The 57671-nt window shown below is 47.6% G+C and carries 56 protein-coding genes (2 of these 56 cut by a window edge); 40 read left to right on the top strand and 16 right to left on the bottom strand.

What is annotated here, in order from left to right:
* Both spoIVB and spo0A read left to right on the top strand, forming a co-directional pair.
* Window positions 1-447, top strand: the 3' portion of a protein-coding gene (gene spoIVB, locus HAP68_RS11680) for a SpoIVB peptidase (protein ID WP_007408360.1). It extends 834 nt beyond the left edge of the window; 447 of the gene's 1281 nt are visible here — the last part of the coding sequence; the start codon falls outside the window, past its left edge; it ends in the stop codon at window positions 445-447.
* 280 nt (window positions 448-727) lie between these two features.
* On the top strand, window positions 728-1528 hold the full coding sequence (gene spo0A / locus HAP68_RS11675; protein ID WP_003153177.1) for a sporulation transcription factor Spo0A: 801 nt from the start codon (window positions 728-730) through the stop codon (window positions 1526-1528).
* 147 nt (window positions 1529-1675) lie between these two features.
* Here the strand turns inward: spo0A and alr are convergent, their stop codons facing one another.
* The 6 genes from alr to HAP68_RS11645 form a co-directional block, all read right to left on the bottom strand.
* The gene (alr, locus tag HAP68_RS11670) at window positions 1676-2857 is read right to left on the bottom strand and encodes an alanine racemase (protein WP_014305393.1); all 1182 of its coding nucleotides are present in this window, start codon (window positions 2855-2857) and stop codon (window positions 1676-1678) included.
* Between the two features lie 175 nt (window positions 2858-3032).
* A complete protein-coding gene (locus HAP68_RS11665; RefSeq protein ID WP_014305392.1) occupies window positions 3033-3245 on the bottom strand; it encodes a spore germination protein in 213 nt (70 codons plus the stop codon).
* 125 nt (window positions 3246-3370) lie between these two features.
* On the bottom strand, window positions 3371-3583 hold the full coding sequence (locus HAP68_RS11660) for a spore germination protein (RefSeq protein WP_024085590.1): 213 nt from the start codon (window positions 3581-3583) through the stop codon (window positions 3371-3373).
* 125 nt (window positions 3584-3708) lie between these two features.
* Window positions 3709-4827 carry an NADH-dependent flavin oxidoreductase gene (locus HAP68_RS11655; RefSeq protein ID WP_024085589.1) on the bottom strand — a complete coding sequence of 373 codons (1119 nt, stop codon included), beginning with the start codon at window positions 4825-4827 and terminating at the stop codon, window positions 3709-3711.
* 93 nt (window positions 4828-4920) lie between these two features.
* Window positions 4921-5058: a hypothetical protein gene (locus HAP68_RS11650; protein WP_014470646.1), complete on the bottom strand. Its 138-nt coding sequence runs from the start codon at window positions 5056-5058 to the stop codon at window positions 4921-4923.
* 290 nt (window positions 5059-5348) lie between these two features.
* A complete protein-coding gene (locus HAP68_RS11645; RefSeq protein ID WP_014305389.1) occupies window positions 5349-5981 on the bottom strand; it encodes a helix-turn-helix domain-containing protein in 633 nt (210 codons plus the stop codon).
* Window positions 5982-6127: 146 nt separating this feature from the next.
* Between HAP68_RS11645 and ytaF the strand changes: the two genes are divergently transcribed.
* The 10 genes from ytaF to prpB all read left to right on the top strand — a co-directional run bounded on the left by ytaF (window position 6128) and on the right by prpB (window position 15702).
* Window positions 6128-6751, top strand: a complete 624-nt coding sequence (gene ytaF / locus HAP68_RS11640; protein ID WP_014305388.1) for a sporulation membrane protein YtaF — start codon at window positions 6128-6130, stop codon at window positions 6749-6751.
* Between the two features lie 307 nt (window positions 6752-7058).
* Window positions 7059-7376, top strand: coding sequence for a hypothetical protein (locus tag HAP68_RS11635; RefSeq protein WP_041481880.1), 318 nt, complete (start codon window positions 7059-7061; stop codon window positions 7374-7376).
* A gap of 20 nt (window positions 7377-7396) precedes the next feature.
* A complete protein-coding gene (locus tag HAP68_RS11630; protein WP_007612483.1) occupies window positions 7397-8023 on the top strand; it encodes an N-acetylmuramoyl-L-alanine amidase family protein in 627 nt (208 codons plus the stop codon).
* Between the two features lie 87 nt (window positions 8024-8110).
* Window positions 8111-8848: a glycerophosphodiester phosphodiesterase gene (locus HAP68_RS11625; RefSeq protein ID WP_003153194.1), complete on the top strand. Its 738-nt coding sequence runs from the start codon at window positions 8111-8113 to the stop codon at window positions 8846-8848.
* Window positions 8849-8988: 140 nt separating this feature from the next.
* Window positions 8989-10170, top strand: coding sequence for an acetyl-CoA C-acetyltransferase (locus HAP68_RS11620; protein ID WP_024085588.1), 1182 nt, complete (start codon window positions 8989-8991; stop codon window positions 10168-10170).
* A 19-nt stretch (window positions 10171-10189) separates the two neighbouring features.
* Window positions 10190-11041 (top strand): 3-hydroxybutyryl-CoA dehydrogenase, encoded by an 852-nt coding sequence (locus HAP68_RS11615; protein ID WP_024085587.1) that lies wholly within the window; start codon window positions 10190-10192, stop codon window positions 11039-11041.
* 29 nt (window positions 11042-11070) lie between these two features.
* Window positions 11071-12204, top strand: a complete 1134-nt coding sequence (locus HAP68_RS11610) for an acyl-CoA dehydrogenase (RefSeq protein WP_015388026.1) — start codon at window positions 11071-11073, stop codon at window positions 12202-12204.
* A 23-nt stretch (window positions 12205-12227) separates the two neighbouring features.
* Window positions 12228-13325 (top strand): citrate synthase, encoded by a 1098-nt coding sequence (gene mmgD, locus HAP68_RS11605; RefSeq protein WP_003153198.1) that lies wholly within the window; start codon window positions 12228-12230, stop codon window positions 13323-13325.
* A gap of 25 nt (window positions 13326-13350) precedes the next feature.
* Entirely contained in the window at window positions 13351-14778 is a 1428-nt protein-coding gene (locus HAP68_RS11600) for a bifunctional 2-methylcitrate dehydratase/aconitate hydratase (protein WP_024085586.1), read from the top strand.
* 18 nt (window positions 14779-14796) lie between these two features.
* Window positions 14797-15702, top strand: coding sequence for a methylisocitrate lyase (gene prpB, locus HAP68_RS11595; RefSeq protein ID WP_024085585.1), 906 nt, complete (start codon window positions 14797-14799; stop codon window positions 15700-15702).
* Window positions 15703-15729: 27 nt separating this feature from the next.
* Here prpB and HAP68_RS11590 read toward each other — a convergent pair whose 3' ends face one another.
* Window positions 15730-15972, bottom strand: coding sequence for a DUF2627 domain-containing protein (locus HAP68_RS11590; protein WP_007408378.1), 243 nt, complete (start codon window positions 15970-15972; stop codon window positions 15730-15732).
* A 153-nt stretch (window positions 15973-16125) separates the two neighbouring features.
* Here HAP68_RS11590 and HAP68_RS11585 point away from each other — a divergent pair, with 153 nt between their 5' ends.
* The 8 genes from HAP68_RS11585 to HAP68_RS11550 all read left to right on the top strand — a co-directional run bounded on the left by HAP68_RS11585 (window position 16126) and on the right by HAP68_RS11550 (window position 26158).
* Complete coding sequence (locus HAP68_RS11585) at window positions 16126-18195, top strand: sigma-54 interaction domain-containing protein (protein ID WP_003153205.1); 2070 nt, start codon at window positions 16126-16128, stop codon at window positions 18193-18195.
* A 122-nt stretch (window positions 18196-18317) separates the two neighbouring features.
* A complete protein-coding gene (gene yqiS / locus HAP68_RS11580) occupies window positions 18318-19211 on the top strand; it encodes a phosphate butyryltransferase (RefSeq protein ID WP_003153207.1) in 894 nt (297 codons plus the stop codon).
* Window positions 19212-19224: 13 nt separating this feature from the next.
* Window positions 19225-20319, top strand: a complete 1095-nt coding sequence (bcd, locus tag HAP68_RS11575; protein WP_003153209.1) for a branched-chain amino acid dehydrogenase — start codon at window positions 19225-19227, stop codon at window positions 20317-20319.
* Window positions 20320-20336: 17 nt separating this feature from the next.
* On the top strand, window positions 20337-21452 hold the full coding sequence (gene buk, locus HAP68_RS11570) for a butyrate kinase (protein WP_131242023.1): 1116 nt from the start codon (window positions 20337-20339) through the stop codon (window positions 21450-21452).
* The gene (gene lpdA, locus HAP68_RS11565) at window positions 21442-22863 is read left to right on the top strand and encodes a dihydrolipoyl dehydrogenase (protein WP_003153212.1); all 1422 of its coding nucleotides are present in this window, start codon (window positions 21442-21444) and stop codon (window positions 22861-22863) included. Before buk ends, lpdA begins: the two co-directional genes overlap by 11 nt.
* A 22-nt stretch (window positions 22864-22885) precedes the next feature.
* On the top strand, window positions 22886-23878 hold the full coding sequence (locus tag HAP68_RS11560) for a thiamine pyrophosphate-dependent dehydrogenase E1 component subunit alpha (RefSeq protein WP_024085583.1): 993 nt from the start codon (window positions 22886-22888) through the stop codon (window positions 23876-23878).
* Window positions 23879-23890: 12 nt separating this feature from the next.
* Window positions 23891-24874, top strand: a complete 984-nt coding sequence (bfmBAB, locus tag HAP68_RS11555; protein ID WP_003153216.1) for a 3-methyl-2-oxobutanoate dehydrogenase subunit beta — start codon at window positions 23891-23893, stop codon at window positions 24872-24874.
* 21 nt (window positions 24875-24895) lie between these two features.
* The gene (locus HAP68_RS11550; RefSeq protein WP_017418110.1) at window positions 24896-26158 is read left to right on the top strand and encodes a dihydrolipoamide acetyltransferase family protein; all 1263 of its coding nucleotides are present in this window, start codon (window positions 24896-24898) and stop codon (window positions 26156-26158) included.
* Between the two features lie 44 nt (window positions 26159-26202).
* Here HAP68_RS11550 and HAP68_RS11545 read toward each other — a convergent pair whose 3' ends face one another.
* On the bottom strand, window positions 26203-27099 hold the full coding sequence (locus tag HAP68_RS11545) for a YegS/Rv2252/BmrU family lipid kinase (RefSeq protein WP_024085582.1): 897 nt from the start codon (window positions 27097-27099) through the stop codon (window positions 26203-26205).
* A gap of 179 nt (window positions 27100-27278) precedes the next feature.
* Here HAP68_RS11545 and brxB point away from each other — a divergent pair, with 179 nt between their 5' ends.
* The 6 genes from brxB to HAP68_RS11515 all read left to right on the top strand — a co-directional run bounded on the left by brxB (window position 27279) and on the right by HAP68_RS11515 (window position 31794).
* Window positions 27279-27716 (top strand): bacilliredoxin BrxB, encoded by a 438-nt coding sequence (gene brxB, locus HAP68_RS11540; protein WP_003153223.1) that lies wholly within the window; start codon window positions 27279-27281, stop codon window positions 27714-27716.
* Window positions 27717-27960: 244 nt separating this feature from the next.
* A complete protein-coding gene (artP, locus tag HAP68_RS11535) occupies window positions 27961-28728 on the top strand; it encodes an arginine ABC transporter substrate-binding protein ArtP (protein ID WP_003153224.1) in 768 nt (255 codons plus the stop codon).
* Window positions 28729-28789: 61 nt separating this feature from the next.
* On the top strand, window positions 28790-29449 hold the full coding sequence (gene artQ, locus HAP68_RS11530; protein ID WP_003153227.1) for an arginine ABC transporter permease ArtQ: 660 nt from the start codon (window positions 28790-28792) through the stop codon (window positions 29447-29449).
* Window positions 29442-30164, top strand: a complete 723-nt coding sequence (gene artM, locus HAP68_RS11525; RefSeq protein WP_003153229.1) for an arginine ABC transporter ATP-binding protein ArtM — start codon at window positions 29442-29444, stop codon at window positions 30162-30164. Before artQ ends, artM begins: the two co-directional genes overlap by 8 nt.
* Window positions 30165-30240: 76 nt before the next feature.
* The gene (locus HAP68_RS11520) at window positions 30241-31194 is read left to right on the top strand and encodes an aromatic acid exporter family protein (protein WP_003153231.1); all 954 of its coding nucleotides are present in this window, start codon (window positions 30241-30243) and stop codon (window positions 31192-31194) included.
* A gap of 69 nt (window positions 31195-31263) precedes the next feature.
* Entirely contained in the window at window positions 31264-31794 is a 531-nt protein-coding gene (locus HAP68_RS11515) for a L,D-transpeptidase (protein WP_024085581.1), read from the top strand.
* A 13-nt stretch (window positions 31795-31807) separates the two neighbouring features.
* Here the strand turns inward: HAP68_RS11515 and prli42 are convergent, their stop codons facing one another.
* Complete coding sequence (gene prli42, locus HAP68_RS11510) at window positions 31808-31903, bottom strand: stressosome-associated protein Prli42 (protein ID WP_007408390.1); 96 nt, start codon at window positions 31901-31903, stop codon at window positions 31808-31810.
* A 93-nt stretch (window positions 31904-31996) separates the two neighbouring features.
* Here prli42 and mce point away from each other — a divergent pair, with 93 nt between their 5' ends.
* Genes mce through HAP68_RS11495 form a run of 3 tightly spaced genes read left to right on the top strand, consistent with a single transcriptional unit; the run spans window position 31997 to window position 35067 of the window.
* Window positions 31997-32425 (top strand): methylmalonyl-CoA epimerase, encoded by a 429-nt coding sequence (mce, locus tag HAP68_RS11505; protein WP_003153235.1) that lies wholly within the window; start codon window positions 31997-31999, stop codon window positions 32423-32425.
* Complete coding sequence (locus HAP68_RS11500; RefSeq protein WP_024085580.1) at window positions 32412-33935, top strand: acyl-CoA carboxylase subunit beta; 1524 nt, start codon at window positions 32412-32414, stop codon at window positions 33933-33935. Before mce ends, HAP68_RS11500 begins: the two co-directional genes overlap by 14 nt.
* Window positions 33936-33951: 16 nt before the next feature.
* The gene (locus HAP68_RS11495; RefSeq protein WP_003153237.1) at window positions 33952-35067 is read left to right on the top strand and encodes a tripeptidase T; all 1116 of its coding nucleotides are present in this window, start codon (window positions 33952-33954) and stop codon (window positions 35065-35067) included.
* Window positions 35068-35180: 113 nt separating this feature from the next.
* On the opposite strand, the gene HAP68_RS11490 is transcribed toward HAP68_RS11495, so the two are convergent.
* Window positions 35181-36017, bottom strand: a complete 837-nt coding sequence (locus HAP68_RS11490; protein WP_024085579.1) for a membrane protein insertase YidC — start codon at window positions 36015-36017, stop codon at window positions 35181-35183.
* A 32-nt stretch (window positions 36018-36049) separates the two neighbouring features.
* A complete protein-coding gene (locus tag HAP68_RS11485; RefSeq protein ID WP_003153239.1) occupies window positions 36050-36331 on the bottom strand; it encodes a hypothetical protein in 282 nt (93 codons plus the stop codon).
* A gap of 75 nt (window positions 36332-36406) precedes the next feature.
* Here HAP68_RS11485 and HAP68_RS11480 point away from each other — a divergent pair, with 75 nt between their 5' ends.
* Window positions 36407-37651, top strand: a complete 1245-nt coding sequence (locus HAP68_RS11480; protein WP_024085578.1) for a DNA polymerase IV — start codon at window positions 36407-36409, stop codon at window positions 37649-37651.
* A gap of 108 nt (window positions 37652-37759) precedes the next feature.
* Window positions 37760-39169 carry an NADP-dependent phosphogluconate dehydrogenase gene (gndA, locus tag HAP68_RS11475; RefSeq protein WP_003153241.1) on the top strand — a complete coding sequence of 470 codons (1410 nt, stop codon included), beginning with the start codon at window positions 37760-37762 and terminating at the stop codon, window positions 39167-39169.
* A 91-nt stretch (window positions 39170-39260) separates the two neighbouring features.
* On the opposite strand, the gene zwf is transcribed toward gndA, so the two are convergent.
* Window positions 39261-40730, bottom strand: coding sequence for a glucose-6-phosphate dehydrogenase (gene zwf / locus HAP68_RS11470; RefSeq protein WP_003153243.1), 1470 nt, complete (start codon window positions 40728-40730; stop codon window positions 39261-39263).
* 208 nt (window positions 40731-40938) lie between these two features.
* Here zwf and rnz point away from each other — a divergent pair, with 208 nt between their 5' ends.
* Entirely contained in the window at window positions 40939-41865 is a 927-nt protein-coding gene (gene rnz, locus HAP68_RS11465; protein WP_024085577.1) for a ribonuclease Z, read from the top strand.
* A gap of 77 nt (window positions 41866-41942) precedes the next feature.
* On the top strand, window positions 41943-42092 hold the full coding sequence (gene rpmG / locus HAP68_RS11460; RefSeq protein WP_003153246.1) for a 50S ribosomal protein L33: 150 nt from the start codon (window positions 41943-41945) through the stop codon (window positions 42090-42092).
* 49 nt (window positions 42093-42141) lie between these two features.
* Here the strand turns inward: rpmG and HAP68_RS11455 are convergent, their stop codons facing one another.
* From HAP68_RS11455 to HAP68_RS11445, 3 genes are all read right to left on the bottom strand, one after another.
* Complete coding sequence (locus tag HAP68_RS11455; RefSeq protein ID WP_007408397.1) at window positions 42142-42915, bottom strand: alpha/beta fold hydrolase; 774 nt, start codon at window positions 42913-42915, stop codon at window positions 42142-42144.
* 113 nt (window positions 42916-43028) lie between these two features.
* Window positions 43029-44045 (bottom strand): NADPH dehydrogenase NamA, encoded by a 1017-nt coding sequence (gene namA, locus HAP68_RS11450; RefSeq protein WP_003153250.1) that lies wholly within the window; start codon window positions 44043-44045, stop codon window positions 43029-43031.
* A gap of 139 nt (window positions 44046-44184) precedes the next feature.
* Window positions 44185-44508 carry a GlpM family protein gene (locus tag HAP68_RS11445; protein WP_024085576.1) on the bottom strand — a complete coding sequence of 108 codons (324 nt, stop codon included), beginning with the start codon at window positions 44506-44508 and terminating at the stop codon, window positions 44185-44187.
* A gap of 138 nt (window positions 44509-44646) precedes the next feature.
* Here HAP68_RS11445 and HAP68_RS11440 point away from each other — a divergent pair, with 138 nt between their 5' ends.
* The gene (locus HAP68_RS11440) at window positions 44647-45525 is read left to right on the top strand and encodes a LysR family transcriptional regulator (protein WP_024085575.1); all 879 of its coding nucleotides are present in this window, start codon (window positions 44647-44649) and stop codon (window positions 45523-45525) included.
* A 336-nt stretch (window positions 45526-45861) separates the two neighbouring features.
* Here HAP68_RS11440 and loaP read toward each other — a convergent pair whose 3' ends face one another.
* Window positions 45862-46392 (bottom strand): antiterminator LoaP, encoded by a 531-nt coding sequence (gene loaP / locus HAP68_RS11435; RefSeq protein WP_003153257.1) that lies wholly within the window; start codon window positions 46390-46392, stop codon window positions 45862-45864.
* 733 nt (window positions 46393-47125) lie between these two features.
* Between loaP and fabD the strand changes: the two genes are divergently transcribed.
* The 6 genes in view from fabD to HAP68_RS11405 are tightly spaced (at most 39 nt apart) and all read left to right on the top strand, a layout consistent with a single transcriptional unit that may run on beyond the window.
* A complete protein-coding gene (fabD, locus tag HAP68_RS11430) occupies window positions 47126-49384 on the top strand; it encodes an ACP S-malonyltransferase (protein ID WP_024085574.1) in 2259 nt (752 codons plus the stop codon).
* Between the two features lie 39 nt (window positions 49385-49423).
* On the top strand, window positions 49424-50404 hold the full coding sequence (locus tag HAP68_RS11425) for an LnmK family bifunctional acyltransferase/decarboxylase (protein ID WP_014418317.1): 981 nt from the start codon (window positions 49424-49426) through the stop codon (window positions 50402-50404).
* Between the two features lie 24 nt (window positions 50405-50428).
* Window positions 50429-50701 carry an acyl carrier protein gene (locus HAP68_RS11420; RefSeq protein ID WP_003153264.1) on the top strand — a complete coding sequence of 91 codons (273 nt, stop codon included), beginning with the start codon at window positions 50429-50431 and terminating at the stop codon, window positions 50699-50701.
* Window positions 50698-52062 (top strand): long-chain fatty acid--CoA ligase, encoded by a 1365-nt coding sequence (locus HAP68_RS11415; protein WP_003153266.1) that lies wholly within the window; start codon window positions 50698-50700, stop codon window positions 52060-52062. Before HAP68_RS11420 ends, HAP68_RS11415 begins: the two co-directional genes overlap by 4 nt.
* A 14-nt stretch (window positions 52063-52076) precedes the next feature.
* On the top strand, window positions 52077-52814 hold the full coding sequence (locus HAP68_RS11410) for an SDR family oxidoreductase (protein WP_003153268.1): 738 nt from the start codon (window positions 52077-52079) through the stop codon (window positions 52812-52814).
* 39 nt (window positions 52815-52853) lie between these two features.
* A protein-coding gene (locus tag HAP68_RS11405) for a type I polyketide synthase (RefSeq protein WP_024085571.1) crosses the window boundary here: on the top strand, window positions 52854-57671 show its beginning. It continues 7764 nt past the right edge of the window; only the first 4818 of its 12582 coding nucleotides appear in the window; it begins with the start codon at window positions 52854-52856; the stop codon falls past the right edge of the window.

Below are 57671 nucleotides of genomic sequence, written 5' to 3'. Positions count from 1 at the left end.
TCAGAACGGAAAACGATCGGCGATATTAACCGCAACAGCCCGTTCGGCATTTTTGGGACACTGCATCAGCCGATTAAAAACAACATTTCCGACAAAGCGCTTCCGATTGCTTTGTCAAATGAAGTAAAAAAAGGACCTGCGCAAATGCTGACGGTTATCGAAAACGATAAAGTAGAGAAATTTGATATTGAAATCGTCAGCACCACGCCGCAAAAATTCCCGGCGACAAAGGGAATGGTATTGAAAGTGACAGATCCGAAACTGCTGAAAAGAACCGGCGGAATCGTTCAGGGGATGAGCGGAAGCCCGATCATCCAGAACGGAAAGGTCGTCGGAGCCGTAACCCACGTATTTGTCAATGATCCGACAAGCGGCTATGGCGTTCATATCGAATGGATGCTGTCTGAAGCGGGTGTTGATGTTTACGGGAAAGACAAAGCAAGCTGACTGCCGGATGATCCGGCAGTTTTTTTATGTGATGCGTTCTTCACTTCTTTCCGGGATTCATGTAAAATAAGACATGAAGATTTTTCGACAAATTCACGTTTCCTGATTTGTCAAACTTAATTTTTAGTCGAAAAACCTAGAAAATGCTAGAAAAACAAAGATATACCACTATTATTGGTAAATATGGATTTTTTAAAAGGGGAAGTAGTGGTTTTGTCGAATGTAACATATAGCAGTCAAATGGGTTGCGTCCTGTTAATACATTGGGGGAGGAAGAAACGTGGAGAAAATTAAAGTTTGTGTTGCTGATGATAATCGAGAGCTTGTAAGCCTGTTGAGTGAATATATAGAGGGACAGGATGATATGGAAGTGATCGGCGTTGCTTATAACGGACAGGAATGTCTTTCTTTGTTTAAAGATAAGAATCCCGATGTGCTCGTGTTAGACATTATCATGCCGCATCTGGACGGACTTGCGGTTTTGGAGCGTCTGCGTGAATCAGAGCTTGAGAAGCAGCCGAACGTCATCATGCTGACGGCATTCGGTCAGGAAGACGTTACGAAAAAAGCCGTCGATTTAGGCGCATCCTATTTCATCCTGAAGCCGTTTGATATGGAAAACCTTGTCGGCCATATCCGCCAGGTAAGCGGAAATGTCAGCAGTGTCACACACCGTGCGCCGTCTGCGCAAAGCAGCATTATCCGCAGCCAGCCGGAGCCGAAGCGGAAAAATCTCGATGCCAGCATTACAAGCATTATCCATGAGATCGGTGTGCCTGCCCATATCAAAGGCTATCTTTATTTGCGTGAAGCCATTTCCATGGTGTATAACGATATTGAACTCCTCGGCAGCATCACAAAAGTCCTTTATCCCGACATCGCCAAAAAATTCAACACGACCGCAAGCCGTGTAGAACGGGCCATCCGCCACGCCATTGAAGTCGCATGGAGCAGGGGAAATATTGATTCCATTTCTTCACTGTTCGGATATACGGTAAGCATGACAAAAGCAAAACCAACCAACTCGGAATTCATCGCGATGGTTGCTGACAAGCTGAGATTGGAGCATAAAGCTTCGTAACGCAAGCCTTTGGCTAAATGTCTTTTTGCGCCTTCTATTCCGTGCATGAACGCGGAAGAGAAGGCGTTTTGAGATTTTGCTGACGAAAACAATGGAAACCACTCACGCCGGTACTTGTTCTATACATAAATACGGGAACTATGCCGTCTATACGTATAATACCGGAGCTGATATTTTAATGATTTTGCCGTCTCTGAAATAAAAGCGGGGGATGCGGCGGCTTAACACAGACAGGACTTCGTAGCTGATCGTACCGAGCATTTCGGCAATTTCATCAACGGAAATCTCGGCTTCTTTTTGTTTGCCGTAGATGACGACTTCTTCTCCTTGTTTGCCCTCATTCTCACCTAAACTGACCATTATCATATCCATTGTCACTCTCCCCGCCACCGGCACCCGTCTGCCGCGGTGCAGAATAAACCCGCGGTTGGACAGGGCGCGGGAGTAACCGTCAGCATAGCCGATCGGAATCGTCGCGATGATTTCACCCGGTTCGGCGATATATGTGGCGCCATAACTGACGGTCCGGGGATCTGTCACCATAGCTTTCACATAAGCGATACGCGCCTTTAAACTTAGTGCGGGTGTGAGATCCACGAGGTTCAGTTCCTTTATCGAGGCGGACGGATATAAACCATATAACCCAATACCTAAACGGATCATGTCGGCGCTGAATTCCGGGAATGCGATAGCGGCGGCTGTATTGCACATATGCACGGTAGGCAGCGTAATGTCTTGATTTTTTAAAAAGCGGAGAAAGCTGATAAACTTTTCGTGCTGCAGCATCGTCAGCTCAGTGTCCGGTTCATCCGCTGTTGAAAAATGTGTAAAGATGCCATCCCATGACAGGTATGTACTCGACTTGAGCGCTTTCACCACTGCTAAAAGATCTTCTTCTGTGCGCACACCCAGCCGGCCCATTCCGGTATCCACATTGATATGAATGGACAGCCGTTTCGACTCTGCTTCTTTTTCCAATATCCGATTCGCTTTTTTGATCCAGCTGTCCTGAAACGCTGATAATGTGATGTTCCAAACGGCAGATTTTTTCACACAGCTGAGAGCTGTGAAGCCGAGCACAAGAATAGGCGCCTTAATTCCCGCTCTCCGTAACACAATTCCCTCTTCGACGCTGGCGACAGCAAGCTCGCTCGCCCCGCTTTCCAGTGCCTGCCGCGCTACTTCCACAGAGCCGTGGCCATAAGCGTTCGCTTTTACGACGGCCATAATTTTAGACGTATTCGGAATATGGCGGCGGATCGCCCGTACGTTCTTTTTTATCGCATCAAGGTCAACTTCAATCCAAACTTCCCGGCAAAGTTTTTTCATCACGATTCCTTCTTTCCTTAATGAGATTCAGTACTCATGCTTTCAATCTGCATTCTATTCATCTTTAACTGAAATCATTCAAAACATGGAAAGGTGATCGTTGATGTTTAATATCAAGTTTTCGGGGAATCAGTGTGCCTGCTTTATTTATGCAGTAAGGGCAGCATGGCGGCCCTTACAATGACTTTACAATATTCTGATCTGAAAATTGATGTTCAAACATTTTGGACTGGCTTACAGCATTGTTTTGAATGACAATGCCGATATTTCCCCCTCCGGCACCGAAAACGGTTTTTGATGCAGTCAGCGGACTGATGGATATGGCGCCGCCAACATTGACAACTCCGTTTCCTGATACGTTGTTTATCGTAATCGGGCAACCGCTCATTCTATTTTTTCTCCTTTCTCTCACAGTCTACTAACTATATGTACGCTGTGATATGGAATAAGATTAAACAAAACGGCAAAAAGAATCCGGCTGCTGCCAGCCGGAAAGGGAGGGAAATACGGATATCATAATGTTTTCGTTACATTTTGATCAGAGTATTGAGAGTTTGAAGATTGAGATGTGCTGGATTGATTCATTTGCAGGACCATACCTGTATTTCCCCCTCCTGAGCCGTAGACGGTTTTTGATACGGTTAAAGGACTTATCGAAAACGCACCGCCGATATTGACAACCCCGTTTCCGGAAAGACTGTTAATCGTAATAGGGAAACCAGCCATCATATACGGTCTCCTTTCTATTAATCTATTTACTATATGTACGCTGTGTGTTAGAAATAGGAGTAAACAAAGCGGTAAAAACTTGTGAATCAAAAAAACTGCCGGACATCCGGCAGTTTTTTAGTCTACTTTTCAAACGGCACCCAGCCGCCTGTATTCTGAATCATTTCCCATAACGGTTCAGGAAGTCGGTATTTCTCGATTTCAGATGCCTGAATGGCTTTTTCGATTTCCTGTTCGCGGCCTTCTTTGACCAGCACCGCCCATTCGGGGTTAATCAAAATGACACGTCCCAGAGCCACCAGCGGAATTCCGCTTTCTAATACGGCAAGCGCTTCGTCCGCGGTATAGATGGAACCGACGGCCATCAGCGGCACTTTATGGCCGATGCGTTCGTTTAATAAATCCATCCGGGTCCGTGAAGTATCCGCGCCGCGGCGGGCTTTGGAATTGACATCCATCAGTGAAATATGCAGATAATCCAAGTTCTCTTCTGCAAGCGCGTCGGCGAGCATGAATGTTTCTTTCATTGTAAGCCCCGGTGTTTCCGGCTCTTCCGGTGACAGGCGGTAGCCGAGAACGAATGGATTTTCAGCGTGTGTATCAATCGCCTGTTTGACAGCGTCAACGACTGCAAGCGGGAACGCAAGGCGCTTTTCATCGCTTCCGCCCCAGCGGTCTGTGCGCCGGTTTGTTTTCGGTGAATAAAATTGGTGAATCAGGTACCCGTTTGCCCCGTGAATTTCAACACCGTCAAAGCCGGCTTCAATCGCTCTGCGTGTCGCTTCGCCGAATGCTTTCACGATGTGCTCAATTTCTTGTTCTGTGAGAGCACGGGACGTTTGTCTGCCGTCTTCTTCTGAGCCGCTCGGACTGACGACGTCGTTGTTTGGCACGAGTTCAGGAGGGCATTCCAAGCCTCCGTGGTGAATCTGCACAACGGCTTTAGCTCCTTGAGACTGGATCGCCTGAGCGAGTTTTTTCAAGCCGGGAATGTGAGAATCATCATAGATGCCGGGCTGGCCTGGAAACGCTTTGCCGTCCGGCGTTACGTTTGCACATGCTGTAATGACCATGCCCATTTCTTTTGAACGGGGAGTAATGTAGCTTAATTCACGGTCGGAAATCGTTCCGTCATCATTTGATGAATAGTGTGTCATCGGTGCGACTGAAATACGGTTTGGTATAGTGACACCGCTTTCGAACGTAAAAGGTTCAAACAGCGGTTTAAAAGTTTGCTTCATCATTTCGCCTTCTTCCTTAGGAGTTTAACTCGTCCGTATTCTAGCTTATGTTTTCATTGTGTGCAATTATTTTGCTTGTTCTTCTTCCTGAGGTTATGACCGGCTGAACCATTTAAACGAATGAAACGGTTTTCTCCGTTCCTTTTCAGGATCTTTATATCCTCCTGAAATTTGATGGCCGATCGAGCTGAATATGACAGCGGCGGCGAAGAGGAGAATGATTTTTTTCATATGCATATCTTCTTTCTTATCTTTTACATGGTTATTTATAAGCATACGCTTGTGCGAAAAAACCGTCAATTTGTTTATTCTTTTTTCCACTTTCCTGCGGCGAATATCGTTCCGATCTGAATCACAACACTTAACAGAGCGCACACTGCCACAACTGTGTTGCTGTCCATAGAAGACACCCTCCTTTTTGTTAGGTTGATGTATCATATGACGGCTGTCTCTGTTTTGACAAAACCGTAATGCGGTGTTTCATATTTTTCAACACAAAAAGGGCGCTTTTTTAAGCGCCTTTACTTTTTTTTCAGCCGGTTCAAAGCGATTTGAACGGCGATGGCGTCATCCAGGTAGCCGATCGGAAACATGTAATCCGGGATAACGTCGGTCGCTAAAATATAATACAGCAGCGCGCTCCCGAGAATCGCGCGGTCTTCAGCCGGTGTTGATTCATCCATATACTGATGATGCATGTTTTTCAAATGGTCAATAAAAGGGCCGACGCTTTCTTCATTGTCCATTTTCTTTTGAAACTCATCGCAAATCAGGCGATGGCCCTGCTGGGTTTTGGTGTATTGTTCATATCTGGTCAGTTCACGCTCAATTTGCTCCCGGGAAAAAGGCTGATCAAACATCTCGGCCATATTCAGCATATCCTGAATCGCGTGCATCGGGTCTTGCGGCGCAGCTTCTTTTTCATGGCCGATGTCTATGCCTGACGCCTCAAGCAATTCCTCCAGCGGGGTGCGGAGGTGTTTTGAAAATTCCTGAAGATGCTTTAAATTGGCCTTCTGTTTGCCGTTGATAATCCGGGAGATAGTGGCCGTATCAATGTTTGTTAAGGCGCCGAGTTTTCTCATGGAGAGCGAGTGCTTATCAAGCAGTGATTTTAAAAGGGGTCCCAGTGTCTTATTTTTATTTTCTGTCAAGGGTGTCACCTCGTTTCCGCCGGAATGATGATCGTCAATCAATAATTTTTGCAGAAAAGGTACCTTTTCTGTGCTGCTGAATAGGATAGTGTAGATTCAACGGCACAACATGTTGAAAAGACATCAAAGAATGGAGAGAAACGAACATGGCTTGGTTATTGATTTTAGGTTTGGCAGTGTCCTCAAGCATTGATAATTTAGGAGTGGGGATGTCATACGGCATCAGAAAAATCAAAATATCGCATGCGTCAAATATGATGATCGCTTTTATCTGTTTTGTATTCAGTTATATCGGAATTTATTTCGGCAAATGGATTTCAGCCGTTTTACCGGGCTTTCTTCCTGTATTGCTGGCGGCGTTTATTTTATCTGTCATCGGTATCCGCATCATTCTGCTGGCTGTGCCGAGAAAAACAGCGCGTGTTGGCGCGTCAGGAAAAAAAGGCCGTTTTGCCGGTCTGCTGCAAAATCCGGAGGCAGCGGATGCCGACGGTTCGGGAGAAATCGGTATATTGGAATCCTTGGTTCTCGGGGTGGCCGTATCCGCAAATGCGCTGACCAACGGATTAAGCGCGGGGTTGATCGGGCTTTCTCCCGCTGCCATTTCCATTACTGCGGCGGTCGGAAGCTTTCTGACCATATGGATCGGCTGCTCGCTTGGAAAAAAAGCCGCTTCATTGCGCATCGGTTCTTTTCACGTCGGACAGTTCAGCACGGTGCTGAGCGGAGTGATTATTCTCATCATTGCCGCCAATACGCTGCTCTTTTAAGTTGTCCCGTTCATTTTATGAAAAGCTCAAAATAAATATGAATGTTTCTATTCGGGAGAGTGCATGACGCGGCTCTCTTTTTTGCCGATCTGATATTTTTTCAAAATGAACAGAAAGTCGTCCGTTTCCGTTAAATTCTGCATATTCGGCCTTCAGACAGAACCTTTTTCATAGACTGATCAGCTTGTTTTCTTTCTAAGTTCAGGTAAACAGCAGGTCAGATAGCCTTCATTCCAAAGATGGAAAAACGCTGGAGGAATGGAGGCTCCCTTTACAAATCGGCCATTCTGTTCAAAGATAAAGCCGAATGAGAAAACGTGAGGTGATCTGTGTGAAGTCTGCCATACTTCTGATCTTCACCGCATGGCTGTTATCAGGCTGCGAGTATACCGCGGAGGCTGATGCGGCGCCGTCATTTACACAGGAAGGAACATTTATAAAAGCGGCCGGAAACGATACGATCGCGGTCGAAATTGACGGAGAAAGGCAAGAGGTGAAGGTGCCTTTCGCTAAGCGGTTTGAATGTCAGTCTCTGCCTGAACATACGGCGGTGCAAATCACCTATAAAAAAGAGAGCAACGGACAATTACGGCTTGAGAAACTGAAAAAAGAAACAGATATGTGAAAACGGGGAGGAAAAAAAACGTGGGTTTACTGACAAAAAGCGCTGCTGCCTTCGGTGCCGCTCTGCTTCTGCTTGCGCCGTCCGCTTATGCAGCCGAACCTTTGCAAGGGAAAACCATCTATATCGATGCCGGACATGGCGGAGAAGACAGCGGAGCCGGCGGAAATGGACTGCTTGAGAAAAACATCAATTTAGCGGTGTCAAACAAGGTGATCGCCAAATTGGAGACAGAAGGCGCAAAACCTGTAGCTTCAAGGACTGACGATACTTTTTTACGTTTGGACGAGCGGGTGGCGAAAGCGAGCGCCAGCCAATCCGATTTATTCGTCAGCCTCCATACGAATTCAGCCGTATCAACGGCATCGGGCACGGAAACGTATTTTAATTCGACATATGAAGGAGCGGACAGCGAAAGGCTTGCTTCCGACATTCAGCAGCAGCTTGTCACGTCTTTAGGGATGAGGGACAGAGGCGTAAAAGAAGCTCCTTTTTATGTTATTACATATTCAAAGATGCCGAGTGTGCTGGCTGAATTAGGTTTTATCACAAATCCTCAAGATGCGGACAAGCTGAAAAGCGATAACGGACAAGAGCACGCCGCGGACGCCGTTGTAAACGGAATCGAAACCTATTACAGCGGACGGTAATGATAAAATATGTGTAAATAGCGCCCTCCTGATGTGCATAACGATTATAATAGAGAAAACCGATGACAAACATCTGAGGTGACACATATGACGAATATTTTTGCCCACCGGGGGGCGTCGGGCGACTGCCCTGAAAATACGATGCCCGCATTCAAAAAAGCGATTGAGGACGGGGCTGACGGAATTGAACTTGATGTACAGATGACAAAAGACGGCCGGATCGTGGTCATTCACGATGAAACCCTCGACCGCACGACATCTTTGAAAGGATTTGTGAAAGATACGGCGTATGACAAAATCAGAACCGCCGATGCCGCCGGAAAATGGAAAGATTCTTTTAAAGGTGTCAGAATTCCGCTTTTGTCAGATGTGCTGCGTTTTGCGGAACGTGCTGATTTTCTGATAAACATTGAGCTGAAAAACAGTGTATTCCGTTACGAAGGAATGGAAGAAGAAGTGATCAAAAAAGTCAGATATTACGGACTGGAAAAGCGCGTTATTTTTTCTTCATTTAATCATGAGAGTCTCGCGGTGTGCCACGCCCTGGCGCCTGAAATTGAACGGGCGGTGCTGACAATGGATGTGCTGTACCGGCCTGAACGGTATCTTGCCGCCATTCCCGCTTCGGGTTATCATCCGAAGCTCGGCACGCCGGCGGTCAGCGCTGAAGTGATCACACATCTTGCAAAACACCAAGCGGCGCTCCGTCCGTTCACCGTCAATCGTCCTGAGGATATGAAGCGGCTGATGAAAGCGGGGATAGACGCAATTTTTACCGACTATCCAAAGCTGGCTGTTTCTATAAAAGAAGAATGCCGCAGCTGAGAAGACTGGTCAGACAGTCTTCTTTTTTTATGGGCGGGAAAAAGGCGGTGCACTCATAACTCGGTCAGCCGGTTCATATATTGTAACAGGGCGTTTTGTGTAAGCGTTATCTTTTATCTTATTGAAAGTGAGGCAAAATTGTGGGAAAAACGGTTATCGTCAGTGCGGCAAGAACGCCGTTCGGAAAATTCGGCGGCGCATTAAAAGAGGTAAAGGCATCCGAGCTTGGCGGCATTGCCATAAAAGAAGCAATCAAGCGCGCCGCTATCAGTGAAAGCGAAGCGGAAGGAGCGGTGATGGGGATGGTCGTCCAGGCGGGTGCCGGGCAGATTCCGGCACGGCAGGCTGCAAGATATGCCGGGCTTCCGTGGTCTGTTCCGGCTGAAACCATTAATAAAGTCTGTGCATCAGGGCTCAGAGCCGTTACCATCTGTGATCAAATGATCCGGGCGAAAGACGCGGACGTGCTGATTGCAGGCGGAATGGAAAGCATGAGCAACATCCCGTACGCCATTCCGGCCGGCCGCTGGGGTGTGAGGATGGGGGACGGGGTTTTTCAGGATTTAATGGTTCATGACGGGCTGACCTGTGCGTTCGACCAGGTGCATATGGCTGTCCACGGAAGCACTGCGGCCAAAAAGTACGGCATTTCCCGAGATGAACAGGATCATTACGCTCTTTTGAGTCAGAAACGCGCGGCTGAGGCGGCTGATGCGGGCAAATTGCGTGAAGAAATTGTCCCCGTCACCTGGACCGGCAAAAAGGGCAAACAGCATATCGTTGAAGCGGATGAGGGGCTGCGTCCTGATACAAGCCTTGAGCAGCTCGCAGCGCTCAAGCCGATTTTCACAGCCGACGGAACGGTTACAGCCGGAAACGCTCCCGGTGTAAATGACGGGGCCGGAGCATTTGTGCTGATGTCAGAGGAAAAAGCAGCAAAGCAGCATGTCAGGCCGCTCGCAGCGATACTTGGCTTTGCGTCCGTCGGACTGGAAGCGTCCGAGCTGGCAAGCGCGCCGGGAGAGGCCATCAGCCGGCTCTTGAAAAAAACCGGACTGTCCGTTGACGATATTGATTTGTTTGAAGTAAATGAAGCATTTGCGTCCGTCGTGCTCGTGAGTGAAAAAATAGCCGGGTTCAGCCGGGAGAAAGTGAATGTAAACGGAGGGGCAATCGCGTTCGGCCACCCGATCGGCGCAAGCGGAGCGAGAATCGTCATGAGTTTAATATACGAATTAAAGCGTCGCGGAGGGGGGTTAGGCATAGCGGCTATATGCAGCGGAGCGGCTCAAGGAGATGCCGTCCTGCTGGAGGTGTACTGATCAAAGGAGGGAGCGCCGGATGAAGATGAAAACAATCATGGTCGCAGGTGCCGGTCAGATGGGGGCAGGCATCGCTCAGACGGCTGCAGAAGCCGGGTTTGCCGTCAAGTTATACGATTGGGAGCCGGAAACGGTAACAAAAGGTCTTCACCGCATAAAGACAAACCTGGAGAAAGAGCAGGCAAAAGGACGGAAGTCACAGCAGGAGACAGATGCCGTTTTCAGCCGTATTTCCCCGGCGGAGCTCACAGAAGCGGGAGATGCTGATTTTATCATTGAAGCCATTGCCGAAAACAAAAAAGCAAAAGCGGAATTGTTTGACACACTTGATAAAATCTGTCCCCCTCATGCCGTATTGGCAAGCAATACGTCTTCTCTTCCTATTACGGAGCTTGCCGCGGCCACAAAAAGGCCTGAAAAAGTAATCGGCATGCATTTTATGAATCCGGTTCCGGTCATGGAGCTTGTCGAAGTCATCAGAGGACTCGCCACATCGGAAGAAACGGCGGAAACAGTAAAGAAGCTTGCCGTCCGGATGAATAAAACCCCTGTCGAAGTCAATGACTTCCCGGGCTTTATATCTAATCGCATATTAATGCCGATGATTAACGAAGCCGTTTATTGCCTTTACGAAGGAGCAGCTTCAAAGGAAGCGATTGATGAGGTGATGAAGCTCGGCATGCGTCATCCGATGGGTCCTTTAACATTAGCTGACTTCATCGGGCTGGATACGTGCCTTTCCATTATGGAGGTTCTCTACGCGGGGCTCGGAGATCCGAAATACCGCCCATGCCCTCTGCTCAGAAAATATGTCAGCGCCGGCTGGCTCGGCAAAAAAAGCGGGCGCGGTTTTTATGAGTACGGCAGATGACGTAAAGATCATGAGGGGAGACGGCAGCCATGCATTTTACTGAAGAGCACATCATGATGAGGAAAATGGTGCGTGATTTTGCCCGCAAGGAAATCGCACCGATGGTTGAGCTCATGGAATCAACAGATGAATTTCCGGAGCGGCTGATTAAAAAAATGGGCGAAGCGGGATTGATGGGCATTCCCGTCCCGGAAGCTTACGGCGGGGCGGGTGCTGATACAACATCTTACATTTTAGCGATTCATGAAATATCAAAAGTCAGCGCGGCCGTCGGCGTCATTTTGTCCGTCCACACATCGGTAGGGACAATCCCGATTTTGCATTTCGGGACAGAAGCCCAAAAACAAACGTATATTCCGAAGCTGGCAGCGGGCGAATATATTGGAGCTTTTGCGCTTACTGAGACTCACTCCGGATCTGATGCGGGAAGCCTGAAAACAACAGCCGTGCGAAAAGGCGGTTCATATATTCTGAACGGTTCAAAAATCTTTATTACAAACGGCGGAGCGGCAGATCTGTATCTGACATTTGCCGTAACCGATCCGGGTAAAGGGAGAAAGGGAATTTCAGCGTTTATTGTTGAAAAAAACACACCCGGTTTTTCTGTCGGAAAAAAAGAAAAAAAGCTCGGATTGTTAGGTTCCAATACTGCCGAATTGCAGTTTGATCAAGCGGAAATTCCGATTGAAAACCGGCTCGGCGAAGAGGGCGAGGGTTTTTCAATCGCCATGAAAAACCTTGCCGTCGGACGGATCGGCATAGCGGCTCAGGCGCTCGGGATTATCGAAGCGGCGCTCGGCTGCTCGGTGGAGTACGCCAAAACCCGCAGCCAGTTCGGCAGACCCATCGCTTCGAATCAGGCCGTTTCATTTAAATTATCTGACATGGCAACGAATGCGGAAGCTGCCAAATTATTGGTCTATCATGCGGCTGACCTGTATCAGCGAGGGCTTCAGTGCGGAAAAGAAGCATCTATGGCGAAGCAATTCGCGTCCGATGCGGCGATGAAAGCGGCGGTGGAGGCTGTGCAGATTCACGGCGGCTACGGCTATATGAAAGAGTATCCCGCGGAGCGTTTATTTCGGGATGCGAAAGTCACGCAAATCTATGAAGGAACCAATGAGATTCAAAGGCTGATTATTTCTAAGTATCTTCTTCAATAAAAAGTGCGCAAAGGAGCGAAACCATGGAATCTTATTCTCCCGGTTTAGATGGCGTCATTGCGGTGGAAACGGGGATTTCTTTCCTGGATACACAGCAGGGCAGTATTTTAATCAAAGGCCACGATCTGATTGAGCTTTCTAAAACGGCCGGCTATATGGACATTGTTCATCTCTTATTGGAAGACAGACTTCCTGATGCGAAAGAGAAGAAGGCGCTTGAAGAAGACGTTCGGCGCGGCGGACACCTTCCCGAGGAAATCTTGCGTATATGCCGTCTGCTGCCCGAACGTACTCACCCGATGGACGGACTGAGGACAGGTTTGTCCGCGCTTGGAGGCTTTGATAAGGATATTGATAACCGCACCTCTTCTGTAAATCGGCACCGTGTCCGCGGGCTGATAGGCAAAATGCCCAATCTGACCGTCAACAGCTATCGAGTCATCAACGGACTGGAGCCTTTAGCGCCTGTCGGAACCTTATCGTACAGCGCAAACTTTTTATATATGATTACCGGAAAAACGCCGTCCTCCTTGGAAGAAGAAATATTCGACCGGTCGCTTCTTTTATACAGTGAGCATGAATTGCCGAACTCAACGTTTACGGCCCGTGTCATTGCTTCGACGCAATCGGATATTTACGGCGCTCTGACCGGAGCCGTCGCCTCGCTTAAGGGAAACCTTCACGGCGGAGCGAATGAAGCAGTTATGTACATGCTTGAGGAAGCGAAGGATACAGACGGGTTTACACAATTATTAACTCAAAAACTCGCAAACAAAGAAAAAATCATGGGCTTCGGCCACCGTGTCTACATGAAAAAAATGGACCCGAGGGCGCTCATGATGAAAGAAGCATTGAAAAAACTGTCTGATCTTTCAGGTGATTTCCGTCTTTATCATATGTGTGAAGCAGGAGAAACCGTCATGAGAGAGAAAAAAGGCCTTTATCCGAACTTAGATTACTACGCAGCGCCGGTCTATTACATGCTCGGCATCCCGATCCCGCTGTATACGCCTATATTCTTCAGCGCACGAACGGTCGGGCTGTGCGCCCACGTCATTGAACAGCACAGCCGAAACCGGCTTTTCCGCCCGCGTGTCCGCTATACCGGAGCGCGTCTGTAAACAGATGAGAAAGGAAGATGAAAACATGACAGAACCCCGCCGAATGGACGCCGTAATCGAAGAGATTTCTGACTACGTGCTCCATCAGGAAATTGACAGTTCGGAAGCTTTCACTACGGCAGGACATGTGCTTCTTGATACGATAGGCTGCGGAATTTTGGCGCTCAGCTATCCCGAATGTACAAAGCTGCTCGGCCCGATTGTCCCGGGAACCTCCGTGCCCAACGGCAGCAGAGTCCCGGGCACGCCTTTTGTTTTAGACCCGGTCACGGCTGCCTTTAATATCGGCTGTATCAACAGGTGGCTCGATTATAATGATACGTGGCTTGCGGCCGAATGGGGGCATCCGTCTGACAATCTCGGAGGCATATTGGCTTGTGCGGATTATATATCCAGAGTGCGGATTTCAGAAGGGAAAGAACCGCTTACCGTGCGTGATGTGCTTTGCGCAATGATCAAAGCGCACGAAATTCAAGGAATTCTCGCTTTGGAAAACAGTTTAAACAGAGTCGGGCTTGACCATGTGCTGTTTGTGAAGGTGGCGACTGCGGCTGTTTGCGCACAAATGCTGGGCGGCTCAAGAGAGGAAATCAATAACGCCGTATCTCACGCTTGGATTGATAATTCAAGCCTCAGAACGTATCGTCATGCGCCAAACACCGGATCACGCAAATCATGGGCGGCCGGCGACGCGACGAGCAGAGGCGTATATTTGGCCCTTATGGCGCAAAAAGGTGAGATGGGGTACCCGACGGCTCTGACCGCATCCGGGTGGGGATTTCAAGACGTATTATTTAACCGGCAGGAAATGAAGCTTGCCCGCCCGCTTGGGTCCTATGTGATGGAGAATGTTTTGTTTAAAGTATCCTACCCGGCTGAATTCCACGCCCAGACAGCGGCGGAATGCGCGGTCCGGCTTCATCCGGAGGTGAAATACCGCATCGAAGACATTGACAGGATCACGATTATGACCCATGAGTCGGCAATCCGGATTATCGATAAAAAAGGGCCGCTTCACAATCCGGCTGACCGGGATCACTGCCTCCAGTATATTACGGCAATCGGGCTGCTTTTCGGAGATATCACGGCGGATCATTATGAAGAGGAAACGGCGTCTGACCCGCGAATTGATACATTGCGGAGCAAAATGGAGGTGACGGAACATAAAGCGTACTCAGAAGATTACTTAGACCCGAATAAGCGATCCATCTCAAATGCCGTACAGGTGCATTTTACAGACGGCACGGCTACGGGACGGATTGAATGTGAATATCCGCTCGGGCACCGGTTCCGCAGAAAAGAAGCCGTTCCGAAGATTCTTGCCAAGTTTTCAGCAAACATCAGCACTCATTTTTCATTGAAGCAGCAGCGGAAAATCGAAGAGGCTTGTAAAGATAGCGGCCGAATGCAGAAGCTCAGCGTTAGTGAATTTATGGACTTATTTCTCATATAAAATAGGAGGGTGACAAACATGACGTGGATCGTCAGCAAGCAGTCGTCTCAAGAGGAGCTTGCAGAGCGGTTCCGTGCGCTGATGGCAGCGCCGGATCTATTGCAGATTCCCGGCGCTCACGATGCGATGGCCGCTCTTATTGCCAAGAAAACGGGTTTTTCGGCTCTTTATTTATCAGGCGCGGCTTACACGGCGAGCAGAGGGCTGCCCGATTTAGGCATCATCACGTCGGCGGAAATGGCTGAACGGGTTAAAGATCTGGTCCGCTCGTCTGATCTGCCCGTCCTTGTCGATATTGACACGGGTTTCGGAGGCGTGCTGAATGCCGCCCGGACGGCGAAAGAAATGTATGAAGCGCGCGCGGCCGCCGTCCAAATGGAGGATCAGCGCCTGCCGAAAAAATGCGGACATCTGAATGGGAAGCAGCTCGTGCCGATTGAAGAAATGGCGCAAAAAATCCAAGCGGTCAAGCGGGCCGCGCCGACTCTTCTTGTTGTTGCGAGAACAGACGCCAGACAGCAGGAAGGGCTGGAGGGGGCATTAAATAGGGCGTCCGCTTATATAAAAGCGGGTGCTGACGCTGTTTTTCCGGAAGCGCTCCAATCCGAAAGTGAATTCAGAGCGTTTTCCAAACAAATCAGTGTGCCGATTCTCGCAAATATGACTGAATTCGGACAAACGCCGTATTACAGTGCTGATGAATTTTCCGATATGGGCTGTCAGATGGTCATTTACCCGGTCACGTCACTCAGAACGGCTGCCAAGGCTTTTGAGCGTATTTTCCGCCTTCTGAAAGAAGAAGGCTCTCAAAAAGAGGGGCTTTCGGATATGCAGACGAGAAAAGAATTATATGAAACGATCGCTTACGATGACTATGAAGAACTGGATCAATCCATTGCCAAAACGATACTGCCGGACGACTGAAAAAGCCCTTTTTTGCAAGGGCTTTTTTTACAGCTTTTTTTTCCTGAACCGCGGGCTGACTTGATTGCGTTTCCGATCTCTGTACAAAATAAACCCGGCCAGAACATAAAGGCCGAACAAAAAAAACGCCAATCCGGCCGCCCCCTGAAGAAAAAGGGACGGAAACGGGGAAAACGCATGCCCGAATAATGCATCTCTCATCAGTTTAATGCCGAGCGCCGCGACAGCGCCGGGGAGGACCAGAATCAAAAGCGCAACAAGCCGGCTCATATTCAGAAAACCCCTTTACGATATGATTTCCTTTATTGTCCAATCGAAAAAATATTTTGTCAAGAGATCAAAACGTGGTAACATAGGGGTTGTGCAAATTATTGCAACGGAAAATACAGGTGTGCAAATTTTTTCATATAAAGGGGTATCGGGATGCAGAAGGTGCTGATTATAGGTGCTGGTAAAGGAGGCACGGCGCTCCTACAGATTTTGATGAAAACAAAACTGATCCGGATTATTGCGGTGGTTGATCAAGATCCGGAGGCGCAAGGGCTGCAAGAAGCCCGGAGATATGGAATTGCAACCTCATCAGATTGGAAACCCTACATAACTGAAGATATAGATATTATCATCCATACAACAGGCGATAAAGCGGTCATGGATGAGCTGCTCCATGAGAAAAAAGAACAAACCATCGTCATGCCGGGAAAATTGGCGTACATGGTGTTTCAGCTGATGGAGGAAAAACAGCAGCTTATCCAAATGCTGAAGTCGCAGACGTATAAGCATGACCGGATTTTTAATTCAACGCACGACGGTATGATTTTTATAGACGTCAACGAAACGATCATTTTATTTAATCAGATGGCAGAAAAAATGGTCGGCCGAAAACGGGAGGAAGTCATCGGCCGCCAAATTAAAGATGTAGTGCCGAACACAAAGCTGCCGCGGATTCTGGAAACGAGAGAGCCGGAATATAACCAGAAGCAGCTTCTCGGCAAGCACCTGCAGATTGTCACGACAAGACTGCCGATCATTGATGAAGGCGGAAAACTTCTCGGCGCGTTATGCGTGTTTAAAGACATCACCGACGCAGTTGAACTGGCGGAAGAGGTCACGAACTTAAAACAAATCCGCACCATGCTTGAAGCGATTATTCAATCGTCAGACGAGGCCATTTCCGTCGTTGATGAAAACGGCATCGGAATGTTAATCAACAAAGCGTATACAAAAATGACCGGGCTGTCAGAAAGCGAAGTCATCGGAAAACCCGCTTCCACCGATATCTCGGAAGGGGAAAGCATGCACCTGAAAGTATTGGGGACAAGGCGGCCCGTGCGTGGTGTGAGGATGAAGGTCGGCCCCAATAAAAAGGATGTCATCGTAAATGTTGCCCCCGTTATTGTGGACGGTATTTTAAAAGGCAGCGTCGGCGTCATCCACGACGTGTCAGAAATTAAAACGCTGACTGCTGAGCTGAATCGGGCGCGCCAGATCATCCGCACGCTTGAAGCGAAATACACGTTTGACGACATTATCGGCACGAGTGAACAAATGCTGGTCGCCCTTGAACAGGCGAAGCTCGGGGCGAAAACGCCGGCGACGATTCTGCTGCGGGGAGAATCCGGCACAGGGAAAGAACTTTTCGCCCACGCCATCCATAATGAAAGCGACCGAAAATACAATAAATTCATTCGGGTCAATTGTGCGGCCCTGTCTGAATCCCTGCTTGAATCCGAGCTTTTCGGCTATGAGGAAGGCGCGTTTACGGGCGCGAGGCGCGGGGGCAAAAAAGGACTTTTTGAGGAAGCGAATAACGGCAGCATTTTCTTAGATGAAATCGGAGAGCTGACCCAAAGCACCCAGGCAAAGCTGCTCAGAGTTCTGCAGGAAAAAGAAATTATCAGAGTCGGCGGCGCAAAAGCGATTTCTGTCAATGTCAGAATTATCGCAGCGACAAACGTCAACATCGAAAAGGCCATGGCGGAAGGCGCGTTCCGCGAAGACCTGTATTACCGGATTAACCGCTATCCGATCTCAATCCCGCCGCTTCGGCAGCGCAAAGAAGATATTGAAGCGCTGAGCATTCGGCTCATTGAAAAAATCAATCAGGATTACGGCCGCAATGTAAAGGGGCTCACGCCGAACGCGCTGCGAGCTTTATCAGCCTACAGCTGGCCGGGAAACGTACGGGAGCTTGAAAATGTTCTCGGACGGGCAATGATATTTTTAGAGCCGCATATGGAACGGATCGAACAGCAGCATCTGCCTGTTTTCGAATCAGAGCTGAATGACAAAAACGGCACCCAAAGTGATTTTCCGGATGTAGAAGGGGAAAAGCTGTCTCAGGCTGTTGAAAAATTTGAAGCGCACATCATTCAAAAAACGCTTGAAAAGCATAAATTCAACCGAACCAAAACGGCGAAAGCGCTTGGTGTCAGCATTCGGAATCTGTACTACAAAATGGACAAGTACGGCCTTGCAAATGACGGCATGCAATAAATTGCAGAGAAAGCGCAAACAGCTGCATGTTTTCTTGAAAAAAGCCGGAATAAACCCTTTCGCATATTTGGCACAGAACTTGCATTGTTAAAAGCGGATTCGCACAAGAAAGGTGGTACAAAATGAAGCTGAGAGACCTAGTTGAAAAAGCCGCGGCAAAAAACGCAAAAACCATTGCAGTGGCCCACGCAGCAGATAAAGAAGTGATCCACGCCGTCAAAATGGCGGCAGAACACTTGTCGGCACGATTTTTACTGACGGGTGACAGCGGAAAGCTGAAAGAGCTTCTGGCAAATGAGCCGAAGTTCAATGCTGACATCATCCACGCCGATTCACCAGAAGAATCTGCGGCAAAAGCAGTGCGCGCAGTGCGTGAACAAGAGGCGGACGTTTTAATGAAAGGGAATCTCCCGAGCTCAACTCTTCTGAAATCGGTTTTAAACCGCCAGGAAGGGCTTCGTTCAAAAAGGGTGTTATCACATGTAGCCGTTTTTGAAGTGCCGGACTATGACCGGCTGATGTATGTGACTGATTCAGCGCTGAACATTGCCCCGTCTCTTGAAGAACTCGGGCATATTCTGCAAAATGCGGTTCATGTCGCACATTCAGTAGGGAACCCTATGCCGAAAGCCGCAGTCCTTGCGGCTATTGAAACGGTTAATCCGAAAATGGAGGCGACGCTGAACGCGGCTGCGATCGTCCAGATGTGCAATAGAGGACAGATTACCGGCTGCATTGCGGACGGACCGCTTGCTTTGGATAATGCCGTATCCCAAGCGGCTGCGCTGCAAAAAGGGATTTCCGGAAGCGTAGCGGGCCAGGCGGATATTCTCTTGGTTCCTTCAATCGAGGCCGGAAATATGCTTTATAAGTCAATGATTTATTTTGCGAAAGCAAATGTTGCTGCCGTCATCGCCGGTGCAAAAGCGCCGATTGCATTAACGAGCAGAGCGGATACCGCAGAAAATAAACTGTATTCAATTGCGCTTGCGATTTGCGCATCACAAGAACAGTAGGAGGAACGAACCTATGGAAATTTTTAAATATATGGAGACTTATGATTACGAACAATTGGTATTCTGCCAAGATGAACAATCCGGATTAAAAGCGATCATCGCGATTCATGATACGACGCTCGGCCCTGCACTCGGCGGAACAAGAATGTGGACATATGACAGTGAAGAAGCGGCGATTGAAGATGCACTGAGACTCGCAAAAGGCATGACTTATAAAAATGCGGCTGCCGGTTTAAACTTAGGCGGCGGGAAAACCGTTATTATCGGAGACCCGCGCAAAGATAAAAATGAAGAAATGTTCCGCGCGTTCGGCCGCTACATCCAAGGCTTAAACGGAAGGTATATTACGGCGGAAGACGTCGGCACCACCGTTGAAGATATGGACATCATTCATGATGAAACAGACTATGTAACCGGAATTTCTCCGGCATTCGGTTCATCAGGAAATCCGTCTCCGGTTACGGCGTACGGCGTCTACAAAGGGATGAAAGCCGCAGCGAAAGCGGCGTTTGGCACTGATTCACTGGAAGGTAAAACAATTGCCGTGCAAGGCGTGGGAAATGTGGCTTACAATCTATGCCGCCACCTTCACGAAGAAGGCGCTTCTTTAATCGTAACCGATATCAATAAAGAATCTGTTAAACGTGCCGTTGAGGACTTCGGCGCCCGCGCAGTTGATCCCGGCGACATTTACTCACAGGCGTGCGATATTTATGCCCCGTGTGCTCTCGGCGCCGTCATTAACGATGACACGATTAAACAGCTGAAGGCGAAAGTCATTGCGGGGGCGGCCAATAACCAGCTGAAAGAAACACGTCACGGCGATACCATTCATGAAATGGGAATCGTGTACGCTCCGGATTATGTCATCAATGCAGGCGGCGTCATCAATGTGGCCGATGAGCTTTACGGCTACAACGCTGAGCGTGCTTTGAAAAAGGTTGAGGGCATCTATGCAAACATTGAGCGGGTGCTCGATATTTCCGCGCGTGACGGCATTCCGACATACTTAGCGGCCGACCGTCTGGCTGAGGAACGAATTGAGCGCATGCGCCGTTCAAGAAGCCAGTTTCTGCAAAACGGCCAAAGTATATTAAGCAGACGATAGGAATTTGATCTGGAGGTATGAAAATGTTCGAACAGGAAAAACGCATTCTCATTCTGAATCCAGGCTCAACATCAACGAAAATCGGTGTCTTTCACAATGAACGCTGTATCTTTGAAAAGACGCTGCGGCATCCCGAAGAAGAGCTGAAAGCATTTAACGGCATTATCGACCAATACGAATTTCGAAAAATAAGCATTCTTGAGTCTTTGCACGAACAGGGCATCAACATTTCAAAGTTTGATGCCGTTTGTGCCAGGGGCGGCCTGCTCAGACCGATTGAGGGCGGCACATATGAAGTGAATGACGCCATGATCACTGATTTGAAAAACGGCTACAACGGCCAGCATGCTTCTAATCTGGGCGGAATTATTGCCAGGGAAATAGCAGACGGATTAAATATCCCCGCGTATATCGTCGATCCGGTCGTGGTGGATGAGATGACTCCGCTCGCTAAAGTATCAGGAATGCCTGAAATCAAGAGGAAAAGCATTTTTCATGCTTTGAACCAAAAAGCTGTTGCCCGTCATGCGGCGGCGTCCCTCGGCAAACGGTATGAACAGATGAAGATGATCGTCACTCATATGGGCGGCGGCATCACAGTCGGGGTCCATGATTGCGGACGGGTGACGGATGTCAACAACGGGCTTCACGGAGAAGGGCCCTTCAGCCCGGAGCGTGCGGGAACCGTTCCTGCGGGTGATTTGGTGGAGATGTGTTTTTCCGGCAAGTATTCAAAAGCCGATATGATGAATAAACTTGTCGGCACGGGCGGACTCTCCGGCTACCTGGGGACAACTGACGCGGTGAAGGTGGAAAAACGCATTCAGGCCGGAGATGAGCATGCGAGGCTCATTTATGACGCCATGGCTTATCAAGTAGCAAAAGAAATCGGGGCGGCAAGCGCCGTATTAAAAGGAAAAGTAGACATTATCGTCCTGACGGGCGGATTGGCGTACGGGAAAAGTTTCGTATCCGCCATCAGATCGTACATAGATTGGATTTCGGATGTACTGGTGTACCCGGGAGAAAATGAACTGCAATCTCTCGCGCAAGGCGCGCTTCGGGTTTTAGCCGGCGAGGAGCAGTCAAAGCAATATCAGATCGGCGAAGGAGTGAAAACAAATGGCGACTGAATATGATGTGGTCATTCTGGGCGGCGGCACGGGCGGTTATGTAGCCGCCATCAGAGCGGCCCAGCTCGGCTTAAAAACGGCCGTTGTAGAAAAAGAAAAGCTCGGCGGAACATGCCTGCATAAAGGATGTATCCCGAGTAAAGCGCTGTTAAGAAGCGCGGAAGTGTACCGAACCGCAAAGGAAGCGGCAGCATTCGGCATTGAAACGGAAGGTGTCTCCCTCCGCTTTGACAGCGTGCAAAAACGAAAGCAGGGAATCGTTGACCGGCTGGCCGGCGGTGTCGCCCACTTGATGAAAAAGGGGAAGATTGATGTATTCAACGGGTACGGACGTATGCTCGGCCCTTCCATCTTCTCACCTCTTCCCGGTACGGTTTCCGTCGAATACGCAAATGGTGAAGAAAACGACATGCTGATACCGAAACAATTGATTATCGCAACCGGTTCAAGGCCGAAAATGCTGCCGGGTTTAGAAGCAGACGGTACATATATTCTGACATCAGATGAAGCGCTTGAGCTTGAGCGTCTGCCCCAATCCATGTTGATCGTCGGCGGCGGTGTCATCGGAATTGAATGGGCATCCATGCTGAACGATTTCGGCGTCAATATCACTGTGATTGAATATGCGGACCGCATTTTGCCGACTGAAGACCGTGATATCTCAAGCGAGATGGAAAAACTGTTAACGAAAAAAGGAATTAAGATTGTAACGGGTGCGAAAGTGCTTCCGGATACATTGGAAAAAGCGGATGGCGTTTCAATTGCCGCTGAAAAGAATGGAAAAAAAGAAACGTATCACGCCGAACAAATGCTTGTTTCCATCGGCCGCCAGCCGAACATTGAAGGGATCGGTCTTGAAAACACGGACATTGCAGCGGAAAACGGTTCTATCATAGTAAATGAAGCCGGACAGACGAAGGAATCGCATATTTATGCGATCGGTGATGTCGTCGGCGGTCTGCAGCTTGCGCATGTGGCCTCCCGTGAAGGCATCATTGCCGTTGAGCATATGGCGGGTCTTAATCCGGCTCCGCTTGATGCCGCTCTTGTGCCGAAATGCATTTATTCAAATCCGGAAGCGGCGAGTGTCGGGCTGACAGAAGAAGAAGCTGCCCGAAAAGGACATGAACTTAAGATCGGAAAGTTTCCGTTCATGGCGATCGGAAAGGCTCTTGTATACGGAGAAAGCGACGGCTTTGTCAAAATCGTCGCCGATCGGAATACAGATGATATTCTCGGTGTTCATATGATCGGCCCGCACGTCACCGATATGATCTCTGAAGCGGGGCTTGCCAAGGTGCTCGACGCGACGCCTTGGGAAATCGGCCAGTCCATACATCCGCATCCGTCGCTTTCAGAAGCGATTGGGGAAGCTGCGTTAGCCGCAGACGGAAACGCGATTCATTTTTAAAAGGAAAGAAGGAGGGGTTTGAATGACTACAAACCGCCATCAAGCATTAGGGCTTTCTGACGAAGAAGCCGTTGAAATGTATAGAACCATGCTGTTAGCCAGAAAAATCGACGAAAGAATGTGGCTCTTAAACCGCTCGGGCAAAATTCCGTTCGTTATTTCATGTCAAGGGCAGGAAGCGGCTCAAGTAGGCGCGGCCTATGCCCTAAAACGCGATACCGACTATGTGCTTCCGTACTACAGAGATATGGGGGTTGTGCTTGCATTCGGTATGACTGCTAAGGATTTGATGATGTCGGGTTTTGCGAAAGCGGCTGATCCGAACTCAGGCGGAAGGCAGATGCCGGGCCACTTCGGGCAAAAGGAAAATAGAATCGTAACGGGCTCATCCCCTGTGACGACGCAGGTTCCCCACGCGGTCGGAATCGCGCTTGCGGGACGCATGGATAAAAAGGATATCGTCTCTTTCGTTACCTTTGGAGAAGGTTCTTCCAACCAGGGAGATTTTCACGAAGGGGCAAACTTTGCCGCCGTGTATAAATTGCCGGTCATTTTCATGTGTGAAAATAATAAGTATGCCATTTCTGTTCCGTATGACAAACAGGTGGCGTGCGAAAATATTTCCGACCGGGCGGCAGGCTACGGCATGCCGGGAGTCACAGTTGACGGAAACGACCTGCTGGAAGTTTACCGGGCCGTGAAAGAAGCGCGCGAACGGGCATCTAAAGGCGAAGGACCTACATTAATAGAAACGGTTTCCTACCGGTTGACGCCGCATTCCAGTGATGACGACGACAGCAGCTACAGAGAACGCGAAGAAGTAGAAGAAGCAAAGAAACAGGATCCGCTTCTTTTATACAAAGCATACTTGCAAGAAGCCGGGCTTCTAGGTGAAGAAGAAGAAAAGGCCATGCTGGATGACATCATGGCTATCGTAAACGAAGCGACAGACGAAGCGGAGAAAGCGCCATACGCATCTCCTGAATCAACGCTTGATCACGTTTATGCGAAGTAGGGAGGAATACTTATGTCTGTAATGTCTTATATTGACAGTATTAATGCAGCTATGAAAGAAGAAATGGAAAGAGATCCGCGCGTTTTTGTCCTCGGGGAAGACGTCGGGAGAAAAGGCGGCGTATTTAAAGCCACGGCGGGTCTCTATGAACAGTTCGGAGAAGAGCGGGTGATGGATACGCCGCTTGCGGAATCAGCGATTGCGGGTGTCGGAATCGGCGCCGCGATGTACGGCATGCGCCCGATTGCCGAGATGCAGTTTGCCGATTTCATTCTGCCTGCGGTCAACCAAATCATTTCAGAAGCGGCCAAAATACGCTACCGTTCAAACAATGATTGGAGCTGTCCGATGGTCATCAGAGCGCCTTACGGGGGCGGCGTGCACGGCGCGTTGTATCATTCCCAATCTGTGGAGGCCATTTTTGCCAACCAGCCGGGTCTTAAAATTGTCATGCCTTCAACTCCTTATGACGCAAAAGGGCTGTTGAAAGCCGCAGTCCGTGACGAAGATCCCGTGCTGTTTTTCGAACATAAGAGGGCGTACCGCCTGATTAAAGGAGAAGTCCCTGCTGATGATTACGTCCTTCCGATCGGAAAGGCGGATGTAAAACGCGAAGGCAGCGACATTACTGTCATTACGTACGGATTATGCGTCCATTTCGCTCTGCAGGCTGCCGAGCGTCTTGAAAAAGACGGAATTTCCGCGCACGTATTAGATTTGCGTACGGTTTATCCGTTAGATAAAGAAGCCATCATTGAAGCCGCGTCTAAAACGGGAAAAGTATTGCTGATCACAGAAGATACGAAAGAAGGCGGTATTATGAGCGAGGTCGCCGCCATTATTTCTGAAAACTGCTTATTTGATTTAGACGCGCCGATCAAGCGGCTTGCAGGCCCTGATGTTCCGGCAATGCCTTATGCGCCGACAATGGAAAAATACTTCATGATGAATCCTGACAAAGCAGAAGCCGCGATGAGAGAATTAGCGGAGTTTTAAAGACGTAAGGAGGTTTTTGACATGGCGATTGAACAAATGGCTATGCCTCAGCTCGGAGAGAGCGTGACGGAAGGGACGATCAGCAAGTGGCTGGTGTCCCCCGGTGATCAAGTGAATAAATATGACCCCATCGCGGAGGTCATGACGGATAAAGTGAATGCGGAGGTGCCGTCTTCTTTTACCGGTACGATTACAGAACTTGTAGGAGAAGAAGGCCAGACTCTTACAGTCGGCGAGATCATCTGCAAAATTGAAACGGAAGAAACGGAAACCGAAGAGGCGCCGAAGCGGGAAGAAGAGCAGAATACCCCTTCAGACACCGATGCAAACCGTCAAGGTAAAGACCAGTCAAATAAAGCGCGTTATTCGCCGGCCGTGCTCAGATTAGCGGGAGAACACGGCATTCAGCTTGAAGAAGTTGAAGGAACGGGCGCAGGAGGAAGAATTACGCGAAAAGACATTCAAAAGATCATTGATTCGGGAATGCAGCAGAAGTCGGAAGCACCGGCGCCGGCTGCCGTTCAAACAACGCAACAAGCGCCGAAACAACAGCAAAAACAAGCGCCGGCGCCAGCTCTGTCAGCCGGTGATATTGAAATTCCGGTTACCGGCGTCAGAAAAGCCATCGCCGCCAATATGCATAAAAGCAAAACAGAAATTCCGCACGCCTGGACGATGATGGAAGTCGACGTCACGAACATGACGGCGTACAGAAACAGCATAAAAGACTCATTTAAACAAAAAGAAGGCTTCAATTTAACATTTTTCGCTTTCTTTGTAAAAGCGGCGGCGCAGGCTCTCAAAGAGTTCCCGCAGATGAACAGCATGTGGGCGGGAGACAAAATCGTCCAAAAGAAAGACATCAACATCTCCATTGCCGTTGCCACGGAAGATTCGCTGTTTGTTCCGGTTATTAAGCATGCTGATGAAAAAACGATTAAAGGCATAGCCAGAGAAATAACGGACCTTGCGAAAAAAGTGAGAAACGGAAAACTTACCGCGGAAGATATGCAGGGCGGCACATTTACCGTCAATAACACGGGATCTTTCGGCTCAGTTCAATCTATGGGCATTATCAACCATCCGCAGGCGGCGATTCTTCAGGTAGAATCTATCGTCAAACGTCCGGTTGTCATGAATAACGGGATGATCGCAGTGCGTGATATGGTTAATCTTTGCCTGTCTTTAGATCACAGAGTGCTCGACGGGCTCGTATGCGGCCGTTTCCTCGGACGCGTCAAAGAAATCCTAGAAAACATTGACGAAAATACTTCAGTCTATTAAAAAAAACTCCTTTTGCCCGGGCGGCAAAAGGAGTTTTTTTATTTTCATTGTGAATCCTCGGGAACAAGCATAGTGAGATGATGTGTTTTCACTTCGATCGTACAAGGCGTTGTTCCGTATACCTCGCCATCTGTATCCGCGTCCATTTCACGTCCGGTTTCGATTTCAATCCTGGAGGCCTGGATATAGGACAGCTCCCCTTCGAAATCATCAAACGAACCCTGCTCCATCGTCATCAGCTCCCGCAACGCGGCAAGGCTTGTGTTGCGGCAGATTAACACATCGGCTAAGCCGTCCTGGAGGCTGGCATCAGGCAGGGGAACTCTGTTTGTCCCGATATAATGCCCGTTCATGACAAGCACCATTACGGCTTCGTCTTCTTTCACCTCGCCGTCAATTGTCAATTTGACAGGAAACGGGTTCGCGCTTGTCATCGTCCGCAAGGCGCTCGTGAAGTAGCTGATTTTACCAAGCCATGCTTTTTCAGTTTCATTGATATGGCTCGATGCTTCGGTGATCAATCCGATGCCCCAGAAGTTCAGAAAATAGCCGTCATCCGTTTTACAGACGTCAATCATCCGTTTATGTCCGGCCGCGAGCGCTTCAGCGGCCTTTTGAAGGTTTTGCGGGATGCCGAGCGCCCGTGAGAAATCGTTGCACGTTCCTCCCGGCAAAATGCCGACAGCGGGCCTGTGATCAAGCTTGCTGATGCTGTTGATGCATTGATGCACAGTGCCGTCTCCGCCTAAAATATATAAATGGTCAACTGAACTGTCGAGGTTTTCACAATACTGACGGGCATCATCCTGATGTTTGGTCGGTTTAATCAAAAGTTCGTCAGCTGACTGGGCCAAAATGGGGACGACCGTGCCGAGCGTTTTATCAATCTGTTTTTGACCGGCGTTTCCGTTATAAATTAATACTGCTTTCCGTTGGCTCATACGACTGCTCCTTTATTTCAGACAATCTCTTTAACAAGTTTCCCGTTTTTAAAAGGTCATAAACTTACATCGGGTACATAAAAGGAACAAAAAACAATTTGGATATGAGCGGTGTCATTTGCCGATAGTGAGGTTCCTTGCTATCATAAGAAGAGATGATCAAAAAGGAGAGGTCCCAGTTGAATATGGATTTTAATTTATTTATGAATGATGTCGTGCGTCAAGCCCGTCAGGAAATCACGGCCGCCGGGTATACAGAGCTGAAAACCGCTGAGGAAGTGGACGAAGCGCTTTCGAAAAAAGGAACGACACTCGTTATGGTCAACTCTGTGTGCGGATGCGCAGGCGGTATTGCACGGCCTGCCGCATACCATTCCGTACATTACGATAAACGCCCGGATCAGCTTGTGACGGTATTTGCCGGACAGGATAAAGAAGCGACAGCCAAAGCGAGAGAATACTTTGAAGGCTATCCGCCGTCCTCTCCGTCATTTGCCATTTTAAAAGACGGGAAAATCATGAAAATGGTGGAACGCCATGAAATTGAAGGCCATGAGCCGATGGCCGTCGTCACAAAACTGCAGGAAGCATTTGAAGAATATTGTGAAGAAGTATAAGTGAAAGAAAAACCCCGGAGCCGAGCGCTTCCGGGGTTTTTTATATGGAATCTGTATAAATATAAATATTTATACACCGGCGTTCAGCTGTCACTAATCGGAAAAACAATGACTATAATAAACAGAGAAAGGAAAATATATTTTTCAAAAATAGTATTGCATCACAATTAAAAAGTGTTTAAAATACAAGTTAACGAATAAATATTCAATTTTAAGAGATCAGTAGATATGGGGGAAATGAATCATGAAGAAATGGCTGTTGGTATTAGCTGCCGCATGTATCACCTTTGCGCTGTCCGCCTGCGGATCAGGCAATTCAGGCTCAGAGGGCGGAAAGAATAAGCTGATTATGGGTACATCGGCTGACTATAAACCATTTGAATATAAAGACGGCGATCAGATCACCGGGTTTGACGTTGATCTGGCAAAAGCTCTGGGCAAAAAGACCGGCTATGACGTTGAGGTGCAGGACATGGACTTCAACAGCCTGATTACAGCCTTGAAGTCCAAGCAGGTAGATATGATTTTATCTGGAATGACACCTACGCCGGAACGGAAAAAGCAAGTTGATTTTTCTGATATTTATTATACTGCTAACAATATGATCGTTACGAAAAAGGGAAGCAGCATTAAATCCCTGAATGATCTGAAAGGAAAAACCGTCGGTGTTCAGCTCGGCTCCATTCAAGAGGAAAAAGGCAAGAAGCTCGCTTCGAAATACGGTTTTCAGCTCGAAGACCGCAACCGGATCTCAGACTTAACGGAAGAGATTAAATCCGGGCGTTTTGATGCCGCGATTATCGAAGACATCGTAGCACAAGGCTATTTCAGTTCAAATAACGATCTGCAGGGCTTTGCGTCAGCAGATGCGAAATCAGACGAATCGGGCTCCGCGATTGCGTTCCGCAAAGACAGTGATCTGACAGCGAAGTTTAACAAAGCGCTGAAAGAAATGGAGAAAAACGGAGAAATCGAAAAACTGAAGAAAAAATGGTTCACCAACGAGAAATAAAAGAAAGCTCAACTTTTCGTTGAGCTTTTTATCTTGAATAAAGACAAAGGAGATCACACGTATGAATTTGGATTTCTCAGCGACAATCCCCCAAATTCCTTTTATATTGGAAGGCCTTGCGGTCACATTAAAAATTGTGCTCGTTTCAGCGGTCATCGGTCTTGTATTAGGAATCGTGCTCAGCTTATTTAAAATCAGCACGATCAGTCCGCTGAAATGGATTGCGGATTTTTATACTTCGATATTCCGCGGCACGCCGCTCGTGCTGCAGCTGATGATCATCTATTTCGGTATGCCGCAGCTTCTCGGCTTTCAGATCGATCAATTTTGGGCGGCGGTCACCGCATTATCGCTCAATTCAGCCGCTTACGTCTCTGAAATTATCAGAGCGGGAATCAACGCAATTGACAAAGGACAAAAAGAGGCTGCCGTCGCTCTCGGCGTGCCGTACGGAAAAATGATGAAAGATCTGCTGCTGCCGCAGGCGTTTAAAAACATTTCTCCGGCTATTATTAACGAATTAATCACCTTGACGAAAGAATCGGCAATCGTCACGGTAATCGGTCTCGGCGATATTATGAGACGGGCCTACCAGTCCGGCGCCGCAACATACAACTATTTAGAACCTCTTATTGTGGCGGGCTTAATCTATTACGTGCTCGTTTTGATCTTAGCATTCATCGGAAAAGGCGTAGAAAGGAAGCTGAAAGCCAATGATTAAGGTCGACAACCTGTCAAAATCATTCGGGAAACATGAAGTACTGAAAAACATTTCAACACAGATCGAAGAAGGGGAAGTCGTCGCCGTCATCGGCCCTTCCGGTTCCGGCAAATCAACGTTTCTGCGCTGCTTAAATCTGCTGGAAACCCCGAGCGGCGGAACGATTGCCATTAAAGAAAACGAAATCACCGCAGCTAAAACGAATAAACTGAAAGTGCGGGAAAATATCGGCATGGTATTTCAGCATTTTCATCTGTTTCCTCATAAAACGGTGCTTGAAAATATCACATACGCGCCGGTCAGCGTGAAGAAAGAGTCTAAAAAGGAGGCGGAGGAAAAGGCGTGCGCTCTCCTTGAAAAAGTCGGGCTGCTTGACAAACGGAACGACTATCCGAACCGTTTGTCAGGCGGACAGAAGCAGCGGGTCGCCATCGCGCGGGCGCTTGCCATGAATCCTGACATCATGCTGTTTGATGAACCGACCTCGGCTCTTGACCCGGAAATGGTCAAAGAAGTTCTTGAGGTGATGAAAGAGCTCGCGCAGACGGGCATGACAATGGTGATCGTAACGCACGAAATGGGATTTGCCAAAGAAGTCGCAGACCGCGTATTATTTATGGATGAAGGGACGATCGTGGAAGACGGTCAGCCGGAAGAATTTTTTCTTTCTCCGAAGTCAAAAAGAGCACAGGACTTTTTAGAAAAAATATTATAAAATATAACTGTAAGAAAAGAAGAAGAATGCTCTTCTTCTTTTTTTTGAGAAAGAAACAAACAGAATGGAGCAAGCAATGTTTAAAATCGGTTACCGGACACTAAAGACCGCACTTGGAACGGCGCTGGCCATTTATTTAGCCCAGCTGTTGCATCTGCAAAACTTCGCATCCGCAGGAATCATCACCATATTGTGCATCCAGATTACACAAAAGCGGTCGCTTCAGGCCTCGTGGGCCCGATTTGCCGCCTGTTTATTGGCGATCGTCTTTTCATATGTCTTTTTCGGACTGATCGGCTATTATCCGTTTGCGATCGGAATATTGCTGGTGCTGTTCATTCCGACTACAGTCGTTTTAAAAATAAATGAAGGGATCGTCACCAGCTCAGTAATCATTCTTCATTTATATATGTCCGGCGGCATTACGATGGCGTTTATCTGGAATGAGTTCCAGCTGATCACCGTAGGTATCGGCGTCGCGCTGTTAATGAATCTGTATATGCCGAGCCTCGACAGAAAACTCGCAGCGTACAGGAAAAAAATCGAGGACAACTTTTCCGTCATCTTCGCCGAAATCGAACGGTATTTGTTAACTGGTGAGCAAGATTGGACGGGGAAGGAAATACCGGAGACGCATCAGATGATTCAAGAGGCGAAAAACCTCGCCTATCGGGACGTGCAGAATCATATTTTGCGCCATGAAAATCTCTACTATCATTATTTTAAGATGAGGCAGAAACAATTTGAAATCATTGAACGGCTGCTGCCGAAGATTACCTCTATTTCAATAACGGTGGAGCAGGGAAAAATAATCGCCCATTTCATCCATGAATTAAGGGAAGCCATTCATCCCGGCAATACCGCTCATAAATTTTTAAAAAGACTTGCAGAAATGAGAACGGAATTTGAAGAAATGCCGCTCCCGGCAACGCGTGAGGAGTTTGAAGCGCGGGCGGCTTTGTTCCACCTCCTCGGTGAGATGGAACAATATCTCGTGATTAAAAGTTATTTCAAAGGCATCAAGCTGTAAAAAACATATGGATCAATCGCATGAGTCCTCCTTTCATTGGTCATTCTAATGAAAAAAGGAGGGGAGCCCATGCGATTTTTTTTATTGTCAGCCGTCCTGCTGCTGTCTCCGCTTTGGCCGCTTGGCGCGAACCCTTTGCCGGGTGACCCTTATATTATCGTCAATAAAGCCACAAATGCGCTTGCTGTTGTAAAGGATAACCAAATAGAAGGCATTTATCAGGTGGCGACGGGAAAAACGGATGATTTGACGCCTGAAGGAGAATTTACGGTAACGGTCAAAGCCGTCAATCCGTATTACCGGAAGAAAAATGTAGAGGGAGGCGCGCCGGAAAACCCGCTCGGCGTCCGCTGGATCGGTTTTGATGCGAAAGGCACCGACGGCAGAATATACGGCATTCACGGAACAAACAGAGAAGAGCTGATCGGGGGGTTTGTATCAAACGGCTGCATCCGTATGAAAAACCGGGATGTCATCCGTATTTTCCGGATTATCCCTCCCGGAACGAAAGTATTGATTACAAAAGAAAACCGCTCATTCGAGGACATTGCAATAGAGCGGAAAGCCCTCATAAAAAAGCAGGAAACCCCCTTGCAATGAGGCGCCTGCTTTTTTACCGCAAATACATCATAATGCCTGAGAGGAGGGTTGAAAGTATAAATACGCCCAAAATGACGATGACGGCGCTTTTCATAAATTTTTGAGACATTGTTTCACTCCTTAAGATTACTGTCTACCATTTTAACGTGTTTTGCTTGTATGAACAAGCCATATCCTATGGGGGAAAGCAGGTGGCCGCGCTATGAAAAAACTTGATCATGTCGGCATTGCCGTCAGCTCTATTGAAGCCGCGAGAGGATTTTACGAACGGATGCTCGGGCTTACGTATATGGGAGACGAGCTGGTAAACGGCCAAAATGTGAGAGTTGCTTTTTTAGAAGCGGGAGGCACAAAGCTTGAGCTGATTGAGCCGCTGTCGGACGCGTCTCCCGTCAGCTCTTTTTTACAGAAAAGAGGCGAAGGGCTGCATCATTTGGCATTCCGCTGCGCCGATATGAAGGAAACGATCAAGGAGCTTGAATCATGCCGCATGACCTTGCTTCATCATGAACCGCAAAACGGAGCGGGCGGGAAGAAGATCGCATTTCTCTCTCCAAAAGAGGCGAACGGCGTCCTGATTGAGCTTTGTGAAACAATTGAAAAAGGAGAAACTCAAGATGAACATGAGTGATCATATCAGACACTTAAACGAAAGACGTTCCTTTTTAACAAACGGCGGCGGAGCGGAAAAAAATAAAAAACAGCACAAAAAAGGCAAGCTGACGGCAAGAGAAAGAATTGACTATCTATTGGACGAAGACAGTTTTTCAGAGCTGCAGCCGTTTGCCAAAAGCCGCACGCCCGGGTGCCAGAATGCTCCGGGAGACGGCGTTGTTACCGGATACGGCACAATTGACGGACGGCCCGTGTATTTGTTTGCCCATGACTTTACCGTACTCGGCGGGACGCTCGGCGAGACGCATGCGGAAAAAATCGCGGCGGTAATGGATCTGGCGGCGAAAAACAAAAACCCGATCATCGGGCTGAACGACTCAGGTGGTGCGAGAATTCAAGAGGGTGTGGTATCATTAAATGGATACGGTCATATCTTTAGGCGCAACGTCCTTTACTCGGGAGTGATTCCGCAAATTTCTGTCATTCTTGGGCCGTGTGCCGGCGGTGCTGTTTATTCACCCGCTTTGACGGATTTTGTGATTATGGCGGAACATACGTCGCACATGTTTATTACAGGTCCGAAAGTCATTGAACAGGTGACGGGTGAACAGATTGACGCGGAAAGTTTAGGCGGTGCGGGAATACATAATGTGATAAGCGGAAATGCCCACTATTCCGCACGAACGGAAAAAGAGGCACTTTCGGCTGTGAAAACCCTGCTTTCTTATCTCCCGCACGGCGGACAGACGGCACTACCCGTTAAAAAGGAAGACGCCAGACCGTTATTAAACACCCTCGTTCCCGCGGACAGTTCGAAACCTTACGATGTGTTACAGGTAATAAAAGAGCTGGCGGATGACGGAACGTTTTTTGACATTCAGCCGTATTTTGCCAAAAACATTGCTGTCGGTTTTCTGAAACTCGGACGGCGTACAGTCGGTGTTGTCGCAAACCAGCCGAAACACTTGGCGGGGAGCCTCACGATTGATGCCGCTGACAAAGCGTCGAGATTCATCCGTTTTTGCGACGCGTTTCATATTCCGCTATTGACGATCGCTGATGTTCCGGGATTTCTTCCGGGCCTTCAGCAGGAACATGCGGGAATCATCCGTCACGGAGCAAAATTGCTGTATGCTTTTGCCGAAGCGGCGGTGCCGAAAGTGACGCTCATCATCAGAAAAGCTTACGGAGGCGCTTATGTCGCCATGAATTCGAAAGGGCTCGGAGCAGATCTTGTATTCGCCTGGCCCAATGCGGAAATCGCCGTGATGAGAGCGGAAGGCGCGGCGTCGATTTTATACAGCAGAGACATACAGGCTTCTGGCGACCCGGAGAAAACGAAGCGCGAAAAAAAAGCCATATACGAAAAGGAAAACGCCGGTCTGTATAAAGCGGCGGCCTGCGGAATGGTGGATGATATCATCCGGCCGGAAGACTCGAGGAAAAAATTGATTCAGGCATTTGACATGCTTGCGCATAAGGAAGAGGAAAGACCGAAAAAAAAGCACGGTAATATACCGCTTTAAACGGAGGGAACTGAAAATGGTAAACGAAAAACGTCTGCTTGAAGAATTTCTTGAACTCGTTCAAATTGATTCAGAGACAAAACATGAAGCGGAAATCAGCAAGGTGCTCAAACAAAAATTCACTGATTTAGGATTGAGCGTAAAAGAAGATGATACAAAAGAAGTGACGGGGCATGGAGCCGGCAACTTAATCTGTACGTTAAAGGGTACAAAAGATGCGGATACGATTTATTTCACATCCCACATGGACACGGTTGTTCCGGGCAAAGGCGTTAAGCCGATTGTGGAAGACGGCTATGTAAAATCCGACGGCACGACGATTCTCGGCGCTGATGATAAGACGGGTCTTGCCGCAATGTTTGAAGCCATTAAAGTGCTGAAAGAACAAAACATCGAGCACGGCACCATTGAATTCATTATCACGGCCGGAGAAGAATCGGGATTAGTGGGGGCAAAAGCAATGGATCGTTCAGACATTACCGCGAAATACGGTTTTGCGCTTGATTCAGACGGAAAAGTCGGCAACATTATTGTAGCCGCGCCGACACAAGCGAAAGTGAGAGCAACCATTTTCGGGAAAACGGCGCATGCCGGAGTGGAACCGGAAAAAGGCATCTCCGCGATTACAATCGCATCAAAAGCAATCTCTAAAATGCCGCTCGGCCGTATTGATAAAGAAACAACGGCTAATATCGGCCGTTTCGAAGGCGGCACGCAAACCAATATCGTCTGCGACCAGGTTGATATTCTGGCTGAAGCGCGTTCATTAGTGCCTGAAAAAATGGAAGCGCAAGTGCAGAAAATGAAAGAAGCTTTCGAATCTGCTGCAGCTGAGATGGGAGGCCGCGCGGAAGTGGACATCGCGGTCATGTATCCGGGTTTCAAATATCAGGACGGCGATCAGGTTGTGGAAGTCGCGAAAAAAGCGGCGGCAAAAATCGGCCGTCCGAGCGAACTTCAGACAAGCGGCGGCGGAAGTGACGCAAACGTCATTGCCGGCCACGGCATTCCGACAGTCAACCTGTCAGTAGGCTATGAACAAATCCATACGAAAAATGAAAAAATGCCGATTGAAGAGCTCGTCAAAACGGCAGAAATGGTCGTTGCCATTATCGAAACAGCGGCCAACTAAAAACGAAGCACCCAGTTGATTGGGTGCTTTTTTCATTATTCATGATATTAGGCTTAAAGCTTTGCAGATACAAGAAAAAACCCTGCCGGATAGGTTCCGGCAGGGTTTCAGTATTATGATTTGGCGGGCTCCGCCTGAGCCGCAGCCTGTTTCTTTTTATGATGCGTCTGCTGTAAAAGTACGTTCTGCACTGTCAAAAACAGTCCGCTTGTAAACCAGTAAAGCGGCAGCGCAGCCGGTACGTTAAGCGAAAAAACGGTCATCATGACAGGGAAAATAAAGACCATGATTTTTGCTGACTGCATCGCGGCCGGATTTTGAGCAGCCGGTGAATATTTCTCGTTTAATTTTTGGGAAATATAAGCCTGTAAGAAATACATGGCCCCCGCGCACAGTGATACAAGAATATCAGAATGCCCTAAGCTGAACCACAGAAATGAGTGTGAAGCAATTTCCGGCGTTGAGCGGATGGCGTAATAAAAACCGATCAAAATCGGGAATTGCACCAGCATCGGAAGACATCCCATTGCCATCGGATTCAGATTGTGCTCACGGTAAAGCTTCATCATTTCCATTTGCAGTTCTTTTTGTTTTTCCGCATCTTTCGTTTGTTTCATTTTAGCCTGAATGCTGTCGACCTGCGGTTTGATCACAGCCATTTTTTCCTGGAACACCCGCTGTTTCTTAAATTGGTTCACAAACAAAGGCAATACAACGATCCGGACGATAATCGTCACCAGAATAATCGACAGTCCGTACTCACCGTGGAACAGGCCCGCCACACCTTTTAAAAGTGCCGAAAACGGCTCGATCAGGTAATCGTGGAAAAAACCGATATTCCCGAGGCCTCCCGTCTGAGTCTGAGATGTCGCCGCAAAAGCCGAGCGGCCTGTGCACAGTACGATAAAAAATAATCCCAATACGATCCACTTTTGATATGTTTTAGACAATTATGTTTCCTCCTTTATATCTTCACTTGCCGTTATAAAAGGAGGAAGCTGACATCTTCATCATCATTCGCCGGTGAATTCATGCGGATGACTTTACGTATCCAAGTTGTAATGCGATGATATATAATAATAAGAAAGTCTGTTCGGTTCAGCTGAACGACTGCTTGATGTTCATCTATTCGTTTCGTTCTCCAATGCTCGCCTGCGCGGCGCTCACGCAAAAGAAAAGCGATGCCGATCGCGGTCAGAGCGGGAAGAATAATTGTGAAAAAATCGACTAAAAATAAAAAGTCATTCATTGACTCAAGAATCATTTTATCACATCCATTCAGCTCTTATTTTACTACATATATATAAGGTTGTCTATGAAAGGAAAGGAGGCGCCGGGAGTGGCCGGAAAAGGGAGAATTATATTTCATATCGATATGAACAGTTTTTATGCCTCCGTAGAAATGGCGTATGATCCGTCTTTAAGAGGAAAACCTATCGCCGTTGCCGGAAACGTGAAGGAACGGAAAGGAATCATCGTCACCTGCAGCTACGAAGCGAGAGCGCGGGGCGTAAAGACCACCATGCCGGTGTGGCGGGCAAAACGCCTCTGTCCGGAACTCATCGTCGTGCCTCCGAATTTTGACCGCTATCGGAGTTCGTCAAAAGAAATGTTCAGCATTCTGAGGGAGTATACGGATTTAGTCGAGCCTGTTTCTATTGATGAAGGATACATGGATATTACGGACACACCGCACAGACACAGGGCGTATGAGACAGCCGCAGACATTCAGGCGAGACTGCAAAAAGTGCTTTTGCTCCCGTCAAGCATCGGCATCGCCCCGAATAAATTTCTCGCTAAAATGGCGTCTGACATGAAAAAACCGCTCGGCATCACCATTTTAAGAAAAAGAGAGCTGCCGGACGTCTTATGGCCTCTTCCGATAGAAGAGATGCACGGTATAGGAACGAAAACTGCGGAAAAAATAAAAACGCTCGGCATCAAAACGATCGGTGATTTGGCAAAAGGAGATGAACATGCGCTGAAAACGCTTCTCGGCATAAACGGCCCGAGGCTGAAGGATAAAGCGAACGGCATCCATCCTGCAGAAGTCAATCCCGAGCGGATTTATGAATTTAAAAGCGTCGGCAACTCATCCACCCTGTCGCATGATTCGGCTGACTGGGATGAATTAACGGGCGTGTTTGACCGGCTTGCGCTGTCTGTGAGCGAACGGCTCCAGCGTAAGGAGGTCATGGCCTGCCGGCTGTTCATCATGATTCGGTATGCGGATTGGAAAACGGTCACAAGAAGCATGACCCTCAGCAATCCGGCTGATCAGAAAAAAGACATCATGGAAGCGGCGATGGAACTGTTTGACAAGCACTGGAACCAAAACCCGGTAAGGCTTCTCGGCATCACCGGGACGGAACTGGTTGAAAAACAGCAGGCGTATAAACAGCTTGATCTGTTTTCATTCAAGGAGGACGCAAAGGATGAGCCGATTTTTCAGATGATGAACGAGCTGAATGAAAAGTACGGCCAAAACCTGATCAGAAAAGGCGCCGTTATAAAAAAAGAAGAAAGCAAAACAAGGGGCACGAGCTTTAACAGAGACTTTTTTCAGGATGAAAAGAAAAGGTGAATAACTTGAAAAAAGGGGTTATGTATGATAATTTCTTTAGTATAAATATCATTTTATTTTAATTTAAATTTTAAAATGGTTAAACGTTTGAAGAAGGGACGTTAGAATATGTCAAAACAACAAATCGGAGTTATCGGTCTTGCGGTAATGGGTAAAAATCTGGCTCTTAACATCGAAAGCCGGGGATTTTCTGTGTCTGTATACAACAGATCAAGCAGCAAAACGGAAGAGTTCTTAGAAGAGGCAAAAGGTAAAAATGTTGTCGGTACATACAGCATTGAGGAGTTTGTCCAGTCTCTTGAAACACCCCGTAAAATTTTATTAATGGTTAAAGCGGGAACTGCAACGGATGCGACGATTCAATCTCTTCTTCCTCATCTGGAAAAAGACGATATTTTGATTGACGGCGGAAATACATACTATAAAGATACACAGCGCCGGAACAAAGAGCTTGCCGAAAGCGGCATTCACTTTATCGGAACGGGTGTATCAGGCGGTGAAGAGGGAGCGCTGAAAGGGCCTTCTATTATGCCGGGCGGCCAAAAGGAAGCGCACGAACTCGTAAAACCGATTTTAGAAGCCATTTCTGCTAAAGTGGACGGGGAAGCTTGTACGACATACATCGGCCCGGACGGAGCGGGACACTATGTGAAAATGGTGCACAACGGTATCGAATACGGTGATATGCAGCTGATCTCTGAGTCATATTTCATTTTGAAACAGGTGCTCGGATTGTCTGCCGAAGAGCTTCACGAAGTATTCGCTGAGTGGAACAAAGGAGAGCTTGACAGCTATCTGATCGAAATCACGGCTGATATTTTCACTAAAAAAGATGAAGAAACGGGCAAACCGCTAGTTGACGTCATCCTTGATAAAGCAGGCCAAAAAGGAACGGGTAAATGGACAAGCCAAAGCGCTCTTGACTTAGGCGTGCCGCTTCCGATTATCACTGAATCTGTTTTTGCGCGTTTCATTTCCGCAATGAAAGAAGAGCGTGTGAAAGCAAGCGGCCTTCTGTCCGGACCAGACGTTAAGCCGGTCACTGAAAATAAAGAAGAGCTGATTGAAGCGGTCAGAAAAGCGCTCTTCATGAGTAAAATCTGTTCTTACGCACAAGGCTTCGCTCAAATGAAAGCCGCGTCTGAAGAATATAACTGGGATCTGAAATACGGTGAAATCGCGATGATCTTCCGCGGCGGCTGTATCATTCGCGCGGCGTTCCTGCAAAAGATCAAAGACGCATATGACCGTGAACCGGAGCTTGACAACCTGCTGTTAGACAGCTACTTCAAAAACATTGCAGAAAGCTACCAAGGCGCTCTTCGCCAAGTGATTTCACTTGCCGTAGCCCAAGGCGTGCCGGTACCTTCGTTCTCAAGCGCACTTGCGTATTACGACAGCTACCGTACGGCAGTGCTTCCTGCAAACTTGATTCAAGCGCAGCGTGATTACTTCGGCGCGCATACGTATGAACGCACAGATAAAGAAGGCATTTTCCATACTGAATGGATGAAGTAATGAAGAAGCCCCCGCATTGATTGCGGGGGCTTTTCTGATATTAAAAACCGCGGGCCGTCATGAACGGCGCCGCGGTTTTTTAAATTTTTTCTTATATATTCCACCAGTGGAGACCGTCTTTTTCAAGAAGATCGTCCGAAGCTTTCGGTCCCATTGACCCTGCTTCATAATTCGGAGAAAGGGTTTTGTCGGCTGCCCACGTTTCGGAAATCGCATCGACGAAATTCCAGGAAAGCGCCACTTCGTCCCAATGGGCAAAGTTTGTCGCATCACCGAGCAGACAGTCATGGATTAATTTTTCATAGGCTTCCGGTGTGTTCATTTCATCACTGCAGTTGCTGCAGTAGTCCAGCTTAATCGGCTGAGCATGAGCGGCTCCGCCTAATTTTTTAGCGTTCAGATATAGTGTGATGCCTTCATCCGGCTGAATATGGATGACAAGCAGGTTCGGATTTACATTCGTTTCATTGCCGTAATAAAGGTTCATCGGAATGTCTTTAAATTGAACGACGATTTTCGTTGATTTTTCTTTCATCCGTTTCCCTGTTCGGATATAAAACGGAACGCCGGCCCAGCGGAAGTTATCGATTAACAGCTTTCCGGACACGAATGTTTCCGTATTGGAATCCGGTGCTACATTATGCTCATCTGTATAGCTCGGTACAGAGTTTCCGTCAATCGTTCCCGCTTGGTATTGTCCGCGGACGAAGTAGTCACTCACTTCGTTTGGAGCGACAGGGCGGAGAGCTCTCAGCACCTTCACTTTTTCGCTGCGGATTTCTTCCGTGTTCAGTTTAATCGGCGGTTCCATCGCCAAGAGAGCGACCATTTGCAAAATATGGTTTTGGACCATATCACGGAGTGCGCCTGATTTTTCATAATATCTCGCGCGGTCTTCAACGCCGAGATCCTCGCTTGACGTAATCTGGATGTTTGAGATGTAGCGGTTATTCCACAGCGGCTCAAACAGCGCATTCGCAAACCGGATGACTTCGATATTTTGAACCATTTGTTTGCCTAAATAATGGTCGATCCGGTAAATTTGATCTTCCGTGAAAGCTTCGCGTATTTCTTTGTTAAGCTCTTTCGCACTCGGCAGGTCATGGCCGAACGGTTTTTCAATGACGAGACGGGACCAGCCATTTGTCGCTGTGACACCTTCGTTTTTAAGTGATTTTGCGATCGTGCCGAAAAACTCAGGAGCCATCGCCAAGTAAAACATTCTGTTGTTCGGGATTTCATATGTATGTTCAAGCTGATCAAGCAGGACATTCAGCTCCTGATAGGAACCCGGATTCGTTACATCAAACGGATGGTAATAAAAATGAGATGTGAAATCGTCTATGTCTTTTTGCCCGGCAGAAGAAACAGACGTTTTAACCGTTTCCCGGAGGTCCTCGTTTGACCAAGGTCTTCTTCCAACACCTACAACTGCAAACTCTTCACCAATTTGACCATTTTTATATAAACGGTGAATGGATGGGTAAAGTTTTCGTTTTGCCAAATCCCCTGTGGCACCAAATATTACAATTACTGCTTTTGGTTTGTCGTTTGTTTTCACTTAGAGTACCTCACTTTATCTGAAGCATGGTTTAAAACCCCGCATATTTCCTTCATTTTAAATCTAAAATTCATTGAAAGCAAACATTTCAGCCTGTTTTTTGCGGTTTGCGGAAAAAAATTAATCAGGCCGGAGAAGGCCCGGGTGAATTCACATTTTCAGTCTGATCCTGTATCCTTAGTAGTACAAAGATCTAGGAGGAAGCATTGTGGAATTATTATTTTTAGGGACGGGGGCCGGCATGCCGGCAAAGACGAGAAACGTAACGTCCGTCGCGCTGAAGCTTCTTGAAGAAAGGCGTTCCGTATGGCTGTTTGATTGCGGAGAAGCCACTCAGCATCAGATATTACATACAACAATCAAACCGAGGAAAATAGAAAAGATTTTCATCACCCACCTTCATGGCGACCATGTTTACGGTCTTCCGGGTCTGTTGGGGAGCCGTTCATTTCAGGGCGGTGAAGAAGAGCTGACGATTTACGGGCCAAAAGGCATTAAAGCCTTTATCGAAACAAGCCTGAACGTGACGGCGACTCATCTGACGTATCCTCTTACCGTACATGAAATCGAAGAGGGGACGGTTTTTGAAGATGAGCACTTCATTGTTACCGCAGCATCCGTCATTCACGGTGTGGAAGCGTTCGGCTACCGGGTTCAGGAAAAGGATATTCCCGGCGCATTGCAGGCCGGCAGATTGAAAGAAATGAATATCCCGCCCGGACCTGTCTATCAGAAACTCAAAAAAGGCGAAACGGTCACACTTGACGATGGCAGAATCATTAATGGGCGGGAGTTTCTGGAATCCCCGAAAAAAGGGAGAATCGTCGCTTTTTCCGGGGATACGAGGGCATCAGAGCGGGTAACGGAGCTTGCGCGCAATGCGGATGTGCTTGTTCATGAAGCGACGTTTGCCAAGGAAGATGCAAAGCTCGCACATAATTATTATCACGCGACGACAGAACAGGCTGCGCAAACGGCAAAAAAAGCAGGCGCCAAACAGCTGATCTTAACTCATATCAGCGCAAGGTATCAGGGAGAATCGCCGATAGAGCGTCTCGAACATGAGGCGAAAGCGGTATTTGAAAACAGTAAGATCGCATTTGACTTCATGGAGGTCACTGTGGAGCGGTCTTAAAAAATAGACGCTTGACATTTTTTTCTGATGATATATAATAAAACGTAATAATTACGATTAAAAAAAGGGTGAAAATGATGCGTGTGAATGTTACATTGGCCTGTACAGAGACAGGGGACAGAAATTATATCACGACGAAGAACAAACGGACGAATCCGGACCGGTTAGAAATGAAAAAGTATTCACCCCGGTTGAAAAAGTATACTTTGCATCGTGAGACCAAATAGATCACGATAACAAAAGCCATTGTGCCGTTGCACAATGGCTTTTGTTTCATCAGTTTACCGCCTGATAGGCAGGAGCATTCATTTGCTGGCGCACCGCGCACCAAACATCATAAATGGCAAGGTGGACGATGTGCGGTTCATCGTGATGAATGGCATGAGAACTGTTTTTGGCCTGAATCCATCCGCTTTGATAAGAGACATCAAGCATGCTTCTGTGCAGTTTCACCCATTGTTCATGAGCGTGCTTTAAGCGCTCATCCCGCTCTCCCGATGATAAAATCAACAGCGGCATATCGCCGAAATGAATCTGCTGATGCTTGATCTGCCTAAGGCTCGTTAAAAATTCCGCGTGTGATCCTTCCAATTTGAACTGTTTCAAATAGGCGGCCTTCATTTCTTCGGGAAGAAGCGGAAGCACTTTCGTCTCCTGATCCTCAGAAACCGGATCAAGCAGCACCATCCCGAGAATATCCCGGCGGTTCCGGCTCGCCCAAAGTCTGCTGATAATCGTGCCGTATGAATGCGAGACGACAAGGTAAGGAGGCTTGACGCCGGCCTTCAGAAGAAGAGCGTTTAATTCCTGTACCATATGGTCCGCCGTTCTCTTGTTTCGGCTTCGTCCGCTTTTGCCGATTCCGGCTCTGTCATATGTGAAAACCCCAAATTCTTCATCTATGTCAGCGAGTAATGATGTCCATGTTTCAGAAGAAGTGCCGTAGCCGGCTTCAAAGACGATCGTCACTTCGCCGGCGCCTTTACGGTGTTTCGTATAAAACGGACACCCGTCAATCAGATATGTCCTTTCCATCCATGCTGCTTTCATTGGAGTCATCTCCTCTAATTGGTTCTATAGGGAAGACGGAGAAGCTTCGGCAATCGTTTCTCGAAAAATAAAAAAAGAGACAGCCGGATCGAAAAACTCCGGCTGTCATTTCATCACCATGCTCTGTCGTATTGGACCGGTGACGGTATTTCAGTATTCAGCTGCTTCGCTGCACTCCTTGCAAAGTGCGGATCGCGGAGAAGTTCTCTCGCGACAAAAATAAGGTCAGCGCGGTTGTTTTGCAGAATTTCTTCGGCCATTGTTCCCGTCGTTATCAAACCGACGGCGCCTGTTGCAATTTCGGCCTGTTCACGGATTTTCTCCGCGAAGCTCACTTGGTAGCCGGGGAAGACGTTAATATCAGCTTGAACGAGTGCGCCTGAGCTGCAATCAATGAGGTCGACTCCCTGTTCTTTCATCCACTTCGCAAAACCGATATGATCCGCAATGTCCAGCCCTTTGTCTGTATAATCCGATGCAGAAATACGGACAAATAACGGGCCGTCCCAGACTTCCTTGACGGCTTCAATGGTCTCGCCTAAGAAGCGGTAGCGATTTTCATGTGAGCCTCCGTATTCGTCTGTACGGTGATTGGACAGAGGGGACAAAAATTCGTGCATTAAGTAGCCGTGTGCGGCATGAAGTTCAATGATGTCAAAGCCGGCTTCTTTCGCGCGCGCCGCTGCCTGTTTGAATTCCTGAATGGTTTCTTTAATTTGTTCTGTCGTCATTTCAGCCGGTGTTTTGGACTGCTCATCGAACGGAATGGCTGACGGAGCGTAAATGTCTCCCTCAAGCTCAGCTTTACGTCCGGCGTGCGCAAGCTGAATGCCGATTTTAGATCCTTGCGCTTTCACTTGTTCCGTCAGTTTGGCAAAACCTTCGATATGATCATCGCTCCAGATGCCCAAATCCTGATCGGAAATGCGCCCCTGAGGATTAACGGCTGTCGCTTCCACGATAATCAGGCCGACCTGTCCGATTGCACGCGATATGTAGTGCGCCATATGAAAAGGCTGCAGTTTTCCGTCCTTCTCATGTGAGGAATACATACACATCGGTGCCATAACAATACGGTTTTTGATCGTTACATCTTTAACGGTCCATGGTGTGAATAATTTTCTCGCCATTTATTTCGCCTCCCGGAATGTTTTTAGACATTGATTATAACAACTCATGATCATTCAGTCATATAAACTGCTCACAACTGAACAGATCGTTCTTATTGTTCTGGACGGGCATTTTTTTATACACAGCGTGGCCGTATCTTCATAACAGGCATTTACAGCCGATCATATAGCAAATATAGATGAGAAACGCACCGATGACTGCGTGGCCTCCTTTGATCCAGTTTGTCAGGATGAAAATACTGCTGATGAAGATCACTGCGCCGAAGGCACCGAATATTCCGTTTTTTTGAGCGGCTCTGAAATCGTCGGGGCTCATATTTTTCAGCTGCAAGTGAATATTCAGTAACGACATGATCGGCAGCAATGTGATAACGCCTGATAAAAATAAGTATTTCGACTTGCTTAAATACGCGGCGGCCACCATAACGGTGCCGCCGATAAAAAATTGAATGAGAAAACTCATGCTGAAACGCTCACCTTCTGTTTGTTATCAAGTATAATGATGGAGACATTGCCATTTTATTTTTGATTGATGTATAAGTAAACTAAATATAACTAATGCATTGGATAATAAAGAATGATATCTGGGAGATGAAGCCGATTGGATTTAAAGAAGCATTTAGCCTTTATTAAAACGGTAGAAAGCGGCAGCCTGACCCAAGCCGCTGCCATATTGAATTACACACAGCCGAACATCAGCCAAATGATCAGTAAATTAGAGGAAGAGTACGGTTTTCCGCTTTTGATCAGACAGCGGCATGGAGTGAGGCCCACCGCAAATGGCTTGAAAGTGTTACATATTATGAAGGAAATTCAAAAAAACTATGAAAAACTGTCTCAAACCGTTGATAATATTAATGGGTTAGAAAGAGGGGAAGTCCGGCTCGGCACTGTTACGAGCGTGGCGGTAAAATGGCTGCCGAAAATTTTGAGGGAATTTAATGAGCTGTATCCTTCTATTAAGGTGCATTTATTTGATGGAAATTCTACTGAGCTGGAACAATGGCTGAAAGATGACCGGATTGATGCGGCGATTGGGACATCCCACAGCGAGAAGTGGCATTTTTACCCGTTGGCCGAGGACCCGATTGTAGCGGTGATGAGCCCGCAGCATGAATTGGCGCAATATGAAACGGTTCCGTTACATGTCATGGAGTCCGTCAAATGTATCGTGCCTTATCCGGAGACACATTTTGATGTGCTGAAAGTGTTAAAGGAAGAAAAGATCACTCCGCGGGTTGCTTATCAAATCAGAGGGGATGAAGCGATTATTGCAATGGTGCGGAATAATCTGGGGATCAGCATCTTGCCGCAGCTTTTGGTGAATGATGGTGATGTGCTCATCAAACGGTTCGACCGGTATGTCTCCAGGCAGCTCGGCATTTTGACAGCTCGTGCAAAGGAGACGCAGACACCTTCTGTCCAGAAACTGATTCAATGCATACAAGAATGGGTTGCGGTCCATCAGGCTTCTGCCTGAAGAAGCCTGATATGCGTTTAAGCCGGTTCAGGATAATAGACCAGCAATAAATATGTCATCGGTTCCGAGGAATGAAAATAACTGTGCGGCATCGCCCGAAGTCAGCACATGCTTTTCGTCATGAAGCTCAACCGTCAATTCACCGCTCTTGATTAAAATGATTCCCCTAAATGTGATTTTGTCTCATAGGCGCAGCCCGGCTTCAGGTCAACTATGCCTTGAAAACAAAAATTTGACCGTGACGGTGGTGAGCGGGGTTATTTTGATGTCGGGCTTTCGTCTGTTTATATAAAAAGGGCATCAACGGCACATGCTGTTGATGCTTTTTTTGAAATGCTAGGGTTTGGAGAGCACTTCAATTCCGACGTTGACCATTTTGTCCAGCCCCATAAAAGACAGGCAGATTTTGGCGCGTCTTTTTCTTTTATCGATTTTTTTAATAATGCCTTCCATTCCTTTAAGAGGCCCTGAGGCAACGGTTACTTTTGAATTTTCAATATAGACTTTTGAATAATCTACAGTGTCTCCTTCTCCGATCAGCCTGATAATAGGGAGGATTTCTTCATCCTTAATTGTCGTGAAATAGGTTTTGCGCTCTTTGGAATAATATGCTCCGTTATTCACGATTCTGCATGAAATGGGGAGTTCTTTGATTTTATGAAATGTCCGCTCTGTCATCTTTGTTTTAAACAGAACATATCCCGGAAACATCTTTTTGAGTGCCTCGTATTTAATTCCGGCTTTTCGTTCTGTGACTTTTTTCTTGGGTATGATTGAGTAGAGAGCCTGCTCATCAAACTGCAGACGCAGAAATTTTTGAACTGCTTCTTCTTTTCCCGACTCTACAAAAAGTGCGTACCATTTCATGACTGGATCCTCCTTAGAATAATAAGAAATTATTATACAAAGAAAGTATTTAATGGATAGTATTTAAAGTGATTAAAAATTTTTCTAATTCGTCTTTTTTTTACATAATATATGAAAATGAAAAATAAGTATAGACCCAATTGACAGAGAGGCGATGAATTTTCTTTGACATGAAAAGGGTTCAGGGAATTATCTGACATTTATCCCGAAACAATTATGCCGACTGTCCACCGAATATAAAACTGTGGAATAAATGTCAGAAAATAACGAAATAAAGCCTTGACATTATTATCTATAAATTGATATTATTCTCTTTAAATAGCAACTATTTGTTAAATTTATTAAATTAAAGTAAAGCACCTATTAAATTTCAATCGCTGTTTCGGCACGTTGAAGAGGAAATAGGGATTATAAAAATGATTGCAGTGTATATATCTACATATACATGATAAGGGAGAAGTGTGCCGTCATGGCTGTTTTCGGGCATATTGGCACTGCAGCTTGTCATGCGAAACATTCAGTAAACAAGCAAGATGTTTTAATATAAATTATGTTAGAAAAGGAAAACACAATGCGTTTGCGATTTTTAAACCTGTGCTGAATCGCAAACGCGTTTGTGTTTTTATTTTTATGGCGGTGTTTACACCAGTCAATATATGAAATAAGAGACGTTTTTGTATGGAGAACCACATGTGATGTACAAAATTGGCGATGGGGAAAGGATGAGGATAAGATGCTTACGTTTGTGTTCCCGGGGCAGGGTTCTCAATTTAAAGGAATGGGAGCCGGGCTGTTTGATGAATTTCAAGATCTGACACGTCAGGCTGATGACATATTAGGCTACTCTATAGAAGAATTGTGCCTGGAGGATCCGAATCATCAGCTGGGGAAAACGCAATTTACCCAGCCGGCGTTATATACGGTAAGTGCACTCAGTTATTTAAAGAAGATTAAAGAGTCCGGCAGAGAGCCCGATTACGCCGCAGGGCACAGTTTAGGAGAATATAATGCGTTATTTGCGGCCGGCTGCTTTGATTTTAAGACCGGTTTGCAGCTTGTGAAAAAAAGAGGGGAGCTCATGAGCAAGGCAGCTCCCGGAGGCATGGCGGCGGTTTTGGGGTTTACGGCTGAACAAGTAAAAGAGGTTCTATCCGATTATCATCTGACCGGCATTGATATCGCTAACCACAATTCACCTTCGCAAATTGTGATCGCCGGAACGAAACAAGACATTCAAAAAGCGGGCCCCGCCTTTGAAAAAGCCGGCGTGAGAATGTATCTTCCTTTAAATGTGAGCGGCGCCTTCCATTCCCGCTATATGAAAGATGCTGCAAAAGAGTTCGCGGATTATTTAGAAGAAACGGCGTTTTTGCCTCTTCGTTTTCCGGTGATCTCAAATCTTCATGCCGCACCTTATAAGAATGATGAAATCAAAACAAATCTGACTTTGCAAATGACCAATCAGGTAAAGTGGACGGACACGATACGCCGTCTGATAGGACTTGAAAATAATGAAATTGCAGAAGTCGGGCCCGGGGAAGTGCTGACAAAACTGACGAGGCAGATTAAAAAAGATGCCGTCCCATTACCTATGCCGAAAGAAGAGTCTGATACTGCTGATGTTAAAGCATCGGCAGCTGATTCCCAAAAAACGGCGGGAATGAGATTAGGGAACGAAGATTTTAAAAAAGATTATAACATCCAATATGCTTACATGACGGGCTCCATGTACAGGGGAATTGCTTCGGAACAGATGGTCATTAAAGCGGCAAAAGCGGGAATGCTGGGCTTTTTCGGAACGGGCGGATTGAGTATCGAACGGATCGGACAGGCCATCGGAACCATCCGGTCTGCACTGCGGCAAGGGGAAACATTCGGAATGAATCTTCTTCATCATATGATGTCACCTGACAAGGAAGTCAGAATGATAGATTTATATTTAAAAAACGGCATTCACCTTATTGAAGCATCGGCATTTATGGGCATAACCCCGGCTCTCGTGATATACAGGGCAAAGGGATTAAGCAGGAATCATGACGGATCGGTGTCAGTCCAAAACAGAATCATCGCGAAAGTATCCCGGCCTGAAGTCGCTGAGGCCTTTCTGAATCCGGCTCCGGCTCATGTGCTGGAAAGACTTGTGTCTGACAATCGGCTGACAGCCGGGGAAGCGGCGCTTGCAAAAGAAATTCCGATGGCTGATGACATTTGCGTTGAAGCGGATTCAGGAGGGCATACCGACCAAGGGATTCCGTATACATTAATGCCTGCCATGATCAGACTCAGAGACCGCATGATGGAGAAGCACGGTTATGCGAAAAAAGTAAGAATCGGCGCAGCGGGCGGCATCGGCACTCCGGAAGCGGCTGCTGCCGCGTTTCTGCTCGGCGCCGAATTTATCGGAACCGGTTCTATTAATCAATGCACGGTCGAAGCCGGGACAAGTGATTCAGTGAAAGATCTGCTTCAGGAAGCGAACGTGCAGGATACGTCATACGCTCCCGCGGGAGATATGTTTGAAGCGGGAGCAAGGGTGCAGGTGCTGAAAAAAGGCCTGTTTTTCCCGGCAAGAGCCAATAAACTCTTTGACTTGTACAGACAATACAATTCTTTAGATGAAATAGATGAAAAAACGAAAACATTAATTGAAGATAAGTATTTCCAGCGCAGTTTTGAGGAAGTGTATGAGCAGTTGAAACGTGATAAATCTCCTGAACAGACCGCCAAAGCCGAACAGAATCCGAAACACAAAATGGCGATGGTATTTAAATGGTATTTTTCCCATACGACGAGGCTCGCTCTGGAAGGAAAAAGCGAAAGTAAAATAGATTACCAAATTCATTGCGGCCCTGCGCTCGGCGCGTTTAATCAATGGGTGAAAGGAACCCCTCTTGAAAATTGGAGAAACAGGCATGTCGACTTGATCGGCAAACAGCTCATGGAAGAAACAGCCGGCCTTCTTGCGCAAAGGCTGGTATCGATTACAGGCTGAGTATGACCAGACATTACATTTTTTCTGCGGAGGACTACCATGCTGATTGAAAATCATGAATTAACGATGAGCCATGTCGGATTAGGGAATTTGAATGAGTACGCGCTGCTGCTGTTATTCGGCAATGCACACAGTCACCATTTAACGGACGGAACGGGATTCCGGCCTGATCAGATGGCCGATCACCAAGGGCTGATTTTGTATCCGGCTTATTTTATGACACATCTCAAAGTTCCTTCAGATAAGCCTCTTGATCAGTACCGATTATGGGACGAGGTTTCCGTCGGAGTCGATATCTCCCGGTTTGGAGAAACCATATTAGAATCTGATTATTTGTTCGGGCCGAAAGGAGCGGTCAGCTCTGATAAAAGCGAGTGGGACCGGGGACGGTTTCCTTCTATGAAAGCCAATAGTTTAATTGTCGTTGACGTCACACAAACAGAAGGTTCGACGCGCAAAGTCTCAGCGCCGAAGGCTGAATGTATTGCGGAACTTTCTAAGCTAGCCAAGCCGCCTTACGCGCTGATGCGGTCAAAGAAAATCAGAACGGACGCTTTCGGTATGAAGCCGGGCAACCTCAAAACAGCGGATCCCGTTTCATATCGGGTTCCTGTTGATCAGGATGCTGCGCCGGGGCATGCCATGGTGTTTGCGAAATTCAGCAAGATAATGGATGCGGCGGAATTTGAATGGATGACGCGCCGGTCGAAGCCGGGTTTTCCGGTTTCAATCGCGCGGCATTTATTTTTGCTTGAAAGAGAGACGTATTATTACGGAAATTGTTTTGCAGATGAAGAGCTTGATATTTATATGACGGGACACATTGAAGAATGCGATCCCGACTTTCACGGTGAGTCCCTCGGTATGATCTCAGTGGCGAAAATCAGCTATCAGATTGAAGTCTATATGAAAAGGAATCATACATTGCTGGCCATTTCCAAGGTGGATAAGCTGCTGGCGGTGCCGACCTCTTCACAAGATCATATTCCGGATTATAAACGGGTCATCAGAAGTTTATAAAATGAAGAATGGAGCTGAAAGCAAATGGAACAAACCAAGGAAATGAAGCAGATCATCGCTCAAATTATTCAGGATATTCAAGAACAGCAGTCATATCGGGCCGTCGAAGCGGGAGATGATGTGAGAGTCATAGAGGATCTGGGCTTCTCATCACTGGATATCGCTCAATTAGTCGCACAGATGGAGATGGAAACCGGAGTGGATCCTTTTTCCCAAGGAGAAACGATTTCCAGCATTACAACCGTCGGCAGCATTTGTGATATTTATCAAAAATACATGGACAGTGCTCAATCATGAAAACAGAAAGCAGGGGAGATATCAGCTGGGTGACTGATAAGCTTAGGGAAACGCAGGACAGTGAGTTTCTCATTTTTAAAGGGCAGACTTTTACGTATGATGATTTGCTGACACGAATCAGCTTTTTTCAGAAAGAACTTGAACAAAACGGAATACGTGAAGGAGAATGTGTGGCGCTTATCGGGGATTATTCCCCGAACGCCATTTTTTTGCTGATGGCGCTTTTGTTAAACCGAAATATCGTTGTCCCTCTCAGCAATGAATCAAGGGAAAAGCATCTCGATATGTTTGAAGACGCGAAAGTGAATCAAATCATTGAAATAAATGAAAATGACAGCTGGACGCTTCGTGAAGGTTCTGAAAGCGCCTCTCACCCTCTGCTTGATGACCTGCGCGAGAAAGGGGAGTCAGGCATTATTATTTTCACATCGGGAACCTCCGGCAAAAGCAAAGCATCCGTGTTAAGCGCCGGCCGGCTGCTTGAAAAATACAAAACGGCGAAGAGAAAACCGCTGCGTACGCTCATTTTTCTGAAATTGGATCATATAGGCGGCATTAATACGCTGTTTGCGATTCTGTTTAACGGGGGAACGATCGTCACATCAGACAGCAGAACGCCGGAGTCCGTTTATCAGGCGGTCGACAAATATGCTGTCCAAGTGCTCCCCGCCACCCCTACTTTTTTAAACATGCTGCTGATGTCCAAGGCGGATGCCGGCTATAACCTGTCTTCACTCCAGCTGATCACTTACGGCACAGAACCGATGCCCCAATCAACGCTGCGCGGCATTCACCGGCTGTTTCCGGATGTACGGCTGAAACAAACATACGGATTAACTGAACTGGGTATATTCTCAACGAAATCAAAAGACAGCCAATCCACTTGGATGAAAGTAGGCGGTGCCGGAACAGAGACCAAAATTACCGGAGGCACGCTTTGGGTCCGTTCTGAGTCGGCGATGCTCGGCTATTTAAACGCACCCTCACCTTTCGATGAAGACGGCTGGTACGACACCGGTGACCAGGTGGAAACAGACGGCGAATATATAAGAATTCTCGGAAGAAAGAGTGAAATCATTAATGTGGGCGGAGAGAAAGTGTTTCCGGCAGAGGTGGAAAGCGTCTTTCTGGAGATACCGAATGTCCGGGATGTTCTCATAACGGGCCGAAAAAATCCGATTACGGGCGAGATTGTCGCGGCAGAGGCCGTACTTGAAAAAGAGGAAGATATCAAATCTTTCAGAAAGCGGGCCGTAGCTCATTGCAGACAGAAGCTGCAGCCATATCAGATACCGCAGATCATCTCTGTTACAGATCGGAAACTGTCTAATGACCGATTTAAAAAAATAAGAAACGTGTAAAACAGGAGGCAAATATGAATAACGGAAAAGTAGCGGTCGTCAGCGGAGGTAGCCGGGGGCTCGGAAAAGCGATTGTACAGGCGCTTTTGGATGAGAATTACAAAGTAGCCGCTTTCAGCCGCAGTGAATCTGATTTTATTAACACATTGAGAGAGAGTGAAAAGTACCGTGACCGCTTTTATTGGGAAGCGGCGGATGCGGCGGATGATGCCGCCATGAAACAGTTTGTTCTTCAAGTATACCGCAAGTTTTCCAGAATAGACGGCTTGGTCAATAACGCCGGTTTGAACCTTGATCAGCTGCTGCCCCTGACCAATGATGAAGACATTGACCGCATCCTCAATCTGAATATCGGTTCAGTCATCAAGCTGACCCGAAACGTTTCCCGGGTCATGCTGAAACAAAATTCCGGATCAATCGTTAACATAAGCTCCATTATCGGTTCAAGAGGATTTAAAGGCACTTCAGTCTACAGCGCATCCAAAGCGGCTCTTGACGGCTTGACGCGAAGCCTGGCCAGGGAGCTCGGGTCCAAAGGAATCCGTGTCAATTCACTTGCGCCCGGTTTTGTGGACACCGATATGACGAAAAATATGCCGGAAAAACAAAAATCGCAGATTATCAGAAGGACGCCGATGGGGCGTTTAGGCGAAACAGACGATATGACCGGACTCGTTCGTTTTCTGCTTTCTCCTGAATCGTCCTTTATGACCGGACAGACAATGGCAATAGACGGCGGATTAACTTGTTAAAGCACAGAAAAATTCTTTTGTACAAGGGATGGTATCCTCATGAAATGTATTAACGAATTTTTAAGAACGGTAATAGCGGAAAAGCTGGGTGCCGAGGTGACCGAAGCAGAAGATAAAACCGCTTTTTTTACTCTTGGCGTGACGTCTCTCATCAGTGAAGAAATCATGACCATATTGCATAAAGAATTTACCGGCCTTTCTGAAACGCTGCTGTTTGAATATCCGAACATTGAGAAATTGAGTGAGTTTTTAAGTGCGCAGAAACGAAATCCCGAAAGCGTTCTTGAATTCAAAGAAACGGAGCCTGATACGGGAAGCCGGCAGGAAGAAGAAGTGCTTCCTGTACAGGCGGCTGAAAAGGTGCCTGAACCGGGAACGGACAGGAGTTCTGATATTGCGGTTATCGGAATGAGCGGGATGTTTCCGAAAGCGGAAAACCAGCATGATTTTTGGGACAATTTAATGGAAAATAAAGATTGTGTCTCCGAAATCCCTGAGGACAGATGGGACAGCTCTTATTACTCGGAAGAGAAAACGGCAGAATACGCGTCATACAGTAAATGGGGAGGTTTTATTGATCGTCCGGATCGATTTGACCCGCTGTTTTTTTCTGTTTCCCCGTGGGAAGCTGATTTAATGGACCCTCAGCAAAAATTGTATGTTACGTGCTGCTGGGAAGCGATGGAGGATGCCGGTTACGGGAACCCGGCGGCGAGGCCGACGGATCAAATCGGTGTATTCGCCGGAGTGACCTGGAATGAATATTCATTAATTGCACACGAAGAAGGTTTCCTCAAAGATCAGTATAAAGGCCCCGGCTCCTTATATTGGGGCATTCCGAACCGGGTTTCTTATTTTCTTGATCTCCATGGGCCGAGCATCGCTGTTGATACGGCGTGTTCTTCATCGCTTGTCGCCGTCCATCAGGCTTGTCAGGCCATTATGTCGGGCGACTGTGAAATGGCGCTTGCCGGAGGCGTCAACCTCAGCTTACATCCGCAAAAATACATGTTTTTAAGCCAATCGCATTTTCTGTCTTCTGAAGGAAAATGCCGCAGTTTCGGTGAAGGCGGAGACGGTTACGTGCCCGGCGAAGGCGCGGGAGCCGTTTTGTTAAAACCATTGAAAAAAGCGATTGCGGACAACGACCACATCTACGGTGTCATTAAGGGGTCCGCCACTAATCACGGCGGCAAAACGACCGGGTATACGGTGCCGAATCCGGAAGCGCACCGGGACCTGGTTTTATCCGCTATAAACAGAGCCGCGGTAAGTCCGGCGGATATCAGCTACATTGAAGCTCACGGTACCGGCACGGCACTCGGCGATCCGATTGAGATACGCGGTCTGTCTATGGCATTTGAGAAACAGACCGATGAGAAAAATGACTGCGGAATCGGCTCGGTGAAATCCAATATCGGACATTTGGAAGCGGCTGCAGGGATCGCCGGTTTAATCAAGGTGCTTTTAAGCATGAAACATGAAACGCTTCCCGCCAGTCTGCACGCCGAGGAACTGAACCGCAAGATTTCTTTTTCTGATTCGCCATTTTATGTCGTCCGAAACAATCGGCCGTGGCCGGCTGAAGGAGATAAACCGAGAATCGCCGCAATCAGTTCATTCGGCGCAGGAGGCTCTAATGCCCATCTGATCGTAGGTGCTTATCAGCCAAAACGGCAAGCGGACGGGAATACTGAGCAAAAACCGCATGCCGTCGTACTAAGCGCACATTCCGAACAGCAGCTGAAAGAATATGCCGGAAAATTGAGCTCCTTTCTTGCCCGATTGGAAAACTCGCCTTCTGCCGGCGGATACAGCCTGGAAAATATCGCTGCCACCCTATTGTCAGGCAGAGAGCCTTTCTCCTTCCGGCTTGCTGTCATTGCGTCATCCCTTCCCGAGCTGAAACAGCGATTGGACGGCTTTGTGAGCGGGCACAGCGGCGGCAGGCATATTTACTTCGGAAAAGCGTCACCCGGACGGCCGGACGTTTCAGGCCAATCCGTTTCAGATCCTGAAAAATTTGCCGCGCTGTGGGTCAAAGGCCTTCAAGGTTTCAAAAAGCCGGAGACGCCGTATCAGAAAGTTCCGCTTCCTACGTATCCGTTTTTAAAGGAAACGTCCTGGCTGACCGACCAAAAAAAGCGGTATACGAAAAAGCCCCAATCTATCAAAAGGCGTGAAGCGCTGCATCCGCTGCTTGATGAGAATGTTTCATCCGCCCGGAAAGGGACGTTTCAAAAGATATTTTCCAAGGATGAATATTTCTTTAAAGATCATTTAGTGAACGAAAAATATGTGCTCCCCGGAGTCTGTCATCTTGAAATGGCGGCATACGGCGCGGCATTGTGGGGAGAACGCCCGGTCGTCTCTCTTCAAAATGTGTGGTATATGGAGCCGATTGTGACAGGGACAGACCCAAGATCCGTCATGATAGAGTTTGAAGCGGAAAAAGAGCGTATAAGCTATGTCATTAAGGAAAAAGGAGCGGACGGCACTCTCTTTTCGCAAGGAGAAGTGATTTGTAAAGAAAATGGATCGTCGTTTGAGGCCCCGGTCTTTCAGCTTCCGGCGCCATTTGCGCAGAGAACGGAGCCGAAAGACATCTATCACTCGTTCTCTGAGGCGGGAATCGTGCAAAAAGACAGTTTTCAGGTCATCCGCGAATTCTCTTATACAGAAAGGAAAGCACTGGCCAAATTAACGCTCCCGTCACACTTGGAAGCGGATTTTAAACAGTACATCCTGCATCCGTCCTTACTGGATGGCGCTGTTCAAACTGCAATGGCGCATGTGTTGCAATTTCAAAAAGAGCCTGCGCTTATCGTACCGTTTTCCTTCGGAGAAATACAGCTTTTTAAACCGTTAGCGAAAACCGTATTTGTGCATGCGGAGGTAAAAGCGGCCTCCGTTCACCAATTTGATCTGCATATTTGTGATGAGTGCGGCGTGCTGCTGGCGGCAGTGAAAGATTTTATCATAAAAGAGGTGCGGGAAAGCGCCGGGTTTAACCAAAAAGCCGGCGTCATGCCGAAGAAAAGCCGTGAAACGGAATTGCTTATGACACCGGTTTGGAACACCGTCACCATTCCGGAAACCGGCATGTCTTTCATGCGTGAAGAAAAAATAATCGTCATCGGGGGCGGGCCGGATTTTCAGCAGGCTTTGAAAGAGATGTATTCCGATGTCCGTTTTCCGGACATCACTTCTTTGGACAGCGCGGAACAAATGGCTGAAACACTGAAAGCGCAAGGCTCTTTTCAACACATGATATGGGCGGCGCCGGATCATCCGATTCCATCCGTTTATGATGCGGATACGGCCGACGGACAGGAGCACGGGGTCATGCAGCTTTTCCGGCTGGTAAAATCGCTTCTGCTTCTGAATTTTGACACGGAACAACTATCATTGACAATCTGCACGTTTCAAGCACAGCCGATTCATGAACATGATGAGGTCAATCCGAGTCATGCAAGCATACACGGATTAGCGGGATCGCTCGCAAAAGAATACAGCAATTGGAGCATCCGGCTTCTTGATTTGGAATCTCAAAGGGGAGACCGGCATCTTCCCGATATCTTCTCTTTACCGGCGGACCCCGAGGGAAATCCGTGGGTCTTTCGTACAGGTCAGTGGCACCGCCAGCAATTGGCCGTCTGCCAGCCTCATGCAGGTGAGCCTTCATTATACCGGCACGGCGGGGTTTATGTGATTATCGGCGGAGCAGGCGGAATAGGAGAAGTATGGACTGAATATATGATTCAGACCTATCAGGCGAAAATTGTCTGGATCGGGAGACGGAAAAAAGATACACAGATTGAAAGAAAGCTGAAAAGACTTGCGGCTTTAGGTCCCGCACCGCAATATTTCAGCGCGGATGCTGCGGATTATGATTCTCTCAAGCGGGCGTATGACACCATTGTGAAGGAACATGGAAAGGTGCGCGGAATCATTCATTCCGCCATCGTGTTATCAGACCGGAGTTTTGCCAATATGGAAGAGGACCAGTTCCGCGCTTCACTTTCTGCAAAAACTGATGTCAGCTTGCAGATTGCCCGGGTAGCTAAAGGGGAACCGCTGGATTTCTTGCTGTTTTTCTCTTCGATGATGTCGTTTCAAAAAGCGCCGGGACAGAGCAATTATGCCGCCGGGTGCACGTTTAAAGACGCTTTTGCTAAGCGGATCTCACAAAAAGCGCCGTATGCCGTAAAGGTTGTCAATTGGGGCTTTTGGGGAAGTGTCGGCGTTGTCGCTTCAGAACAATACCGGAAACGGATGGAGCGGGACGGAATCGCTTCTATCGAGGCGCCCGAAGCGATGAAAACGCTGGAAACCCTGCTTTCGGGACCTTATGACCAGCTGGCGCTGATCAAAACGACAGATCCGGTTTTTATGAAAGATGATCTGAAAGAACAAGTAACGGTTTATCCGGAAAAGATTCCTTCCGCACTCGGACAATTAGCGGTTAACATCACGCAGAATGACGAAGCTGAGCGGGTAAAAGCATCAAATGTCATGAGCTGCATGAGAGAGATGGAATCCCTCATTGAAAAAATACTTGTATCAACCCTTTATGAGATGGGCGCAAGGCTTGATGAGACTTTGCCGTTATTTCAATCGGCTGCCGGCATAACGGAACAATACAGCAGATGGCTGAAAGAGAGCTTTGTCTTCCTGACTGAATTAGCGCTTGCTCCGGAAAAAACGGATCTAGGGGAGGTGTGGGAGGAATGGGAGCGGAAAAAAGAGACTTGGCTGCGCCGGAAAGACATGAGGGCGCATGTCAGATTGGCAGAAGAGACATTGCGTGTGCTTCCAGACATTTTAACCGGTAAGCTTCCGGCAACGGAAGTGATG

This window comes from Bacillus sp. Bvel1, assembly GCF_014872755.1.
GTDB lineage: Bacteria > Bacillota > Bacilli > Bacillales > Bacillaceae > Bacillus > Bacillus velezensis.
The sequence above is the reverse complement of the archived record's forward strand: the minus strand, read 5'-3'. Positions and strand labels throughout refer to the sequence as shown.

Bases quoted from the DNA above. Each gene is read 5' to 3' on its own strand.
- alr (WP_014305393.1), bottom strand. From the start codon at position 2,857: ATGAAAAAACTTTGCCGGGAAGTTTGGATTGAAGTTGACCTTGATGCG.
- HAP68_RS11665 (WP_014305392.1), bottom strand. From the start codon at position 3,245: ATGAGCGGTTGCCCGATTACGATAAACAACGTATCAGGAAACGGAGTT.
- HAP68_RS11660 (WP_024085590.1), bottom strand. From the start codon at position 3,583: ATGGCTGGTTTCCCTATTACGATTAACAGTCTTTCCGGAAACGGGGTT.
- HAP68_RS11655 (WP_024085589.1), bottom strand. From the start codon at position 4,827: ATGAAGCAAACTTTTAAACCGCTGTTTGAACCTTTTACGTTCGAAAGC.
- HAP68_RS11650 (WP_014470646.1), bottom strand. From the start codon at position 5,058: ATGAAAAAAATCATTCTCCTCTTCGCCGCCGCTGTCATATTCAGCTCG.
- ytaF (WP_014305388.1), top strand. From the start codon at position 6,128: ATGGCTTGGTTATTGATTTTAGGTTTGGCAGTGTCCTCAAGCATTGAT.
- HAP68_RS11635 (WP_041481880.1), top strand. From the start codon at position 7,059: ATGAGAAAACGTGAGGTGATCTGTGTGAAGTCTGCCATACTTCTGATC.
- HAP68_RS11625 (WP_003153194.1), top strand. From the start codon at position 8,111: ATGACGAATATTTTTGCCCACCGGGGGGCGTCGGGCGACTGCCCTGAA.
- HAP68_RS11615 (WP_024085587.1), top strand. From the start codon at position 10,190: ATGAAGATGAAAACAATCATGGTCGCAGGTGCCGGTCAGATGGGGGCA.
- HAP68_RS11610 (WP_015388026.1), top strand. From the start codon at position 11,071: ATGCATTTTACTGAAGAGCACATCATGATGAGGAAAATGGTGCGTGAT.
- mmgD (WP_003153198.1), top strand. From the start codon at position 12,228: ATGGAATCTTATTCTCCCGGTTTAGATGGCGTCATTGCGGTGGAAACG.
- HAP68_RS11600 (WP_024085586.1), top strand. From the start codon at position 13,351: ATGACAGAACCCCGCCGAATGGACGCCGTAATCGAAGAGATTTCTGAC.
- prpB (WP_024085585.1), top strand. From the start codon at position 14,797: ATGACGTGGATCGTCAGCAAGCAGTCGTCTCAAGAGGAGCTTGCAGAG.
- HAP68_RS11590 (WP_007408378.1), bottom strand. From the start codon at position 15,972: ATGAGCCGGCTTGTTGCGCTTTTGATTCTGGTCCTCCCCGGCGCTGTC.
- HAP68_RS11585 (WP_003153205.1), top strand. From the start codon at position 16,126: ATGCAGAAGGTGCTGATTATAGGTGCTGGTAAAGGAGGCACGGCGCTC.
- yqiS (WP_003153207.1), top strand. From the start codon at position 18,318: ATGAAGCTGAGAGACCTAGTTGAAAAAGCCGCGGCAAAAAACGCAAAA.
- bcd (WP_003153209.1), top strand. From the start codon at position 19,225: ATGGAAATTTTTAAATATATGGAGACTTATGATTACGAACAATTGGTA.
- buk (WP_131242023.1), top strand. From the start codon at position 20,337: ATGAAAATGTTCGAACAGGAAAAACGCATTCTCATTCTGAATCCAGGC.
- lpdA (WP_003153212.1), top strand. From the start codon at position 21,442: ATGGCGACTGAATATGATGTGGTCATTCTGGGCGGCGGCACGGGCGGT.
- HAP68_RS11560 (WP_024085583.1), top strand. From the start codon at position 22,886: ATGACTACAAACCGCCATCAAGCATTAGGGCTTTCTGACGAAGAAGCC.
- bfmBAB (WP_003153216.1), top strand. From the start codon at position 23,891: ATGTCTGTAATGTCTTATATTGACAGTATTAATGCAGCTATGAAAGAA.
- HAP68_RS11550 (WP_017418110.1), top strand. From the start codon at position 24,896: ATGGCGATTGAACAAATGGCTATGCCTCAGCTCGGAGAGAGCGTGACG.
- HAP68_RS11545 (WP_024085582.1), bottom strand. From the start codon at position 27,099: ATGAGCCAACGGAAAGCAGTATTAATTTATAACGGAAACGCCGGTCAA.
- artP (WP_003153224.1), top strand. From the start codon at position 27,961: ATGAAGAAATGGCTGTTGGTATTAGCTGCCGCATGTATCACCTTTGCG.
- artQ (WP_003153227.1), top strand. From the start codon at position 28,790: ATGAATTTGGATTTCTCAGCGACAATCCCCCAAATTCCTTTTATATTG.
- artM (WP_003153229.1), top strand. From the start codon at position 29,442: ATGATTAAGGTCGACAACCTGTCAAAATCATTCGGGAAACATGAAGTA.
- HAP68_RS11520 (WP_003153231.1), top strand. From the start codon at position 30,241: ATGTTTAAAATCGGTTACCGGACACTAAAGACCGCACTTGGAACGGCG.
- HAP68_RS11515 (WP_024085581.1), top strand. From the start codon at position 31,264: ATGCGATTTTTTTTATTGTCAGCCGTCCTGCTGCTGTCTCCGCTTTGG.
- prli42 (WP_007408390.1), bottom strand. From the start codon at position 31,903: ATGTCTCAAAAATTTATGAAAAGCGCCGTCATCGTCATTTTGGGCGTA.
- mce (WP_003153235.1), top strand. From the start codon at position 31,997: ATGAAAAAACTTGATCATGTCGGCATTGCCGTCAGCTCTATTGAAGCC.
- HAP68_RS11500 (WP_024085580.1), top strand. From the start codon at position 32,412: ATGAACATGAGTGATCATATCAGACACTTAAACGAAAGACGTTCCTTT.
- HAP68_RS11495 (WP_003153237.1), top strand. From the start codon at position 33,952: ATGGTAAACGAAAAACGTCTGCTTGAAGAATTTCTTGAACTCGTTCAA.
- HAP68_RS11485 (WP_003153239.1), bottom strand. From the start codon at position 36,331: ATGATTCTTGAGTCAATGAATGACTTTTTATTTTTAGTCGATTTTTTC.
- gndA (WP_003153241.1), top strand. From the start codon at position 37,760: ATGTCAAAACAACAAATCGGAGTTATCGGTCTTGCGGTAATGGGTAAA.
- rpmG (WP_003153246.1), top strand. From the start codon at position 41,943: ATGCGTGTGAATGTTACATTGGCCTGTACAGAGACAGGGGACAGAAAT.
- HAP68_RS11455 (WP_007408397.1), bottom strand. From the start codon at position 42,915: ATGAAAGCAGCATGGATGGAAAGGACATATCTGATTGACGGGTGTCCG.
- namA (WP_003153250.1), bottom strand. From the start codon at position 44,045: ATGGCGAGAAAATTATTCACACCATGGACCGTTAAAGATGTAACGATC.
- HAP68_RS11445 (WP_024085576.1), bottom strand. From the start codon at position 44,508: ATGAGTTTTCTCATTCAATTTTTTATCGGCGGCACCGTTATGGTGGCC.
- loaP (WP_003153257.1), bottom strand. From the start codon at position 46,392: ATGAAATGGTACGCACTTTTTGTAGAGTCGGGAAAAGAAGAAGCAGTT.
- fabD (WP_024085574.1), top strand. From the start codon at position 47,126: ATGCTTACGTTTGTGTTCCCGGGGCAGGGTTCTCAATTTAAAGGAATG.
- HAP68_RS11425 (WP_014418317.1), top strand. From the start codon at position 49,424: ATGCTGATTGAAAATCATGAATTAACGATGAGCCATGTCGGATTAGGG.
- HAP68_RS11420 (WP_003153264.1), top strand. From the start codon at position 50,429: ATGGAACAAACCAAGGAAATGAAGCAGATCATCGCTCAAATTATTCAG.
- HAP68_RS11415 (WP_003153266.1), top strand. From the start codon at position 50,698: ATGAAAACAGAAAGCAGGGGAGATATCAGCTGGGTGACTGATAAGCTT.
- HAP68_RS11410 (WP_003153268.1), top strand. From the start codon at position 52,077: ATGAATAACGGAAAAGTAGCGGTCGTCAGCGGAGGTAGCCGGGGGCTC.